This is a genomic window from Streptomyces sp. NPDC101237, from assembly GCF_044767465.1.
Classification (GTDB): domain Bacteria; phylum Actinomycetota; class Actinomycetes; order Streptomycetales; family Streptomycetaceae; genus Streptomyces; species Streptomyces gramineus.
Genome location: NZ_JBIWNY010000011.1, coordinates 55,776 through 111,369, shown reverse-complemented (window position 1 = coordinate 111,369; position 55,594 = coordinate 55,776). Strand labels below are relative to the sequence as shown.

Annotated in this window: 50 protein-coding genes and 4 pseudogenes (2 of these 54 only partly in view); 24 read left to right on the top strand and 30 right to left on the bottom strand. The window is 72.7% G+C overall.

Annotation, left to right across the window (positions count from 1 at the left end; genetic code table 11):
* The 3 genes from ACIRQ9_RS18895 to ACIRQ9_RS18885 all read left to right on the top strand — a co-directional run.
* Positions 1 to 426 carry the end of an SCO0930 family lipoprotein gene (locus tag ACIRQ9_RS18895; protein WP_404174178.1) on the top strand. 540 nt of this gene lie to the left of the window's left edge, so only the last 426 of its 966 coding nucleotides appear in the window; its start codon lies off the left edge, out of view; its stop codon occupies positions 424 to 426.
* A 287-nt stretch (positions 427 to 713) separates the two neighbouring features.
* Positions 714 to 1,526 carry an SAM-dependent methyltransferase gene (locus tag ACIRQ9_RS18890; RefSeq protein ID WP_404174175.1) on the top strand — a complete coding sequence of 271 codons (813 nt, stop codon included), beginning with the start codon at positions 714 to 716 and terminating at the stop codon, positions 1,524 to 1,526.
* Entirely contained in the window at positions 1,523 to 3,658 is a 2,136-nt protein-coding gene (locus ACIRQ9_RS18885) for a putative bifunctional diguanylate cyclase/phosphodiesterase (RefSeq protein ID WP_404174172.1), read from the top strand. The genes ACIRQ9_RS18890 and ACIRQ9_RS18885 overlap by 4 nt, the downstream gene beginning before the upstream one ends.
* Before the next feature lie 231 nt (positions 3,659 to 3,889).
* On the opposite strand, the gene ACIRQ9_RS18880 is transcribed toward ACIRQ9_RS18885, so the two are convergent.
* Positions 3,890 to 4,774 carry a LysR family transcriptional regulator gene (locus tag ACIRQ9_RS18880; RefSeq protein WP_404174169.1) on the bottom strand — a complete coding sequence of 295 codons (885 nt, stop codon included), beginning with the start codon at positions 4,772 to 4,774 and terminating at the stop codon, positions 3,890 to 3,892.
* A 119-nt stretch (positions 4,775 to 4,893) separates the two neighbouring features.
* On the opposite strand from ACIRQ9_RS18880, the gene ACIRQ9_RS18875 reads away from it, so the two are divergent.
* From ACIRQ9_RS18875 to ACIRQ9_RS18855, 5 genes are all read left to right on the top strand, one after another.
* The gene (locus ACIRQ9_RS18875; RefSeq protein ID WP_404174513.1) at positions 4,894 to 5,565 is read left to right on the top strand and encodes a succinate dehydrogenase; all 672 of its coding nucleotides are present in this window, start codon (positions 4,894 to 4,896) and stop codon (positions 5,563 to 5,565) included.
* 2 nt (positions 5,566 to 5,567) lie between these two features.
* Positions 5,568 to 7,517 (top strand): fumarate reductase/succinate dehydrogenase flavoprotein subunit, encoded by a 1,950-nt coding sequence (locus tag ACIRQ9_RS18870; RefSeq protein WP_404174166.1) that lies wholly within the window; start codon positions 5,568 to 5,570, stop codon positions 7,515 to 7,517.
* Positions 7,514 to 8,263 carry a succinate dehydrogenase/fumarate reductase iron-sulfur subunit gene (locus tag ACIRQ9_RS18865; protein ID WP_404174163.1) on the top strand — a complete coding sequence of 250 codons (750 nt, stop codon included), beginning with the start codon at positions 7,514 to 7,516 and terminating at the stop codon, positions 8,261 to 8,263. Before ACIRQ9_RS18870 ends, ACIRQ9_RS18865 begins: the two co-directional genes overlap by 4 nt.
* Positions 8,264 to 8,571: 308 nt before the next feature.
* Entirely contained in the window at positions 8,572 to 9,345 is a 774-nt protein-coding gene (locus tag ACIRQ9_RS18860) for a GNAT family N-acetyltransferase (protein WP_390631773.1), read from the top strand.
* Positions 9,345 to 10,208 (top strand): lysophospholipid acyltransferase family protein, encoded by an 864-nt coding sequence (locus tag ACIRQ9_RS18855; RefSeq protein WP_404174159.1) that lies wholly within the window; start codon positions 9,345 to 9,347, stop codon positions 10,206 to 10,208. Before ACIRQ9_RS18860 ends, ACIRQ9_RS18855 begins: the two co-directional genes overlap by 1 nt.
* Here ACIRQ9_RS18855 and ACIRQ9_RS18850 read toward each other — a convergent pair.
* A pseudogene (locus ACIRQ9_RS18850) lies at positions 10,208 to 10,486 on the bottom strand (ABC transporter); the annotation flags it as partial. The gene ACIRQ9_RS18855 and the pseudogene ACIRQ9_RS18850 sit on opposite strands and share 1 nt — an antisense overlap.
* A 198-nt stretch (positions 10,487 to 10,684) precedes the next feature.
* The gene (locus ACIRQ9_RS18845) at positions 10,685 to 10,879 is read right to left on the bottom strand and encodes an antitoxin (RefSeq protein ID WP_404174156.1); all 195 of its coding nucleotides are present in this window, start codon (positions 10,877 to 10,879) and stop codon (positions 10,685 to 10,687) included.
* 162 nt (positions 10,880 to 11,041) lie between these two features.
* Between ACIRQ9_RS18845 and ACIRQ9_RS18840 the strand changes: the two genes are divergently transcribed.
* Positions 11,042 to 13,516, top strand: coding sequence for an ATP-dependent Clp protease ATP-binding subunit (locus ACIRQ9_RS18840; RefSeq protein ID WP_404174153.1), 2,475 nt, complete (start codon positions 11,042 to 11,044; stop codon positions 13,514 to 13,516).
* Here the strand turns inward: ACIRQ9_RS18840 and ACIRQ9_RS18835 are convergent, their stop codons facing one another.
* Positions 13,517 to 14,515 carry an MsnO8 family LLM class oxidoreductase gene (locus ACIRQ9_RS18835; protein ID WP_404174150.1) on the bottom strand — a complete coding sequence of 333 codons (999 nt, stop codon included), beginning with the start codon at positions 14,513 to 14,515 and terminating at the stop codon, positions 13,517 to 13,519.
* 76 nt (positions 14,516 to 14,591) lie between these two features.
* On the opposite strand from ACIRQ9_RS18835, the gene ACIRQ9_RS18830 reads away from it, so the two are divergent.
* Positions 14,592 to 15,083 (top strand): hypothetical protein, encoded by a 492-nt coding sequence (locus tag ACIRQ9_RS18830; protein ID WP_404174147.1) that lies wholly within the window; start codon positions 14,592 to 14,594, stop codon positions 15,081 to 15,083.
* 32 nt (positions 15,084 to 15,115) lie between these two features.
* Here ACIRQ9_RS18830 and ACIRQ9_RS18825 read toward each other — a convergent pair whose 3' ends face one another.
* The 3 genes from ACIRQ9_RS18825 to ACIRQ9_RS18815 are packed head-to-tail and all read right to left on the bottom strand — an operon-like array spanning position 15,116 to position 17,166.
* Entirely contained in the window at positions 15,116 to 15,331 is a 216-nt protein-coding gene (locus ACIRQ9_RS18825; protein ID WP_404174144.1) for a dodecin, read from the bottom strand.
* 19 nt (positions 15,332 to 15,350) lie between these two features.
* Positions 15,351 to 16,574 carry a GDSL-type esterase/lipase family protein gene (locus tag ACIRQ9_RS18820; RefSeq protein ID WP_404174141.1) on the bottom strand — a complete coding sequence of 408 codons (1,224 nt, stop codon included), beginning with the start codon at positions 16,572 to 16,574 and terminating at the stop codon, positions 15,351 to 15,353.
* A gap of 4 nt (positions 16,575 to 16,578) precedes the next feature.
* Entirely contained in the window at positions 16,579 to 17,166 is a 588-nt protein-coding gene (locus ACIRQ9_RS18815; protein ID WP_404174138.1) for a TetR/AcrR family transcriptional regulator, read from the bottom strand.
* A gap of 71 nt (positions 17,167 to 17,237) precedes the next feature.
* Between ACIRQ9_RS18815 and ACIRQ9_RS18810 the strand changes: the two genes are divergently transcribed.
* Entirely contained in the window at positions 17,238 to 17,729 is a 492-nt protein-coding gene (locus ACIRQ9_RS18810; RefSeq protein WP_404174135.1) for an FBP domain-containing protein, read from the top strand.
* Positions 17,730 to 17,864: 135 nt separating this feature from the next.
* Complete coding sequence (locus ACIRQ9_RS18805; protein WP_404174132.1) at positions 17,865 to 19,127, top strand: extracellular solute-binding protein; 1,263 nt, start codon at positions 17,865 to 17,867, stop codon at positions 19,125 to 19,127.
* A 9-nt stretch (positions 19,128 to 19,136) separates the two neighbouring features.
* Here the strand turns inward: ACIRQ9_RS18805 and egtD are convergent, their stop codons facing one another.
* Genes egtD through egtA form a run of 4 tightly spaced genes read right to left on the bottom strand, consistent with a single transcriptional unit; the run spans position 19,137 to position 23,549 of the window.
* Complete coding sequence (egtD, locus tag ACIRQ9_RS18800; RefSeq protein ID WP_404174129.1) at positions 19,137 to 20,099, bottom strand: L-histidine N(alpha)-methyltransferase; 963 nt, start codon at positions 20,097 to 20,099, stop codon at positions 19,137 to 19,139.
* The gene (gene egtC / locus ACIRQ9_RS18795; RefSeq protein WP_404174126.1) at positions 20,096 to 20,899 is read right to left on the bottom strand and encodes an ergothioneine biosynthesis protein EgtC; all 804 of its coding nucleotides are present in this window, start codon (positions 20,897 to 20,899) and stop codon (positions 20,096 to 20,098) included. The genes egtD and egtC overlap by 4 nt, the downstream gene beginning before the upstream one ends.
* Entirely contained in the window at positions 20,899 to 22,224 is a 1,326-nt protein-coding gene (egtB, locus tag ACIRQ9_RS18790) for an ergothioneine biosynthesis protein EgtB (RefSeq protein WP_404174123.1), read from the bottom strand. The genes egtC and egtB overlap by 1 nt, the downstream gene beginning before the upstream one ends.
* A complete protein-coding gene (gene egtA, locus ACIRQ9_RS18785) occupies positions 22,221 to 23,549 on the bottom strand; it encodes an ergothioneine biosynthesis glutamate--cysteine ligase EgtA (RefSeq protein ID WP_404174120.1) in 1,329 nt (442 codons plus the stop codon). The genes egtB and egtA overlap by 4 nt, the downstream gene beginning before the upstream one ends.
* Positions 23,550 to 23,828: 279 nt before the next feature.
* On the opposite strand from egtA, the gene ACIRQ9_RS18780 reads away from it, so the two are divergent.
* On the top strand, positions 23,829 to 24,647 hold the full coding sequence (locus ACIRQ9_RS18780; protein ID WP_404174117.1) for a TIGR02452 family protein: 819 nt from the start codon (positions 23,829 to 23,831) through the stop codon (positions 24,645 to 24,647).
* Positions 24,648 to 24,651: 4 nt separating this feature from the next.
* On the opposite strand, the gene ACIRQ9_RS18775 is transcribed toward ACIRQ9_RS18780, so the two are convergent.
* Complete coding sequence (locus ACIRQ9_RS18775) at positions 24,652 to 25,101, bottom strand: type II toxin-antitoxin system PemK/MazF family toxin (protein WP_404174114.1); 450 nt, start codon at positions 25,099 to 25,101, stop codon at positions 24,652 to 24,654.
* Between the two features lie 19 nt (positions 25,102 to 25,120).
* Positions 25,121 to 25,921, bottom strand: a complete 801-nt coding sequence (locus ACIRQ9_RS18770; protein WP_404174111.1) for an alpha/beta fold hydrolase — start codon at positions 25,919 to 25,921, stop codon at positions 25,121 to 25,123.
* Positions 25,922 to 25,983: 62 nt separating this feature from the next.
* Here ACIRQ9_RS18770 and ACIRQ9_RS18765 point away from each other — a divergent pair, with 62 nt between their 5' ends.
* Positions 25,984 to 26,397 (top strand): MarR family winged helix-turn-helix transcriptional regulator, encoded by a 414-nt coding sequence (locus ACIRQ9_RS18765; protein ID WP_404174108.1) that lies wholly within the window; start codon positions 25,984 to 25,986, stop codon positions 26,395 to 26,397.
* 59 nt (positions 26,398 to 26,456) lie between these two features.
* Here ACIRQ9_RS18765 and ACIRQ9_RS18760 read toward each other — a convergent pair whose 3' ends face one another.
* From ACIRQ9_RS18760 to ACIRQ9_RS18735, 6 genes are all read right to left on the bottom strand, one after another.
* Positions 26,457 to 27,947 carry an SPFH domain-containing protein gene (locus tag ACIRQ9_RS18760; protein WP_404174105.1) on the bottom strand — a complete coding sequence of 497 codons (1,491 nt, stop codon included), beginning with the start codon at positions 27,945 to 27,947 and terminating at the stop codon, positions 26,457 to 26,459.
* A gap of 133 nt (positions 27,948 to 28,080) precedes the next feature.
* Complete coding sequence (locus ACIRQ9_RS18755; RefSeq protein WP_404174102.1) at positions 28,081 to 28,299, bottom strand: hypothetical protein; 219 nt, start codon at positions 28,297 to 28,299, stop codon at positions 28,081 to 28,083.
* A gap of 61 nt (positions 28,300 to 28,360) precedes the next feature.
* Complete coding sequence (locus ACIRQ9_RS18750) at positions 28,361 to 29,773, bottom strand: amidase (RefSeq protein ID WP_404174099.1); 1,413 nt, start codon at positions 29,771 to 29,773, stop codon at positions 28,361 to 28,363.
* Between the two features lie 109 nt (positions 29,774 to 29,882).
* Positions 29,883 to 30,740: an endo alpha-1,4 polygalactosaminidase gene (locus tag ACIRQ9_RS18745; protein WP_404174096.1), complete on the bottom strand. Its 858-nt coding sequence runs from the start codon at positions 30,738 to 30,740 to the stop codon at positions 29,883 to 29,885.
* 243 nt (positions 30,741 to 30,983) lie between these two features.
* Entirely contained in the window at positions 30,984 to 31,643 is a 660-nt protein-coding gene (locus ACIRQ9_RS18740; RefSeq protein WP_404174093.1) for a zinc ribbon domain-containing protein, read from the bottom strand.
* Between the two features lie 130 nt (positions 31,644 to 31,773).
* Positions 31,774 to 32,004 carry a twin-arginine translocase TatA/TatE family subunit gene (locus ACIRQ9_RS18735; RefSeq protein ID WP_404174090.1) on the bottom strand — a complete coding sequence of 77 codons (231 nt, stop codon included), beginning with the start codon at positions 32,002 to 32,004 and terminating at the stop codon, positions 31,774 to 31,776.
* Positions 32,005 to 32,134: 130 nt separating this feature from the next.
* On the opposite strand from ACIRQ9_RS18735, the gene ACIRQ9_RS18730 reads away from it, so the two are divergent.
* The 3 genes from ACIRQ9_RS18730 to ACIRQ9_RS18720 all read left to right on the top strand — a co-directional run bounded on the left by ACIRQ9_RS18730 (position 32,135) and on the right by ACIRQ9_RS18720 (position 35,580).
* Entirely contained in the window at positions 32,135 to 33,097 is a 963-nt protein-coding gene (locus ACIRQ9_RS18730; protein WP_404174087.1) for an ion transporter, read from the top strand.
* A gap of 380 nt (positions 33,098 to 33,477) precedes the next feature.
* Positions 33,478 to 33,954 carry a lamin tail domain-containing protein gene (locus ACIRQ9_RS18725; RefSeq protein WP_404174084.1) on the top strand — a complete coding sequence of 159 codons (477 nt, stop codon included), beginning with the start codon at positions 33,478 to 33,480 and terminating at the stop codon, positions 33,952 to 33,954.
* A 171-nt stretch (positions 33,955 to 34,125) separates the two neighbouring features.
* Entirely contained in the window at positions 34,126 to 35,580 is a 1,455-nt protein-coding gene (locus tag ACIRQ9_RS18720; protein WP_404174081.1) for a WGR domain-containing protein, read from the top strand.
* A 69-nt stretch (positions 35,581 to 35,649) separates the two neighbouring features.
* On the opposite strand, the gene ACIRQ9_RS18715 is transcribed toward ACIRQ9_RS18720, so the two are convergent.
* From ACIRQ9_RS18715 to ACIRQ9_RS18695, 5 genes are all read right to left on the bottom strand, one after another.
* The gene (locus tag ACIRQ9_RS18715) at positions 35,650 to 35,823 is read right to left on the bottom strand and encodes a hypothetical protein (RefSeq protein WP_351313851.1); all 174 of its coding nucleotides are present in this window, start codon (positions 35,821 to 35,823) and stop codon (positions 35,650 to 35,652) included.
* 100 nt (positions 35,824 to 35,923) lie between these two features.
* Positions 35,924 to 36,919, bottom strand: a complete 996-nt coding sequence (gene dhaK, locus ACIRQ9_RS18710) for a dihydroxyacetone kinase subunit DhaK (protein ID WP_404174078.1) — start codon at positions 36,917 to 36,919, stop codon at positions 35,924 to 35,926.
* 28 nt (positions 36,920 to 36,947) lie between these two features.
* Entirely contained in the window at positions 36,948 to 37,625 is a 678-nt protein-coding gene (gene dhaL / locus ACIRQ9_RS18705) for a dihydroxyacetone kinase subunit DhaL (RefSeq protein ID WP_404174076.1), read from the bottom strand.
* A gap of 22 nt (positions 37,626 to 37,647) precedes the next feature.
* On the bottom strand, positions 37,648 to 38,472 hold the full coding sequence (locus tag ACIRQ9_RS18700) for an HAD-IA family hydrolase (protein ID WP_404174073.1): 825 nt from the start codon (positions 38,470 to 38,472) through the stop codon (positions 37,648 to 37,650).
* 2 nt (positions 38,473 to 38,474) lie between these two features.
* Positions 38,475 to 39,335 (bottom strand): class II fructose-bisphosphate aldolase, encoded by an 861-nt coding sequence (locus ACIRQ9_RS18695; protein ID WP_404174070.1) that lies wholly within the window; start codon positions 39,333 to 39,335, stop codon positions 38,475 to 38,477.
* Positions 39,336 to 39,785: 450 nt separating this feature from the next.
* Here ACIRQ9_RS18695 and ACIRQ9_RS18690 point away from each other — a divergent pair, with 450 nt between their 5' ends.
* The gene (locus tag ACIRQ9_RS18690) at positions 39,786 to 40,928 is read left to right on the top strand and encodes a PP2C family protein-serine/threonine phosphatase (protein ID WP_404174067.1); all 1,143 of its coding nucleotides are present in this window, start codon (positions 39,786 to 39,788) and stop codon (positions 40,926 to 40,928) included.
* Positions 40,929 to 41,366: 438 nt separating this feature from the next.
* Positions 41,367 to 43,637 carry a M4 family metallopeptidase gene (locus ACIRQ9_RS18685; protein ID WP_404174064.1) on the top strand — a complete coding sequence of 757 codons (2,271 nt, stop codon included), beginning with the start codon at positions 41,367 to 41,369 and terminating at the stop codon, positions 43,635 to 43,637.
* A 101-nt stretch (positions 43,638 to 43,738) separates the two neighbouring features.
* Here ACIRQ9_RS18685 and ACIRQ9_RS18680 read toward each other — a convergent pair whose 3' ends face one another.
* Both ACIRQ9_RS18680 and ACIRQ9_RS18675 read right to left on the bottom strand, forming a co-directional pair.
* A complete protein-coding gene (locus tag ACIRQ9_RS18680) occupies positions 43,739 to 44,815 on the bottom strand; it encodes an acyltransferase family protein (RefSeq protein WP_404174061.1) in 1,077 nt (358 codons plus the stop codon).
* 240 nt (positions 44,816 to 45,055) lie between these two features.
* Positions 45,056 to 45,610, bottom strand: coding sequence for a hypothetical protein (locus ACIRQ9_RS18675; protein WP_404174058.1), 555 nt, complete (start codon positions 45,608 to 45,610; stop codon positions 45,056 to 45,058).
* 275 nt (positions 45,611 to 45,885) lie between these two features.
* Between ACIRQ9_RS18675 and ACIRQ9_RS18670 the strand changes: the two genes are divergently transcribed.
* Positions 45,886 to 47,304, top strand: coding sequence for a lamin tail domain-containing protein (locus ACIRQ9_RS18670; protein WP_404174055.1), 1,419 nt, complete (start codon positions 45,886 to 45,888; stop codon positions 47,302 to 47,304).
* A 355-nt stretch (positions 47,305 to 47,659) separates the two neighbouring features.
* Positions 47,660 to 48,685: an alcohol dehydrogenase gene (locus ACIRQ9_RS18665; protein ID WP_404174053.1), complete on the top strand. Its 1,026-nt coding sequence runs from the start codon at positions 47,660 to 47,662 to the stop codon at positions 48,683 to 48,685.
* A 9-nt stretch (positions 48,686 to 48,694) separates the two neighbouring features.
* Here the strand turns inward: ACIRQ9_RS18665 and ACIRQ9_RS18660 are convergent, their stop codons facing one another.
* Positions 48,695 to 50,401: a SpoIIE family protein phosphatase gene (locus ACIRQ9_RS18660; protein ID WP_404174050.1), complete on the bottom strand. Its 1,707-nt coding sequence runs from the start codon at positions 50,399 to 50,401 to the stop codon at positions 48,695 to 48,697.
* 229 nt (positions 50,402 to 50,630) lie between these two features.
* Here ACIRQ9_RS18660 and ACIRQ9_RS18655 point away from each other — a divergent pair.
* Positions 50,631 to 51,326 (top strand): annotated as a pseudogene (locus ACIRQ9_RS18655) (molybdopterin-dependent oxidoreductase); the annotation flags it as partial.
* On the opposite strand, the pseudogene ACIRQ9_RS18650 reads toward ACIRQ9_RS18655, so the two are convergent.
* Positions 51,283 to 51,435: pseudogene (locus ACIRQ9_RS18650) on the bottom strand (PucR family transcriptional regulator); the annotation flags it as partial. The pseudogenes ACIRQ9_RS18655 and ACIRQ9_RS18650 overlap by 44 nt on opposite strands.
* 199 nt (positions 51,436 to 51,634) lie before the next feature.
* Between ACIRQ9_RS18650 and ACIRQ9_RS18645 the strand changes: the two are divergent.
* Positions 51,635 to 53,677 (top strand): TerD family protein, encoded by a 2,043-nt coding sequence (locus ACIRQ9_RS18645; RefSeq protein WP_404174047.1) that lies wholly within the window; start codon positions 51,635 to 51,637, stop codon positions 53,675 to 53,677.
* A gap of 7 nt (positions 53,678 to 53,684) precedes the next feature.
* Here the strand turns inward: ACIRQ9_RS18645 and ACIRQ9_RS18640 are convergent.
* Positions 53,685 to 54,187, bottom strand: a pseudogene (locus ACIRQ9_RS18640) (alpha/beta hydrolase fold domain-containing protein); the annotation flags it as partial.
* Positions 54,188 to 54,334: 147 nt separating this feature from the next.
* Here ACIRQ9_RS18640 and ACIRQ9_RS18635 point away from each other — a divergent pair.
* The gene (locus ACIRQ9_RS18635) at positions 54,335 to 55,216 is read left to right on the top strand and encodes an LLM class F420-dependent oxidoreductase (protein WP_404174044.1); all 882 of its coding nucleotides are present in this window, start codon (positions 54,335 to 54,337) and stop codon (positions 55,214 to 55,216) included.
* A 53-nt stretch (positions 55,217 to 55,269) separates the two neighbouring features.
* Here the strand turns inward: ACIRQ9_RS18635 and ACIRQ9_RS18630 are convergent, their stop codons facing one another.
* Positions 55,270 to 55,594: the 3' portion of an NAD(P)H-dependent oxidoreductase gene (locus ACIRQ9_RS18630; protein WP_404174041.1), read on the bottom strand. 233 nt of this gene lie beyond the right edge of the window; the window shows 325 of its 558 coding nt (coding positions 234–558); its start codon lies off the right edge, out of view; the stop codon is at positions 55,270 to 55,272.

Here is a 55,594-nt window from a genome sequence, read left to right as displayed (position 1 = left end):
GGCGGCAAGTGGTTCGCGACCGCCCCCGACGGCAAGAAGGCCACCCTCTCCGACCTGCCGGGCCTGTCCGTCCGCAAGGACGCCAAGCTCGGCGACATCGTCGTCGACAAGAACGGCATGACGGTCTACCGCTTCATCAAGGACAAGGCGTGGCCCAAGTCCGTCTCGAACTGCACCGGTGACTGCCTCGCCAAGTGGCCGGCCGTCGCGGAGGTCGCCACGAACGACACCAAGGGCATCCAGAAGAAGGGCCTGATGGGCTTCACCCGGCCCGACACCGGCCAGAAGCAGATGACGGTCAACTGCTGGCCGATCTACACCTTCTCCGGCGACGCGAAGGCCGGGGACACCAACGGGCAGGGCGTCGGCGGCACGTGGTACGCCGTCTCGCCCGAGGGGAAGCTGGTCGGCGCCCCCGGTCAGTAACGCCCTCCGGGCGCGAGCCCCTGGCGACGCCGCACCACCGCCCGCCCCCTCCGCACCGCACGGAGGGGGCGGGCTCCTGTGCGTGCGCCGTGCGCCGTGCGCCGCGCGCGGATGTGCCGTGCGTCGCACCCGCAACCGGCGGAATGCCCGAACACCCCCAAAGCGCACCCGGAAATCCCAGGTGGTGACCGGGAACGGACGGTCAATTTCCGGTTCCGCTCGCCCAGTTCGCAGGCGATCAGTAGCCTCTGCTCGAACACCGGATCGCCTCAGCCTTGGAGAGATACATGGAGCGTCCCGCCTGGGCCCCACGAAACATCGACATCTCGGTGCCGAGCGTTTCGCGTATCTACGACTACTACCTGGGCGGTTCGCACAACTTCGAGGTCGACCGGGAGGCGGCCCGCAAGGCGATGGCACATCTGCCGGGGCTGCCGAAGATCATGCAGGCCAACCGCGCCTTCATGCGCCGCGCCGTGCGGTACGCCGCGGGCGCCGGCATCGAACAGTTCCTGGACATCGGCTCCGGCATCCCGACCTTCGGCAACGTCCACGAGGTGGCGCAGGCGGCGCGCCCCGGCGCGCACGTGGTGTACGTCGACCACGATCCGGTGGCCGTGGCCCACAGCGAGGCGGTGCTCGCGGGCAACGAGGGCGCGGACGTGGTCGCCGCGGACCTCCGCAAGCCTCAGGAGATCCTGTCGAGCCCCCAGGTCGAGCGTCTCATCGACCTGAATCGGCCAGTGGCGCTGCTTCTCGTTGCCATACTGCACTTCGTGGAAGACGCGGACGACCCGTACGGGACAGTGGCACAGTTGCGCGACGCACTCGCGCCGGGCAGTCTGCTGATCCTCACACACGCCTCTTACGAGCGGATCCCGCTGGCTCCGGAGCGGGCCGAGAGCGCGGTGGACGTGTACAAGGACATCCGCAACCCGCTCATCATGCGTTCGCGAGACGAGATCGCACGGTTCTTCGAGGGGTACGACATGGTGGAACCCGGACTGGTGCCGATGCCGCACTGGCGGCCGGAGTCGGCGCCGGAGGACGAGGATCCGTACGCCTTCGCCGGGTTCGCCGGCGTGGGGACCGCGGCGTGAGCGCGGAGCCGGACGGCCCCGAGGACAGACTGCGTCGGTTCGCGACGATCTGGAGCCGGGCGGTGTTCCCGGTGACCTCGACGTCCCTGACCCGGCCGGAGTTCGAGGCACAACTCCTGCCGCTGGCACGCCGGCTGAGCGAGGTGCTGCTGGCGCACGGCTTCGAGGCCGAGGAGGCCAGGCAGGTGGGGGCCGCGCTGATCGACGCGCACTGCACCGACCCCGAGGCGCTCACCCGCTCCCTCGACTGCGTCGACGCCTACCTGGCCCTGTACTGCGGCGGGGACGGCCTCCAGGACGAACTGCGGATGCGCTCCTCGCGGATCCAGCACGCGATGGCCGCCGGCTTCGCCCAGGCGCTGCGCGAACGCACCCTGTCCGAGCAGGAGGCCATCGCGCAGGCCGCGTTGCGGGCCCAGGGCGTGGTCGCCCAGGCGCTGCACGCCAGCGAGGCACGGTTCCGCGCGGTCTTCGAGGGGGCGGCGATAGGGATCGGCATCGCCGACCTGGACGGCAACGTCCTCCAGGTCAACGGCGCGCTGCTGCGCATGTTCGGCGGCTCCGAACAGACCCTGCGCGGCCGCAAGGTGATGGAGTGGGCGCATCCCGAGGACGCGCCCCAGACCTGGCGGCTCTACGAGGAACTGGTCCGCGGCGACCGCGAGCACTACCACGTCGAGAAGGCGTTCAACCGCCCCGACGGGACGGTCCTGTGGACCAACCTGACCGTCTCCCTGCTCCGCGACGCGGACGGCGAACCGCAGTACCAGCTGGCCCTCATGGAGGACACCACCGAGCGCCGGCTGCTCAACCTGCGGCTGCGCTACGAGGCCACCCACGACGCGCTCACCGGCCTGCCCAACCGCACGCTGTTCTTCGAGCGCCTGGAGAAGGCCCTGGCGGCCGGCGACGGCCAGCGATTCGGGCTGTGCTACCTCGATCTGGACGGCTTCAAGACCGTCAACGACAGCCTCGGCCACTCGGCCGGCGACCGGCTGCTGGTGGAGGTCGCCGACCGGCTGCAGTCCTGCGCGACCGCGCCCGGCGAGATGGTCGCCCGGCTCGGCGGCGACGAGTTCGTGGCGCTGACCACCGGACCCGGCACCCAGCGGGAGGTCGACGACCTCGCCGACCGCATCATGAACGCCCTGATCACGCCGATCAGCATCGACGGCCGTGAACTCATGGTCCGCGGCTCCATCGGCATCGTGGAGGGCCCGGCGGGCGAGCGGACCCCGGCCGAGGTGCTGCGCAGCGCCGACATCACGATGTACCGGGCCAAGTCGGCGGGCGGCAACCGCTTCGAGCTGGCCGACCCGGAGGCCGACGCCCGCGCCATCACCCGGCACGGCCTGACCACCGCGCTCCCCGCGGCCCTGGACCGGGGCGAGTTCTTCATCGAGTACCAGCCGCTGGTCCACCTCGGCGACGGCAGCGTGCGCGGCGCCGAGGCACTGGTGCGCTGGCTGCACCCGCAGCACGGCGTCCTCGGCCCCGACCGGTTCATCCCGCTCGCCGAGCACACCGGCCTGATCGTGCCGCTCGGCCGCTGGGTCCTGGAGGAGTCGATCCGCCAGGCCCGTGAGTGGCGGGAGCGCTACGGCGCCGCGGACCCGCTGCGGATCAACGTCAACCTGTCGCCGTGCCAGCTCACCCACCCCGGCCTGGTCCAGGACACGGTGGACATCCTGGAGCGGTCCGGAGTCGCCCCCGACGCCCTGTGCCTGGAGGTCACCGAGTCGGCGCTGATCGGCGCCGACGACGATCTCCTCAAGCCGCTGCGGCGGCTCGCCGAGATGGGCGTGGACATCGCGCTGGACGACTTCGGCACGGGCTACTCCAACCTCGCCAACCTGCGCCGTCTGCCGGTCAGCGTCCTCAAGCTGGACCGCTCCTTCACCCAGAGCATGCAGCAGTTCCCCGCGGACCCGGTCGACCTCAAGATCGTGGAGGGCATCGTCTCCCTCGCCCACAGCCTCGACCTCGCGGTCACGGTGGAGGGCGTGGAGACGGGCGCGCAGGCCGAACAGCTCCGGATACTGGGCTGTGACACGGCCCAGGGCTGGTACTACGCCCGCCCCGGCCCGCCGGAACGCCTGCACGACCTCGCCCTGGTGGACGCGACGGGCTGACCGGCCCGGCGCGCGGACCGTCCGGTCCTCGGCCGGCTGTGGGAGCACATCGGCGCGGCCGCCGGACCGGCCGGGGTCCCGAGGGCGCGTGACGTCGCGGCCCGGTAGCCGGCCCCCGCCGCGTCCGAGCCCGCCGCGCCGGAGCCCGGTCCGGCGTCCCGTGGCCCGGCGGCCCCGCGGGGCTCGGTGCGGGCCCGCCGTCCGCCCGGCGCGCCGGTGCGTGCGCGCCGATCACCTCTCCAGCAGCATCCGCTGCAGCTCCCGCGCGGCCCGCGGCGGAGCCACGTCGCTCCGGTGCGCCAGGGCGATCGTCCGGTGGAGTCCCGGCCGGGCCAGCGGAGTGACCCGCAGCCCCCGCCCCGACCTGGCCGCGACCATCCGCGGCACCACGGCCACCCCGAGCCCGGCCCGCACGAACCCCAGCACGGCGTCCATCTCGCCGCCCTCGACCGCGAAGTGCGGCTCGAACCCGGCGGAGCGGCACGCCGCGACGGTCAGCTCCCGCAGGTCGTACCCGTGCCGGAACATCACCAGCCGCTCGCCCTCCAGGTCGGCGATCTGCACCCCGCCGCGGCCCTGCCCGGGAGCCGTCGCCTCCGGTGAGGACACCACCACCAGGTCCTCCCGCAGCAGCTCCACCGTGGTCAGCGCGGGCGAGGCCGGCGGCAGCGGCAGCACGATCAGGGCCAGGTCCAGCGCCCCGCGGGCCAGCTCCCGCACCAGGTCGTGGGAGCCGCTCTCCTCGATCAGCAGCCGGATGCCCGGGTAGCGGTCGTGGAAGGCACGCAGGACGTCCGGCAGCAGCCCGGTGCACAGACTCGGCGTCGCCCCGAGCCGCACCCGGCCGCTGCGCAGCTGCACCAGCTCCTGCACCTCGTGCCGGGCGGTGTCCGCGTCCGCGAGGATCCGCCGGGCCAGCGGCAGCAGCGCCTCGCCCGCGTCGGTGAGCGTGATGTTGCCCCTGGCGCGCAGGAAGAGATCCGCTCCCAGCTCCCGCTCCAGCGCCTTGATCTGCTGGGACAGCGAGGGCTGGGCGACGTGCACCAACTCCGCGGCACGGGTGAAGTGACGGGTCTCGGCCACGGCGACGAAGTACTGGAGCTGCTGGAACTGCATGGGGGCATGATAGCTCCTGGCTATCGAATCAAGCCGTACCATGTCTTGGACCGATCGGGTCCCGGCGGCCTACCGTCCTGGACATGGCTCTGGCAACGCGGACGGACCGACGGCCGTCCATGGCACGCACGATGTGGGACAGCTCCGTCGGCAAGAAGACCGTGATGGCCGTCAGCGGGCTGGTCATGCTGCTGTACCTGGTCGCGCACGTGATCGGGAACCTGAAGATCTTCTTCGGCGCGGGCGAGTTCAACCACTACGCCCACTGGCTGCGCACCGTCGGCGAGCCCTTCATGCACTACGCGTGGACGCTCTGGCTCGTCAGGATCGTCCTGGTCGTCGCCGTGGTCGCGCACGCCACGTCCGCGTACCAGCTCAGCCGCCGTGACATCAAGGCGCGCCCCACCAAGTACGTGCACGGCAAGCCCCGGGCCGGCTACGCCACCCGCACCATGCGCTGGGGCGGGATCATCCTCGCCCTCTTCATCGTCTGGCACATCCTGGACCTGACCACCGGCACCGTGCACTCCGGCGGATTCCAGGAGGGCCACCCGTACCAGAACGTCGTGGACACCTTCTCCACCTGGTACGGCAACGTCATCTACATCGTCGCGATGCTCGCGCTCGGCCTGCACATCCGGCACGGCTTCTGGAGCGCGGCCCAGACCCTCGGCGTCGGCAGCCGTACCCGCGACCGCGCCCTGAAGGTGACGGCCGACGTCCTCGCGCTGCTGCTCACGGCCGGCTTCATCGCCGTCCCCGTGGGCGTCATGACCGGAGTGGTGAGCTGAACATGACCGACTACGCCAACTACACGACCGGCGACGCCGTCACCGACGGCAAGGCCCCCTCCGGACCGGTCAACGAGCGCTGGGACAAGCGCCGTTTCGAGGCCAGGCTGGTCAACCCGGCCAACCGGCGCAAGCACACGGTGATCGTCGTCGGTACCGGACTCGCGGGCGGCTCCGCCGGGGCCACGCTCGCCGAACAGGGCTACCACGTCGTCCAGTTCTGCTACCAGGACTCCCCGCGCCGCGCCCACTCCATCGCCGCCCAGGGCGGCATCAACGCGGCGAAGAACTACCGCAACGACGGCGACTCCGTGCACCGGCTGTTCTACGACACCGTCAAGGGCGGCGACTTCAGGGCCCGGGAGTCCAACGTACACCGGCTCGCCCAGATCTCCGTCGAGATCATCGACCAGTGCGTGGCCCAGGGCGTGCCGTTCGCCCGCGAGTACGGCGGCCTGCTCGACACCCGGTCCTTCGGCGGCGTCCAGGTCTCCCGCACCTTCTACGCCCGCGGCCAGACGGGACAGCAACTGCTCCTCGGCGCCTACCAGGCGCTGAGCCGGCAGATCGCCGCCGGCACCGTGGAGATGCACCCGCGCACCGAGATGCTCGACGTGATCGTCGTCGACGGAAGGGCCCGCGGGATCGTGGCCCGCGACCTGATCACCGGGAAGATCGACACCTACTTCGCGGACGCCGTCGTCCTCGCCAGCGGCGGCTACGGCAACGTCTTCTACCTGTCGACGAACGCCATGAACTCCAACGCCACCGCCGTGTGGCGGGCGCACCGGCGCGGCGCGTACTTCGCCAACCCGTGCTTCACCCAGATCCACCCCACCTGCATCCCGCGCACCGGCGACCACCAGTCCAAGCTCACCCTGATGAGCGAGTCGCTGCGCAACGACGGCCGCATCTGGGTGCCGAAGGCCAAGGGCGACACCCGCCCCGCCGGCCAGATCCCCGAGGACGAGCGCGACTACTACCTGGAGCGCATCTACCCGTCCTTCGGCAACCTGGTCCCGCGCGACATCGCCTCCCGCGCCGCGAAGAACGTCTGCGACGAGGGCCGCGGCGTCGGCCCCGGCGGGCAGGGCGTCTACCTGGACTTCGCCGACGCCATCGCCCGGATGGGACGAGGGGCCGTCGAGGCCAGGTACGGCAACCTCTTCGACATGTACCAGCGGATCACCGACGAGGATCCGTACCAGGTGCCCATGCGGATCTACCCGGCCGTGCACTACACGATGGGCGGCCTGTGGGTCGACTACGACCTCCAGACCACCGTGCCCGGACTGTTCGCGGTCGGCGAGGCCAACTTCTCCGACCACGGCGCCAACCGGCTCGGCGCGAGCGCGCTGATGCAGGGCCTCGCCGACGGCTACTTCGTGCTCCCGGCCACCATCAACGACTACCTCGCCCGCAACCCCCACCAGGACGCGGTGACCGACGAACACCCCGTCGTCCAGGAGGTGCTGGCCGAGACCGAGGACCGGCTCAACCTGCTGCTGTCCGTCGACGGCGACCGCACCCCCGACTCCTTCCACCGCGAACTCGGCGAACTCATGTGGGAGTTCTGCGGCATGGCCCGCACGGACGCGGGACTGCGCAAGGCGCTGGAGCGCATTCCGCAGATCCGCGAGGAGTTCTGGCGCCGGATCAAGGTGCCGGGCACCGGCGAGGAGTTCAACCAGTCCCTGGAGAAGGCCAACCGCATCGTCGACTACCTGGAACTGGCCGAGCTGATGTGCCTCGACGCGCTGCACCGCGCCGAGTCCTGCGGCGGCCACTTCCGGGAGGAGTCCCAGACACCGGACGGCGAGGCCGCCCGCCGGGACGACGCGTTCTCCTACGTGGCCGCCTGGGAGTTCACCGGCACCGGGGACGCCCCCGTGCTGCACAAGGAAGACCTGGTCTTCGAGTACGTCCACCCCACCCAGCGGAGCTACGCATGAAGCTCACCCTGCGCGTCTGGCGGCAGAAGAACGCCGACGCCGACGGCGCGATGTCCACCTACGAGGTCGACGGCATCTCCTCGGACATGTCCTTCCTGGAGATGCTCGACACCCTCAACGAGGAACTCATCCTCAAGGGCGAGGACCCGGTCGCCTTCGACCACGACTGCCGTGAGGGGATCTGCGGCGCCTGCTCCCTGGTGATCAACGGGGACGCGCACGGCCCGGAACGCACCACCACCTGCCAGCTGCACATGCGGTCCTTCCGGGACGGCGACACGATCGACGTCGAGCCGTGGCGGGCCGCCGCCTTCCCGGTCGTCAAGGACCTGGTGGTCGACCGGTCCGCGTTCGACCGGATCATCCAGGCCGGCGGCTACATCACCGCGCCCACCGGCGCCGCGCCGGAGGCGCACGCCACGGCGGTGCCGAAGGCCGACGCCGACTTCGCCTTCGAGCACGCGGAGTGCATCGGCTGCGGCGCGTGCGTGGCGGCCTGCCCCAACGGGGCCGCGATGCTCTTCACCTCCGCCAAGGTCAACCATCTGAACGTACTGCCCCAGGGCGCGCCCGAGCGGGAGACGCGGGTGCTGGACATGGTGGCGCAGATGGACGACGAAGGCTTCGGCGGCTGCACGCTGACCGGAGAGTGCGCGACCGCCTGCCCGAAGGGCATCCCGCTGGTGTCCATCACGAGCATGAACAAGGAGTGGCTGCGGGCCGCCCGGAAGGCGGGAAAGCGGTAGCGCCGCACGAGGCGCGTACATGAACGTTCGCCGACAAGAGCGGACGGGCGGGGCCGGGGCTGGTGCTCCCCGGCCCCGTTTCGCCGTCTCCGACGGCCGTGCCGGGGCCGCGCAACGACGCGGCCGGGTCACGGTAACGTTGCTTCGGCGCGTCCATCAGGACACGCGCGGGGGTGCGTCACCCCCCGAATCCCGGCATTCAGCAGCCGCACATCCACGGGTCCCGCGCACGTCACGCCGAGTCCAGCCTGCCACGGAAGAAAGCAGGTGCAGATTTCCTCAGCTTCCGCTCGGCGCAGGAGACCTCCATGACCGCCATGCCCGCCTCACCCCCTGCTCTCGCCGCCCCGACCGGGGACTCCGGCTACCTGGTGCAGCTCGCCCGCGACGAGGACGACGTCCGCGCCGCGCAGCGCCTGCGCCACCAGGTGTTCGCCGGAGAGATGGGCGCCCGGCTCGACGGGCCGGAACCGGGTCTGGACGTGGACGCCTTCGACGCGTTCTGCGACCACCTGCTGATCCGGGAAGCCCTGACCGGCGAGGTCGTCGGCACCTACCGGCTGCTGCCGCCCGAGCGTGCCGCGGCCGCCGGCCGCCTCTACTCCGAGGGCGAGTTCGACCTCGGCCCGCTCGCCGCCATCCGCCCCAACCTGGTCGAGGTCGGCCGCTCCTGCGTGCACCCCGCCCACCGCGACGGCGCCGTGATCGGCCTCATCTGGGCCGGCATAGCCCGGTACATGGTGGACCGCGGCCACGAGTGGCTGGCCGGCTGCTGCTCCGTCCCGCTCGCCGACGGCGGTGCCCTCGCGGCCGCCACCTGGGAGCGGGTGCGCGCCAAGCACCTCGCCCCGGAGGAGCTGCGGGTCCGGCCGCTGCGCCCCTGGACGCCCGAGGGCCCGGCCCCGGAGGGCCGCGCCGAACTGCCCGCGCTGCTCCGCGGCTACCTGCGGCTCGGTGCCTGGGTCTGCGGCGAACCCGCCCACGACCCGGACTTCGGGGTCGCGGACATGTACGTCCTGCTGTCGATGCGCCGCGTCAACGCGCGCTATCTGCGGCACTTCCTCTCGCTCGTCCCGGCCTGATGAGCGTCTGGCTGCCCAGCGCGCCGTGCACCCCCGGCGCCTGCGTCGAGTCCGCGAGGTCGCTCGCCGTCCTGCCGCGCGCCGTGCTGCGGTTCACCGCGGTCCTGGCCCTGATCGTCGTCGCGATCGTGCTGCTCCCGGCCGGCGGCCGGATCCCCACCGCGTGGGTGCGGCGGTTCTCCCGGCTGGTCGTCCTGGCCGCCGGGGTCCGGATCCGGACCAGCGGCAGCGCCCCGGCCACCGGCGGAGTGCTGCTCGTCGCCAACCACATCTCCTGGATGGACATCCCGCTGCTGGCCTCCGTACGGCCCGCCCGGATGCTCGCCAAGAAGGAGATCCGCGACTGGCCGGTGGCCGGCGCGCTGGTGGCCGGCGCGGGAGCGCTCTTCATCGACCGGGACCGGCTGCGCGCGCTGCCGGACACCGTCGGACGGATCTCCGGCGCGCTGCGGGACGGTGCCGCGGTGGTCGCCTTCCCCGAAGGCAGCACCTGGTGCGGCCGCGCGCAAGGCCGGTTCCGCCGGGCCGTCTTCCAGGCCGCCCTGGACGCCGGCGCGCCCGTGCAGCCGGTGCGGCTGCACTACCGGCGGGAGGCGGGCGGGGCCAGCACCGTGCCCGCCTACGTCGGCGAGGACACGCTGCTCGCCTCCGTGTGGCGCGTGGTGTCGACCCGTGGCCTGGTCGCCGAGGTGGACGTCCGGCCGCTGATACCGGCCGGCAGCCACCCGGACCGCCGCACCCTCGCCGGCGCCGCCCAGCCGGTGACCCACGAGCCGGCCTGGACGCACGCGGCCCTGGTCAGCGCCGGGACGGGCGCGCAGCGGCCGCTCTCCCCGTGGAGCCTGGGCGAGTCGACGCCGTAGCGCTGCAACTCGCCCGCCGGCTTGGTCCGCTGGGCCTCGCCGCCGGACAGCTCCGTGGCCGGCTGCCCCAGCCGCAGATAGCCGAGACCCACGTCGAGCAGCGTGCCCAGACCGCGTGCCACCGCCGGTGTGTCCGCGAAGAACTCCGCCGCGCTCTCCACGGTCAGGTCCAGCACCTCGGCGATGTTCCGCCCCCGGTGGGTCACTTCGAGCGTCGCGGGGTTGTAGCGGGCCCCGCCGCAGTCCGGGCACGGCGCGTAGGTGCCGGGCAGGAACAGGGCTCCACGCCGACCCGGAGACCCCGGTGAAGACGGACAGTACGTCCCGGGGGATGTCCACGTCGACGCCCGGAGACTGTGCTCCCGGGCGTCGCGGACGCGGACTTAGGGATCGTGAGTGCTGGGCATGGAGGGAGACTTGGTACGGACGACTCGCCGGGCAGGGACAAACCCCGCGAGTCCAGTCCGTGCGGTGTGTCAGGGCCGCGGAGGGTTGTTCCGGTTCCGCTCCTGGTCGATGTAGTCGGTGGCCTTCTGCTGGCCCATGTCGACCTGGGACTGGTACTTGTTCCCGGTCCGCTGGTCGATCATGTCGCCGCCCTTGTCGACGCCCTTCTTGGCCTGTTCCTCGTGGCCCTTGAGCATCCCCTTGAGCTTGTCCAGCATGGACATGGCAGCCCTCCTCGCTGGTTGAGGCTTCCCCACCAGCGTCACCGGCCCCGGCCCGGTCCGCATCTCGGCCGCCGTCCTCGTGCGGGCCCGGCCCGCCTGTGCGAGGTTGGAAGACGCGGAATCCCGCCTACCGCAAGCTGAGCGCAGAAAGGCCCGGGTCCCATGAGCACTCCCGGTTTCGGATACGGCCGCAGTCCCTTCGAAGACTTCGACGAGCTGATGTCCCGGTTCTTCGGCGGCTCGGGACCGGCCGTGCCGGCCCGTCGTCCGCAGCGCGTCGACATCGGCAGCCTGCTCTCCGAGCGGGCGCGCGAACTGGTGGCGGAGGCCCGCGAACTCGCCGCGGGCGAGGACAGCGACGAGGTCGACGCCCGGCACCTGCTGGCCGCGGCCACCACGCACGACTCCACCCGACGGCTGCTCACCGAGGCCGGTGCCGATCCCGACCAGCTCCGCGAACGGCTCACCGCCGGGCACGGCGGCACCGGCGGCCGGACGGAGCCCACCGCGCTCACCCCGGCCGCCAAGCGCGCCCTGCTCGACGCCTACCAGATCTCCCGCGCCGAGGACGCCTCCTACATCGGCCCCGAGCACCTGCTGCGCGCCCTCGCCGCGAACCCCGAGTCGACGGCCGGCCGGGCGCTCGCCGAGAGCGGCTGGGAACCGGCCCGGATGCCGGCCGAGAGCGCGGCGGAGCGGAAGAAGCCCAGCACCACGCCGACCATCGACGAGTACGGCCGCGACCTCACCGAGGACGCCCGCGCCGGGCGCCTGGACCCGGTGATCGGGCGGGACGACGAGGTCGAGCAGACCATCGAGGTGCTCTCCCGGCGCGGCAAGAACAACCCGGTGCTGATCGGTGACCCCGGTGTCGGCAAGACCGCCATCGTCGAAGGCATCGCGCAGCGCATCGTCGCCGGGGACGTGCCCAAGACCCTGGAGGGCAAGCGGCTGGTCTCCCTCGACCTGGCCGGCATGGTGGCCGGCACCAAGTACCGCGGCGAGTTCGAGGAGCGGCTGAAGAAACTCCTCGACGAGGTCCGCGAGAACAGCGACGGACTGGTGCTGTTCCTGGACGAGTTGCACACCGTGGTCGGTGCCGGCGGAGGCGGCGAGGGCTCCCTGGACGCCGGCAACATCCTCAAGCCCGCCCTCGCCCGCGGCGAGCTGCACCTGATCGGCGCGACCACGATCGACGAGTACCGCAAGCACATCGAGAAGGACGCGGCCCTGGAACGCCGGTTCGCGCCCATCCTGGTCGGCGAGCCCAGCGTCGACGACACCATCGCGATCCTGCGCGGACTGCGCGACCGGTACGAGGCCCACCACCAGGTCCGGATCACCGACGAGGCGGTCGTGGCGGCCGCCGAGCTGTCCGACCGGTACATCACCTCCCGCTTCCTGCCGGACAAGGCGATCGACCTGATGGACCAGGCCGCCGCCCGGGTCCGGCTGCGCTCGAAGACCCCGCCCACCGACACCCGGGACATCGAGGACCGGATCGCGGCCCTGACCCGGGAGAAGGACCAGGCCGTCGCCGACGAGGAGTACGAGCGCGCCAAGGAACTCCGCGACCGGATCAAGGAGACCGAGGCGGAACTGGCGCAGGAGGGCACGGCCGACGAGCACGCGCCCAAGGTGACCGCCGAGGACATCGCCGAGGTCGTCTCCCGCAGCACCGGCATCCCGGTCGCCGAGCTGACCGAGGAGGAGCGGGAGCGGCTGATGAAGCTGGAGGACCACCTGCACGAGCGGGTGGTGGGCCAGGACGAGGCGATCACCGCCGTCGCCCGCGCGGTCCGCCGCGCCCGGGCCGGCATGAGCGACCCCAACCGCCCCATGGGCAGCTTCCTCTTCCTCGGCCCGACCGGCGTCGGCAAGACCGAGCTGGCCCGCGCCCTGGCCGCCGCTCTCTTCGGCGACGAGAACCGCATGATCCGCCTGGACATGAGCGAGTTCCAGGAGCGCCACACGGTCTCCCGGCTGGTCGGCGCCCCGCCCGGATACGTCGGCCACGAGGAGGCCGGCCAGCTCACCGAGGCGGTGCGCAGGCAGCCGTACGCCGTGCTGCTCCTGGACGAGGTGGAGAAGGCGCACCCGGACGTCTTCAACACGCTGCTGCAACTGCTCGACGACGGCCGTCTCACCGACGCCCAGGGCCGCACCGTCGACTTCAAGAACACCGTCGTGATCATGACGTCGAACATCGGCGCCGACCGCATCCTGGCCGCCGGCACCGAGGACTACACCAAGGTCCGCGAGGCCGTCATGCCGGCCCTGCAGCAGCACTTCCGGCCGGAGTTCCTGAACCGCATCGACGAGATCATCGTCTTCCGCGGCCTGGACCGCACCCAGCTGCGCGAGATCGTCGACCTGCTGCTGGAGCACACCCGGCGCCGTCTGCACGCCCAGGACGTCGGCCTCGACGTCACCGACGAGGCCGCCGGGCTGCTCGCCAACCTCGGCCACGAACCCGACTTCGGTGCCCGCCCGCTGCGCCGCACCATCCAGCGGGAGGTCGACGACCGCCTCGCCGACCTGCTGCTCTCCGGTCAGCTGACGGCCGGCGACCGGGCGGTGGTGGACGCGCCCGACGGCGAGATCGTGATCCGCGCCGACCGTCCCGCCGAGGTCTGATCAGGCGTTCACGACGGCGGCGAGCCGCCGATAGGAGTCCAGCAGCGCCGTACGGTCGTACGTACTGGTGGTGACCAGGACCTCGTCGGCGGCGGTCTCCTTCAGGACCGTCTCCAGCTCGTCGGCGACCTGCTCCGCGGTGCCGGCCAGCTGCCCGGCCAGACCGGACTCGAAGAGGCCGCGCTCCCTGTCGGTCATCGTCCTGCCCTCGACCGCCTCGGCCGGGGGCAGCGGCGGGAAGCTGCCGTGGGTGCGGGAGTACGCCATCGACCAGGCCTCGGGGACGAGCAGCCGCCGGGCCGCCTCGGGGGTCTCGGCGACGGCGACGGTCCCGGAGATCACCACGTACGGTTCGGTGGCCCACGCGGAGGGACGGAAGCGGTCCCGGTAGCGGTCGACGCCGCGGCGCATCCGGTCCCGGTCGCGCAGGTCGCCGATGACCATCGGCAGTCCGGCCCGGGCCGCGATGTCCGCGCCCTCGCCCATCGCCAGCACGAACGGCGGCACCCGCAGCCCCTCGGCCGGGCGGGCCCGCACCCCGGTCGGCGAGGTGCCCTCGAACCAGCCGAGGAGTTCGGTCAGTTGGGCCGCGAAGTCGTCGGCGTCGTCCTTGCCGCGCCCGAGCGCCCGGCGGACCCCGTCGGTGAAGCCCACCGACCGGCCGAGCCCCATGTCGATCCGGCCGGGGAACAGCGACTCCAGCACGCCGAACTGCTCGGCCACCACCAGGGGCCGGTGGTTGGGCAGCATCACGCCGCCGGTCCCGACCCGGACGGTGCGGGTCGCGGCGGCGACGGCGGCGGCCAGCACGGTCGGCGCCGAACCGGCGACCCCGGGCACCCCGTGGTGCTCGGACACCCAGAACCGGTGGTAGCCGAGTGCCTCCACCTCCCGGGCCAGCGCCACGGTGTCCCGCAGCGCCGCACCGGGGGAGTGGCCCTCACGGGTGCGCGAGCGGTCGAGGACGGAGAAACGGGTCCGGGCGGTCAGCGCGTTCACAGTCGGTTCAACAGCGCGGCGCCCCCAGGATTCCCGCCGCGGGACCGCGGTGCGGGAGCCCGGTTAGGGTGGCCGCGTGACCGAGAGCAGCAACCGTCCCCTCGCCGTGTTCGACATCGACAACACGCTCGCCGACACCGCGCACCGGCAGCGGTTCCTGGAGGGGAGCCGCCGGGACTGGGACGCGTTCTTCGCCGCCGCGCCGCACGATCCGCCGCTCGCCGAGGGGATCGCGCTGGCCGTGGCGACCGCCGAGGAGTGCGAGATCGTCTATCTCACCGGGCGGCCCGACCGCTGCCGGCGCTCCACCCTGGACTGGCTCGCCGCCCACGGGCTGCCCGAGGGACGCGTGCACATGCGGCGCGACGCCGACCGCAGGCCCGCCCGGCGCACCAAGCTGGAGATCCTGCGCCGCCTCGCCGAACGCCGGGAGGTCCGCGTCCTGGTCGACGACGACGAGCTGGTGTGCGACGACGCCGAGCGGGCCGGGTTCACGGTGGTACGGGCCCGCTGGGCCGACCGCTCGGCCGCGCTGGAGCGGGCCCAGGAGGCGGACGGGCGGACCTGAGGCCCGCCCGGTGGACGCGTCCGGCGCGGCCGTCAGCCCTCGTCGTCGATGCGGAAGCCCACCTTCAGGCCCACCTGGTAGTGCTCGATCTGCCCGTTCTCGATCTGGCCCCTGACCTGGGTCACCTCGAACCAGTCCAGGTTGCGCAGAGTCTGGCCGGCGCGCGCGACACCGTTGCGAATGGCCTGGTCGATGCCCTCGTTGGAGGTGCCGACGATCTCGGTGACCCGGTAGGTGTGGTTCGGCATCGGGATGCTCCTCTCGTGGTCACTCCACCGTGCCGCATCCGGCAGCCGCGCGCGAGGCGTCGGTGACCGGCGGCGCCGCGGCGAAGGGACCGCCGGGGCCGAACACGAGCCGTCCGAAGTGCTCGGCGATGATCCGGTGCCCCGCCGGATCGGGGTGCACCTCGTCGGGGAGCGGGAACTTCTCGTACTCCCGCTCGCCGTACAGCTCCCGGCCGTCGAGGTGGTGCAGGTTCGGGTCGTCGGCCGCGCGCTCCGCGACGATCCGGGCGAGTTCGGCGCGGACGACGCCGAGGGTCAGGCGGCCGGCCGCCCGTTCGGCGGGGTCGCCGGTGGCCCTGAACCGCAGGGTCCCGCCGTCGAAGTCGGGGGCGAGCGGTCCGGGCGTGTCCTCCTGAACGGGGCACAGCAGGGCCGAGACGACCAGCAGCGGTGTGTGCGGATGTCCTTCGCGCAGGGTGTCGAGGAATCCGTGCACCGCGGGGGTGAAGGCGCGCAGGCGCATGGCGTCGGCGTTGACGATGTTGATGCCGATCTTCACGCTGATCAGGTCCGCGGGCGTGTCCCGCATCGCGCGCGCGGTGAACGGGTCCAGCAGCGCGCTGCCGCCGAATCCCAGGTTGACCAGCTCGACCTGGCCCTGGGCGGCCGCCAGGGCGGGCCAGGTGGCCGTCGGGTGCGTGGCGTTCGAGCCGTGGCTGATGGAACTGCCGTGGTGCATCCAGACCCTGCGCCCGCGGTCCGGCGCGCGCTCGACGGGGGCGTCGGTGCGCAGCGCGACGAGCTCGGTGATCTCCGTGTGCGGCAGCCAGATCTCGACGTCCTTGTCGCCGGCGGGCAGACCGGTGAACCGCGCGGTGCCGGGCGGCCCCTGCGTGAGTTCGGCGGACTGGGTGAACATGTCGGTGACCGTGTACACGTTGCCGCCGGGCACCGTCGCCTGGGCGGTGAGGCGGCCGTCGGCCACCAGGTCGTACACGCCGTCCGCCGGGGCCGGGAACCCCTGGTGGACCCGCTTGGTGGGCAGTGTGTCCAGTTCGACGGTGGTGGCGCGGGTGCGGAAGACCAGCCGCACGCCGGAGGGCTGGGCCTCGGCCTGGGCCAGCCGGTCGTCCGGGATCTGCCGGCGCGCCCACGCGGGCAGCCGGTGCGGGAGCAGGCCGTGCGCGGTCCGCTCCACGTCGAGGAAGCCGCGCAGCAGGTCCGCGGTGACGGGGGTGGTGATCCAGTCGGGTTCGGTGCTCAATGGCTCAGCCTGTCGAGGAGGGGGTGGGTGCGGCCCGGCCGCGCAGCAGGGCGTCGAGGGAGTCCACGATCCAGGCCCACGACTCCCGCGCGTCCGGGGCGCTGTGGTCGAAGCCGCCGGCCAGTTCCAGGCTGACGTAGCCGTGGAAGACGCTGCCGAGCATCCGGACCGCGTGGGTCTGGTCCGGTTCCGCCAGGTCGTAGCCGCGCAGGATGGCCCGTGTCATCTGCGCGTGCCGCACGCCGGCGCTGGCGGCGGCCGTCTCGGGATCGAGGCGCAGCCGGGCGGCGGCGTACCGGCCCGGGTGCTCGCGGGCGTAGCCGCGGTAGGCCTCGGCGAAGGCGGCCAGCGCGTCCTTCCCGGCCCGGCCGGCCAGGGCGTCGGCGGCCCGGTCGGCGAGTTCCTCCAAGGCGAACAGGGCGATCCTGGTCCTGAGTTCCTGGGAGTTCTTCAGGTGCGAGTACAGACTCGCGACCTTGACGTCGAAGCGCCGGGCGAGCGCCGAGACGGTCACCTGGTCGAAGCCGACCTCGTCGGCCAGCTCCGCCCCGGCCACGGTCAGCCGCTCCGGGGTGAGCCCTGCTCTAGCCATAACCTTCCTCCTGTCCAGCGAGAACGATAATGCATTTGCCTAAAGCTTTTAGGCAAATTAGCCTGCCGTGCATGAAACCCCTGACCGAGCGGGAGATCCGCGCCGCCTTCGTGAACTGCACCAAGGGCGAGGCCAAGCGCCTGTTCGTCCCCCATGACCTGTCCGACCGTCCGTGGGGCGATCTGGACTTCCTCGGCTGGCGGGACCCGCAGGCGCCCGACCGCGCCTACCTGGCCGTCGAGCTGGACGGACGCACGGTGGCCCTGGCCCTGCGCTCCTCGGGTGCCTCCTCCGGACAGGCGCGGCGCAGCATGTGCTCGATCTGCCTGACCACCCACACCGGAGGCGTCTCGCTGATGGTCGCCGCCAAGCCGGGCAAGGCCGGGCAGCAGGGGAACTCCGTGGGCGTCTACCTGTGCAGCGACCTCGCCTGTCCGCTCTACGTCCGGGGCAGGAAGGACGCGGGCGCCGGGGCCCGCATGCCCGAGTCGCTCACCCTCGAGGAGAAGGTCCGGCGGACCCTCGCCAACCTCACGGCCTTCGTCGCCCGGGTCACCGCCTGACCGTGCGCCGCGTCGACAGCCCTTGACCCTGCGTATTGGTCTGTACCAAAATCCCGTACACCCGCACGAGCCACCCGTGCTCGTTCCCCCACGTCGGGCCGTTTCCCCCTGTCCGCCAGACAGAAGGACCCCCTCGTGAGACCTCGTCGCCCGCTCGCCCTCGTCTGTGTCTCCGCCGCGCTGCTCAGCGCCTGTGGCGTTCTGCCGGGCGGCTCGCACGGGCGGCACACCGTCACGGTGTGGCTGATGCAGAACAGTGCCTCCCAGGAGTTCCTGCGCCGGTTCACCGCGGACTTCGAGCGCACCCACGAGGACATCCGCCTCGACATCCGCGTCCAGCAGTGGACCGGGATCGTGGACAAGGTGCAGACGGCGCTCAAGTCCGACTCCGCGGACGCTCCCGACGTCATCGAGGTCGGCAACACCCAGGTCCCGCAGTACGTCGAGGGCGGCCGGCTCACCGACCTGACCCTGGAGTCGATGCGGGACTGGGGCAAGGAGCACTGGCTGCCCGGCCTCGCCGAACCCGGCCGGGACGACAGCCGCCAGTACGGCATCCCCTGGTACGCGGCCAACCGCGTGGTCATCTACCGCAAGGACCTCTTCAGGAAGGCCGGCATCACCTCACCGCCCAGGACCCGCGACCAGTGGCTCACCGACACCGCGAAGCTCGACTCGGGCGGGAACCAGGGGATCTACCTCGCCGGACAGGACTGGTACACGCTCTCCGGGTTCGTCTGGGACGAGGGCGGCGACCTCGCGGTGGAGACGGACGCGGGCTGGCAGGGCGCCCTGGACAGCCCGGCCGCGCTGCGCGGGATGGACTTCTACCGGCGGCTCCAGGCCCTCGGCGCGGGACCCGTCGACGCCGACGAGGAACACCCGCCCCAGGCGCGGGTGTTCGCCTCCGGCCGGGTCGCCCAGCTCATCGCGGTGCCCGGCCTCGCCCAGTCCATCGTGCACGAGAACCCGGAACTCAAGGACGAGATCGGCTACTTCCCGGTGCCGGGCCGCACCGCATCCCACCCCGGTGCCGTCTTCACCGGCGGCTCCGACCTGGTCGTACCGCAGAACACCGACCGGCCCTACGACGCCGCCGCCGTCGTCGGCGCCCTCGCCGGCGCCAAGTGGGACACCGAACTGGCCCGCACCATGAACTACGTGCCCAACAAGACGACGCTCGCGGGCGCGGTGGCCGGGTCGGAGGGGGTCGCCGCCATGGCGGCGGGAGCCGCGCAGGGCCGGGCGACCCCCCACACCCCTGACTGGCCGGCCGTCGAGGCCGACAATCCGATCAAGGGCTACATGACCAAGGTGCTCCGCGGGGAAGACCCGGCGACCGAGGCCCGCCGTGCCTCCCGCAGGATCACCGAACTGCTCGCGCCGGACTTCGGCTGAGCCGGCGGGTCAGCGGGCGACGCTGAGGGAGAGCGCGAAGCGGCCCTGCGGGTCGGTCCACCAGTGGGTCAGCTCAAGGCCCGCGGCGGCCAGTTCGGCGGTCACACCGTCCCGCCGGAACTTCGCCGAGATCTCGGTGCGCAGTTCCTCGCCCGCGGCGAAGTCCACCGCCAGGTCCAGCGCCGGCACCTTCACGGTCTGCGCGACACGGGAGCGCAGCCGCATCTCGATCCACTCCTCCTCCGCGTCCCACAGGGCGACGTGGTCGAAGGCGGCCGGGTCGAAGTCGGCGTCCAGTTCACGGTCGACGACGGCCAGGACGTTCTTGTTGAACTCGGCCGTCACCCCGGCCGCGTCGTCGTACGCGCGGACCAGCACGTCCTCGTCCTTGACCAGGTCGGTGCCGAGCAGCAGCGCGTCACCGGGCGCGAGCAGCCCCCGCACCGAGGCCAGGAAGGCGGCCCGCTCGGCGGGCAGCAGGTTCCCGATGGTGCCGCCGAGGAAGGCCAGCAGCCGGGGACCAGGCGTCTCGGGCAGGCTCATCCGGCCGGTGAAGTCGGCGATCAGGGCGTGCACCGACAGTCCGGGGCGTTCCTCGACGAGCGCCCGGCCGGCCTGCGTCAGCGCGCTCTCGCTGACGTCGACCGGGACGTACACCTCCAGGGAGGTCAGCGCGTCGATGAGCAGCCGGGTCTTCTCGGAGGAACCGGAGCCCAGCTCCACCAGGGTGCGGGCACCGCTCGCGGCGGCGATCTCGGCCGACCGGGCGAGCAGGATCTCCCGCTCGGCCCGGGTCGGGTAGTACTCGGGCAGTTCGGTGATCCGCTCGAACAGCTCGCTGCCGCGGGCGTCGTAGAACCACTTCGGCGGCAGCGCCTTGGGCGTGGCGGTGAGGCCGTTCAGGACGTCGGCGCGCAGCGCGGCGTCCGTCGCGTCCTCGGGAAGGGTGCGGGTGACACGGAAGGGACTCACGTACAGGGCTCCTTCGGGGATGCGGACGCCGGGGCCTCGGCCGGGTTCGGATCCCGGTTCTCGAGCGGGGCGAGAGTGACGCCCCGACGGCTCGCGACGAGCAGGGTGCGGTCGGGGACGTCCTGCCAGCGCGGGTCGTCGTCGTAGGGCTCGGAGGCGACGACGACCCGGTGGCCGGGTTCCGAGAGATGGCTGAGACTGTCGCCCCAGGCGGTGGCGGCGATGGTCTCGCCGTCGGTGAGCAGCAGGTTGAGCCGGGCGGCCGGGGCCGCCTCGGCCACCTGGAGAACCGTTTCGGCGAGGGCGCGGCCCGGCGGTGTGCCGGACCGCAGCCGGTGCAGGACCAGGGCCCAGACGAACGCCGAGTCGGTGCGCGCCTCCAGGGAGAGCAGGTCGGCCGCGGGCAGCAGCGGCACCAGGGACGCCACGGCCTGCGGCCAGCCGGGGATCGCCCCGTTGTGGCTGAACAGCCAGCGGCCCGCGGCGAACGGCGCCGCCGCGGCCTCGCCGTCCGCACCCGCCAGCGTCGCGTCCCGTACGGCGGCCAGCAGCGCGCCGGTGCGCACCACCCGGGCCAGGTCGGCGAAGGACGGGTCGGCCCAGACGGGCCCGGCCCGCCGGTAGCGGGCCGGCTGCGGATCACCGTCGGCGTACCAGCCCACGCCGAAACCGTCGGCGTTGACCGTCCCGTACCGCTGCCGCCGCGGTGCCCACGACTGCCGGTACAGGGAGTGGGCGGGCTCCACGAGGAGCCGGCCGAGCGGCTCCTCGGGGCCCAGGCAGGCCAGATGACGGCACATCAGGCGGTCTCAGCGCTGCGGGCGGTGCGGAATCCGGAGAAGATCTGCCGCCGGATCGGATAGTCCCAGTTGCGGAACGTCCCGCGGCAGGCCACCTGGTCCACGGCGAACGAACCGCCCCGCAGCACCTTGTACTCGGGGCCGAAGAAGACGTCCGAGTACTCCTTGTACGGGAAGGCGCTGAAGCCGGGGTAGGGGAGGAAGTCGCTGGACGTCCACTCCCAGACGTCACCGATCAACTGCCTCACGCCCAGCGGCGACTCGCCCTGCGGATAGCTGCCCGCCGGGGCGGGGCGCAGGTGGCGCTGGCCGAGGTTGGCGTGGGCCGGCGCCGGATCCGCGTCGCCCCACGGATAGCGCCGGGACCGGTTCTCGCCGGGGTCGTGCCGGGCGGCCTTCTCCCACTCGGCCTCGGTGGGCAGCCGGCGGCCGGCCCAGCGGGCAAAGGCGTCCGCCTCGTACCAGCTCACGTGCAGCACCGGCTCCTCGGGCGGCACGGCCTCGGTGATCCCGAACCGGCGCCGCAGCCACTGGCCGCCCTCGCGCCGCCAGAAGTGCGGGGCGACGATCGAGTGCTCGCGGACGTGCGTCCAGCCCTCCGGGGTCCACCAGCGCTCGTCCTCGTAGCCGCCGTCCTCGATGAACGCCAGGTACCTGCCGTTGGTCACCGGGGTGGTGTCGATCCAGAAGGACGCGACCTCCCGTCGGTGCGCGGGGCGTTCGTTGTCCAGCGCCCACGGCTCGGTGGAGGTGCCCATGGTGAACGGGCCGCCGGGGACCAGGACTTCGGCGGGGCCGGTGAACGGCGGCGCCGGGTCCGGGTCCGGGGCGGTCAGGGCCTGGGGGCCCCTGCGGAGCTGATGGGTGATCAGCATCGTCTCGTCGTGCTGCTGTTCGTGCTGGGCGATCATCCCGAAGGCGAAGCCCGCCTCGGTCAGCCGGGTGCCGCTGAACGCCGAGCCCTCCAGCAGGTCCAGCGCCCGCCCGCGCACCTCGGCCGCGTACCGCCGGGCCTCCTCCGGCGGCAGCAGCGGCAGCGTGGGACGTTCGGAGCGCGGGTGCTCGAAGGCGTCGTAGAGGCTGTCGATCTCGGGACGCATCGGCTCCCGCCCGCCGACGTTGCGCAGCAGCCAGAGTTCTTCCTGGTTGCCGATGTGCGCCAGGTCCCAGACCAGCGGGGACATCAGCGGGGAGTGCTGGGCGGTGAGGTCGGGCCCCTCGACGCAGCTGGTCAGGAGGGTGGTGCGGTCCCTGGCCGCGGTCAGGGACGTCAGGGCCCGGTCCCGCAGGGTCTCGATGTCGATGTCGGTCTCAGGGGCGGTCATGCGGAAATGTCCTTCCCGTGGGCGCGGCTCGGTGTGCCGCGCAGGGGGTCCAGCAGGTCGTCGGCCGGGCAGCGGCCCTGTCGCACGTACCGGTCGGTGAACGCCGCGACGGCGGCCACCACCTCGCCGGTCGCGCCGAGCCGGGGCAGTGCCTCCAGCGCGGCCGCGAAACAGGCGACGGCGGCCTCGCGCAGCTCCGGGTCGCCGAGCCCGGTACGGGCCGCGTCGATCCACAGCGGATTGTTCGGCGCGGTCCGCGGACCCGCCCGCTCGGCCAGCTGTTTCACCGTCCGGTAGGCGGTCTCGGCGGCCTCCGGGTCGTCGAACAGCGCCGTCGTCACCGCCAGCGGCACGATCCAGCCGTCGTCACCGGGCTGCGCGTCGATCATCCGCAGCTCCAGATGACCGCGCGGCCGGACCGGCGGGAACAGGGTGGTGAGGTGGTACGCGAGGTCGGCCCTGGTGGGCGACCCGGACCGGGTCCACTCCCGGAAGGTGAGCCCGTCGGGGACCTCCCAGGGGCCGCCGTCCCGGCGCAGGCACATCACCGGGGCGTCCAGCACGTGCCGGGCCCAGGACGCGCGCGGGTCACCGGCCAGCGGCGGCGCTCCCGCGCGGCCGGCGCCGATCTCCATCCACAGCAACTGCCGGGTGGAGACCCAGCCGGTGGGGCGTCCGCCCACCAGCGGGGAGTTCGCGAAGGCGGCCACCAGGACCGGGCCCAGCCGATGGGCCAGCCACCAGCGGCGGACGTGCCCCAGCGGGCCGGGCTCCTCGTGGCCCGCGTCCAGGCACACCTGCACGGAGGCCGAGCTGCACATCATGTGGCGGCCCGCCGGGCCGGTGCGGTCCAGGCATCTCTCCATCGCCTCGTAGCGCGGTTCGCGCAGGAAGCGGCGGGGGGTGTGCCAGGGATCGTGACCGGCGCCCACGAGGCCGAGGCCCTGGCGGGCGAGGACCGTACGGACGGCGTCCAGGTCGGCGGAGACGGTACCGATGCACTCCGTCAGGGAGGCGGCGGGCGGCGAGCTGAGCTCCAGCTGACCGCCGGGTTCGACGGTGAGCGCCGACCCCAGGGGTACCGTGCGCAGTGCGGCGTAGGCCGCTGCGAGTCGTTCGGGTGTCACGCGGAGCTGTGGTCGCCGCAGCTCATGAACCAGCCATTCCACCTCCACCCCGACCGTGCGGGGCGGGCCGGTCTTGAAGCAGATGCCCTTGACCAGGGCCTCCACCTCGGCTTCGGTCACGGCGGTGCGATCGTCCGAGAAGTCGGTCTTCACCGACCCGCCGGTACAGTCGCCGCCGTCGGATATCGAGTCGGACATGTAGGGATCCTCCTGAGATTCCACCATGCCGCCGGCCCGGCCGTGGTGGGGCCTGGGACGGCATCGTCCGTTCCACCCAAGACCTTCGCGTCGATTCGCACAAGGGTACCTATTCGGACGTTCTAGATCGGTAACCTCTGCTTCCTCGCACGTTCCGGCGCCGTTTCGGGCGCAGGAAACTCCGTTGCACCGCACCACAAGCATCACCCAGGATGCCTGCGTGAGCACGACGGGGGAGACCGCGCAGGTCGCGGGTATGGCGTCCACGGGGGTGGCGCCATGAGCGCGCGCCTGCGCGGGATCGCCCGGGAGACCGAGGAGATCGTCGCCGCCGGGGGCTACCGGACCTCTGACGGACGCGAGGTCTCGCTGGCCGCCGGCATCGCCGCCGCACGTGCCGGGACCCGGATGCACGGCCCGCGACCGGTGCCGGTCACCGCCTCCGACCCGGTCCGCACGGAGTTCGAGGTGACCGGCGAGAGCAGCCTGGAGGCCGCGCGCCGGCTGGCCGACGCCCCGGTCGCGGTCCTGAACTTCGCCTCGGCCCGCAATCCGGGCGGCGGCTACCTGAACGGCGCCCAGGCGCAGGAGGAGGCCCTGTGCCGTGCCTCGGCGCTCTACGCCTGCCAACTGCACGCCCGCGCCTTCTACGACCACCACCGCGCCCACCGCGACCCGTTCTACTCGGACCGGGTGATCCACTCCCCGGCGGTGCCGGTCTTCCGCGACGACCGCGGCCGGCTCCTCGCCGAGCCCTACCGCGCCGGTTTCCTCACCGCGGCCGCGCCCAACGCCGGCGTGATCCGCCGGACGGCACCGGAGCGCACCGCCGAACTGCCGGACGTCCTGGCCGGACGGGCCGAACGGGTCCTGGAGGTGGCCGCCGCGCACGGCTACCGGCGGCTGGTCCTGGGCGCCTGGGGCTGCGGCGTCTTCCAGAACGACCCCCGCCAGGTCGCGGGGGCCTTCCGGGGGCTGCTGGGCCCCGGCGGGCGGTTCGCCGGGACCTTCGGCCACGTGGTCTTCGGGATCCTCGACCGCACACCGGGATCGACGGTACGCGCGGCCTTCGCCGAGGGGTTCCCGGCCGGCTTCTAGCGCCTCACTGCCAGCCGTAGCGCTCGTGCAGGCGGTTGCGTACGAGGTTGAAGCGGCCCCGGTCCAGCGCGCAGGCCTCGCGGCGCATTCCGTCCTCGTGCAGCCGCAGCACGCGGTCCACGTTTATCCACGAGTCGCGGCCCGACCGGTCCCAGGGGCCGCTGCCGAGGGCCACCCACTCGCGGTCGTCGTCGTGCCGCTTGCTCGACAGCTGCACCGCGAGCAGAGTGCCGCCGGCCTCGCGGGCGACGACCAGCACCGGCCGGTCCTTGCCCCGCCCGTCGTTCTCCTCGAACGGCACCCAGGTCCACACGATCTCACCGGGGTCGGGGTCGCCGTCGTGGGCGGGGGAGTACTCGGTGCGCACCCTGCCGACCTCGCGCGGGTCGGCCTCGGTGGTCGCGGTGGGGCCGTAACGGCCGGGAATGTTCTCGTCGTCGGTAAGCGCAGTCACGAGGGCACCCTAAAGGGCCTCACCCTGCGAGAACACGCGGGGTGCCGGTACGGCGCAGCTCGGCCTCGATCAACTCGGCCGTCACGTCGGCGCGTTCGATGTGCGGAAGATGACCGGCGCCGGGGACCGGGACGAACCGGCCCTCGGGGAAGGCCCGCGCCCAGGCGGCTCCGTAGGCGGGGGTGACGATCCGGTCGCTCTCGCCCCAGACGACCAGCACCGGCCGTGTCACCCGGCCCAGCCGGGGCAGCAGCTTCGCACTGGTCATCCGGCCGCCGTCGGTGAGCAGCCGCATGGTCTCCATGTTGGCCCGGCGGCGGGCCAGTTCGGCGGCGGGGAGGGTGGCGGGGTCGACATGGAAGCGGTCCGGGTCGTGCCAGGAGTGCTCGGCCTGGGCGCGCGGGTCCAGCGCGAAGAAGTCGGTGACCTCCTCGCCGTCGATCTCCGGGCCGACGGCGTTGACGAGGACGAGGCCGGTGATCACTGCGGCCGTGTCGCGGAGCGCCATCTCGGTGGCCAGCCGGCCTCCCAGCGAGGAGCCGACGATCAGGACGTCGCTCGCCCCGGTGTCCTGGAGCAGGTGCAGATAGGCGGTGGCCACGTCGTCGACGTCGGTCAGCCAGTCGGGGCGGGGTGTTCCGTCCCAGCCCGGGTGGACCGGCGTGAGGACGCGGCCGGACTCCGCGAGGCGGGCGGCGAGGCCGGCGACGGTCGCGGGGCCGCCGCCTCCGTGCAGGAGGAGGACGGTTCGGCCGGAACCGGCCTCGGTGAGGGAGACGGGCAGGTCGGGATACACCTGGACGGTGTGGTTCGTCGTCATGCCGAGGACTCTAACTAAACATCTTTATATAAACAAGCTTAGTCAGGGGTTAGGCTGGCCCCATGCAAGACGACCTGCACGTTCTCGGCCGAGCCGTGAAACAGGCCCAGTACCGGCAACACCGGGCGATGGACAGCGCGCTCGCGGACGTCGGAACCACCCTCGCGCAGTGGGACGCGCTGCGCGCCATCGACCGGCTGCCCGGCGCCTCGGCGCGTGAGCTGGCCGCCGTCACCTTCCAGAGCGAGCAGGCCTTCGGCACGCTGGTGGCCCGGATGGCGGCGCGGGGACTGGTGGAACGGGAGCCGGGCCAGGGGCGCCGCATCCTGCACCGTCTCACCGCGGAGGGCGAGCGGATCCTCGCGGCCGGCCACGGGGTGGCCGGCAAGGTGCTGGCCGGCTGCTTCGCCGGACTGACGGCGCCGGAACGGACCACCCTGCTGGGGCTGCTGCGGCGGCTCAACGAGGCCGATTAGAGAAGGAGATGCCCCCCGGACCTGCCGGGGGGCATCCACGCCGTGCGCCGCGCCGCCGGTCAGGCGCCGTCCTGCTCCACCACGACCTTCTGCGCCTTGGGGGCCTGGACCCCGTTGAGGACCGGCGAAGCTTCCGCGTGGTCCTGCCCGTTCTGGTGCATCGACGCCAGCAGCTGGCGGGCCAGCCCCAGTCCGGTACCGCCCATCGTGAGCGCCTTGGCGAACATCTCTCCCATGCCGTCGGCGCCGTTGAGCAGCACCATGTTGTCGACGTTGCCGAACGCGGAGGCGCCGGCCTTGACGATCTCCGGCCAGTTCTCGGCCAGTTGCTGGGCGACGACCGCCTCCTGGTTCTCGGCCAGGGCGGCGGCTCGGGCCTTGATGGCCTCGGCCTCGGCGAGGCCCTTGGCCTTGGCCGCCTCGGCCGCCGCCAGACCCTTGGCCTGCGCGGCGGCGGCCTCGGCCTCACCGGTGGCGCGGGTCGCGGCCGCGCTCGCCGTACCGCGGGCCTTGGTGGCCTCGGCCTCGGCGCTCGCGGCCGTCTTGACCCGGGTCGCCTCGGCCGCCGCCGCCAGTTCCGTCTCCTTCGCCTTGGCCTGGGCCGCCGAGATGCGCGCGTCGCGCTCGGCCTCGGCCAGCGTGCGCTTCTCGTACGCCCTGGCGTCGGCCGGCTTGCGGACGTCCGCCTGGAGCTGCTGCTCGCGCCGCTGCGCCTCCAGTTCGGCGACCCGTGTCTCCTGGACGACGACCTCCTGCCGGGCGGCCGCGTCGGCGAGCGGACCCGCCTGGCGGGACTGGGCCGCGGCCTTGTCGCGTTCGGCCTGGTAGCCGGCCTGGAGGATCTCGCTGTCCCGGGTGGCTTCCGCCATCCGGGCGAACGAGGCCTGCTCCGCCTCGGTGGCCAGCCGGTTCGCCTCCGCCTGCGCGATCCGCGCGTCCCGCTGGACGGCGGCCGCGTGCGGCATCGCCAGGTTCTTGATGTACCCGGTCGGATCCTCGATCTCGTGGATCTGCAGGGAGTCGACGATCAGTCCCAGCTTCTCCATCTCGGTGCCGCAGGCGGCGCGGGTCTGGCCGGTGAGCTTGTCCCGGTCGCGGATCATGTCCTCGACCGTCAACCCGCCCACGATGGACCGCAGATGACCGGCGAACACGTTGTGCACCCGCTCGGACATCAGCTTCTGCTGGTCCAGGAAACGCCGGCCCGCGTTGGCGATCGACACGAAGTCGTCGCCCACCTTGAAGATGACCACGCCCCGCACCTTCAGCGGAATGCCCTGCTGGGTCACGCAGTCCACCGACAACTCGGTCTCGTTCAGGTCCAGCGAGAGCTTGCGCACCGCCTGCACGCCCGGCAGCACGAGCGTGCCGCGCCCCGTCACGATGCGGAATCCCATACCTGCTTCGAGCCCCTCGGTCCGATGGTTCGAACCGGAGATGATGAGCGCCTCGTTGGGCTCGGCGACCCGCCACATCATCTTGAACACACCGATCAACACGAGCACGGCGAGAACCGCCGCCCCCGCAACGACGCCGATGACCATCGGCATACGCCCCCTTTGCATGGTGCCCTCACGGCACCGAACGAAGGGAGTGTGCGCCTGCGCGAGCGCGGGGTGAAGACGCTGACGGTTCCTTGTTGCAATCTTGACGCATACGCCCCTCACCTGGGGCGAAGCTCGCTCAACTGTCGTACGCGGGCGTGATGTAGACGGTCCGCGGGGGCAGGTGTTCGACCACCATCACCACCGTGCCGGGCTCGATCCGGGTGGAGCCGTCGGCGGCGTAGGCGAGGAAGTGCTCGGCGCCTCCGCGCACTCGGACGATCACCTCACCGACGAGTCCGGGCCCGACCGTTCCGGTGACCCGCCCCATCAGCCCGACCATCGACGCATCGTCCATGGTCAGAGCGTACGGGCCGGTCACGTCCCGGGAAAGCCGCGCGGCACCGGACCCGATGGCCTCACGCGGCCGGCGAGTCCGCGGCCGGCGGCCAGCGCTCGTGCCAGCGCAGGTCGTCCTCCAGCCGGGCGGCGACGGACACGAGCAGCGGCTCGCTGTCGGCCGGGCCGAGCAGTTGCGCGCCCACCGGGAGACCGTCCACGAACCCGGCGGGCACGTTGACGCCGGGCCACCCCAGCACGTTCCACGGCCAGGCGTAGGGGCAGGCGGCGATCATCGCCCGGTCGGTGGCGAACGGGCCCAGCCCCAGCAGCGCGCCGACGCGGGGCGGGGGAGCGGCGGTGGTCGGCGCGAGGACGGCGTCGTACGACGCGAAGAAGCCGCCTATGCGGTGGCGCAGGGCTCTCTCGGCGCGCCGGGCGGCCCGTAGGGGGGCGCCGCCGAGCAGCCGGCCGAGCCGGGCCGCCTCCAGGGTGCGCGGGTCGAGCAGACCGGGCGCCGGCACCTCGCGGACGCGTTCGGCGATCCCGGCCGTGGCGCGCGGAACGAAGGTGAGGCCGATCTGTCCGTAGGGCGGGTCGGCCTCCTCGACGGTGTGTCCCGACGCGGCCAGTCTCTCGGCCACTTCGAGGACCCTGGCGCGTACGCCCGGCCACAGGCGGGCGGGCAGCGCCGTGAACGGCGGCTTCAGGGACAGGGCGATCCGCAGCCGTCCGGGATCGCGGCCGACGGCCTCGGAGACCGTCAACGGCCGTGGCCGGTGCGGGTCGTTCGGGTGGTTGCCGCTCGCCGCGTCCAGGAGCAGGGCGGCGTCGGCGACCGTGCGGGCCAGGGTGCCGTTGACGGTGATGCCCTGGAAGGACTCGCCGTGCGGCCAGGTCGAGATGCGGCCGCGCTGGGGTTTGATGCCGACGAGGTGGGTCCAGGAGGCAGGTATGCGCACGGATCCGGCGCCGTCCGAGCCGAGCGCGGCCGGCACCAGTCCGGCCGCGACGGCGGCCGCCGACCCGCCGGAGGAGCCGCCCGGGGTGTGCCGCGGCTGCCAGGGGTTGCGGGTGGCCCCGAAGGCGGGTCCCTCGGTGAACGGCCACTGGCCCAGCTCGCAGGTGTTGGTCTTGCCGATGATCACCGCTCCGGCCGCGCGCAGCCGTCGTACCGCCTCGCCGTCCTCGGCCGCCGGCGGGAAGTCCCCCGGGCAGCCGAAGGCGGTCGGCTCGCCGGCCACGTCGGTGTCGTCCTTCACGGCGACCGGCACCCCGAGCAGCGGGCGGCGCCCGCCCGCCGCCAGCTCCCGGTCGGCGGCCTCGGCTTCGGCGAGCGCGGCGGACCGGCGGACGATCCGGAAGGCGTTGAGGGAGTCCTGCGTCGCCTCGATCCGCGCGAGGCAGTCCGCGACGAGCTGACGCGAGGTCACCTCGCCTGCGGCCAGGGCGCGTACGGACTCGACGAGACCCGGTGAACGGTCCGACGACATGGGCAACCACCTCCGGCAGCAGGATACTTACCGGACAGTAACGTCAAGTCGGGCCGCGCCGCGCGGATTCGGCGCAGCCGGCTCCCGCCGGGACTCCCAAGACACCCCCCTAGCCGGCGCAGGTCTCGCGTACGTAGCCGTCCTCACCGGCCGGGGTGACGTCGAGGTCGCGGCGGACGACGCTGATCCGGTCGCCCCAGCCCGCGCAGGCCTTGCGCATGCCCTGTGCGGTGTACTCGACGACGAGGACGTGGTCGCCGAACGCGTCGACGTAGGAACCGCATTCGGCGTACTGCCCGCACTCCTCCACCACGGCGAAGTCGAGGCCGACCCGCTTGCGGTCCTTGGCCAGTTCGAGGGTGTTCTTCTGGGCGATGGCGAGGTGCCGGGCGTGGGCGTGGCGGGCGAGCAGGGTCTGGAACGCCTCGGCGTCGGCCGCCGTCAGGAGGCCGCGCGGGGCGCGGGTGTAGCTGTCGTAGTTGTCCGGTTCCACGGCGTCGAACCCCTTGTCGGCGCACGCGTCGATCCAGCGGTCCACCTTCTCGGCGATCCGCGCGCGTTTGCCGGGCGTGCCGATGTCGAGCATCGCCTCGCCCCAGTCCTCGTCCATGACGACCTTCCCGGAGCGGTCCCGCAGCAGGAGGTCGGCGTCCCACTCGCCCTCCGCGTCCGGCTGCGCCTGGAACGCGTTGACGTAGCAGATGTTGTACAGGCCCGGAGCGGGGGAGTCGGTGTGGTCGCGGGAGACCACGGCGACGCCCTTCGGCGGCGGGTAGGCGCCGCCGAGCTGGTAGTCGACGTCCGCGTGGACGGGCGGCGCGGACACCTTGGCGGCCCGGGGGCTCCTGGCGGCGGTGTCCGCGGGGTGGGCGGCGCCGGAGCAGTCGGCCGCGGTGACGGAGGCCGCGGCGAGCACGGCGGCGAGGGACAGGGCGGCACGGCGGGAGCCGGCCGGGGACGTGCGCATGGCGGTCTGCCTCTGCGGGAGAGAGCATGCCCCGCCTCGGACACGCGTGGTCCTGGCGACTGGGGCCGGGCTGACGGCCCGCAGGCCCGCGTTACCGGCTGGGAATGCCGTGGTCGCGCGGACCGCGGACAGGTGCCCGGCGGTCCGACGCGGTGACCTTATCAAAGGCGTTCACGACCGATATGCCCGGCCCCGACCGGCCCTGCGGGCACCGGCCCGTCCTCTGGCGGGTGCCGCACCGCGCTACCGGCGGGTGCCGCACCCCGGGCAGAACGCCGCGCCGTCCGGGACGACCGCGGAGCAGGAGGCGCACTGCGTGGTCTGCGCCAGGTGGTGGCCGCAGCCGGGGCAGTAGGCCGAGCCGTGGGTCTCGGTACGGCACTGGGGGCAGACCAGTTGCCGGGGCCTGGTGGGGTCGTAGGTCTGCCCCGCCTGCTGACCGGCGGCGTACGCACGCTGGGAGGCCATGTCGTTCTGGCCGCGCTGCTGTGCGGCCATGGCCTCGGCCGCGGTGTCCGGAGCGCAGTTGAAGCACAGGCCCTGCGCGCCGTTCCAGCAGCGTCCGCAGACGTAGTGGGTGCACCGGGCGCACCGGTTGAAGTGGCCCTCGGCGTTGGCGATCGCCCGCTCGAACGCCCGGTCGCGGGCCTGCCCGTAGCCCGCTCCCGCGAGCCCGTCCGCGGCCGAGGTGACGCCCCGGCCCGCGCTGCCGAGCATGCTCCAGGCCAGGTCGGTTCCCTTCCTGAGCCAGCTCGCCGCCCGCTCGCCGGTGTACGGCTCGAACGGCGAGCGCCAGGTGTCGTAGCAGCGGGAGCAGGAGAACTCGAACTGGAAGCCGGCTCCCGTGCCGTTGCGCTCGCAGAGGTCGCGGTAGTTGTTGCTGAAGTAGATCTCGCTGCTCATGTGGTCCCCCCACAGGTCAGGCCGTCGGCACCATCCGCTACGACGCTGGCGGAAGGATACTGGTTCTGGCCATCGCCGCGAAGATCACGCCACCTCGGCCGCACCGGCCCCGTGCGCGGCGCCCGTGCGGTCAGGGCCGCGGTGTGCCGTCCGGCTCGACGACGGTGCCCGAGACCACCCGGCCGGAACCGGCCCCCGTCGTCCCCGTGCCCGACGCGTCCTGCTCCTTGAGCGCCCTGGTCTCGCTCTTGAGGATCCGGGCCGCCTTGCCCGCCGAACGCGTCAGCTCCGGCAGCTTCTTGAAGCCGAGGACCACGACGGCGACGACGAGGATCAGGGCCAGCTCGCTCAAGCCGAACATGAGTACTGCCTTCCGCATTTCGATCTACAGTGCTGTAGAAGTTTCCCCCGCGGACGATCATGCGGCAAGTCCGCCGTCCCGCCGGGTCGGCAGGACCCGTCCCCGACAGCCGAGGAGCAGTGGCAGCAGCATGCCGGAGCAGCACAACCGGACCATCGGTGACCGGAGCCGGCCGGCCCGGCGGCGACTGGCGCACCGCTGCCGCGGTACGACGGAGGCCCGCTGGTTCGCCCTGACCGTCTTCGGCGTGATCCTGCTGAACGCCGCGTTGCTGGGCCTGGAGACCTACCCGGGGCTGGTCGAGGACTGGCACCGCTGGTTACGGACGGCCGAGCACGGCTGCCTGGCGGTCTTCACCGTCGAGATCCTGCTGCGCCTGGGCGCGCACGCCGACCGGCCCCGGGACTTCGTCCGCGACCCGTGGAACCTCTTCGACCTCGCCGTGGTGCTGTGCGCCTTCCTGCCGGTGGTCCGTGAGAACACCACCGTGCTGCGCCTGCTGCGGCTGGCCCGGGTGCTGCGCACGGCCCGTTTCCTGCCGCAACTGCGCGTCGTGCTCACCGCCGTCGCCCGCAGCCTTCCGGGCACCCTCAGCTTCCTGCTGGTGGGCGCCCTGCTGCTGTACGTGTACGCCATGGTCGGCTGGGTCTTCTTCGGCCGCCACGACCCCGCGCACTACGGCTCCATCGGGCGCGCGGTCCTCACCCTCTTCCTCCTGATGACCCTCGACGGCATCGGCGACGCGGTCCACGCGGGCCTGGAGGTATCCCGCTGGAGTCTCGCCTACTACGCCTCCTACGTCCTCATCGCCTCCTTCGTGCTCGTCAACGTGCTGATCGGCGTGGTCATCACGTCCCTCGACGAGGCCCGGCAGATGGAAGCGCAGGAGCAGGAGCAGGAGCAGGAGCAGGAAGGGGAGCAGGGGCGGGCGGGGCAGGGCCCGTCGTGCGAACCGGACGACCGGGTCCTGCTGTTGTCGCGGATCGGTGCGGCCCGGCAGGCGCTCGACGACCTGGAACGCGGCCTCCTGCACGGCACGGCGGCGGACGGCTCGCCCGACGGTGCGGCGGCGCCCGTGCGGTCGCGGTCCTGACCTCGTCGTCCGCACCGCGTTCGGGTGCCGCGGGCCCGCGCCGGCGGCGTCTGCTGTTACTCACTTTCGGGTGACGTCCCGCGGAGCCGGGGGGTGGCGCACGGGGGTGGCTCGCGCCGAGGACCCTTCGGACACAAGTGGCCAGACGGTGAGAGGCCGTCAACTTCGTGCATTCGCCGCATACATGGAGGTTGCAGCAGAGAGTCATAGGAATATGACGGAACAGTCATGACCTTCTCGTAGCCCTCACATTCCCTCCGCGCCGTGGGCAGGGTGTGGGTGTGCGGCCGACCGGCCGCCGAACTGCCCAGAACATCCCGGGTGACCTGCGACTTCCGCGTCGCCAGCCCGGGATGTCCGGCCCTGCGAAGGGGGACCTCATGTCCGTATCCGTGATCGCTCGCCGTCTGACCGCCGCCGCTGCCGTGGCCACGGCAGCCGTGGGCGCCATCGCGCTGCCGGCCGCCGCCGCCGGCCAGCACTCCGCCCGCCCGCACGGCGACGTGGTCATCAGCAGCGTCCGGTACGACTCCCCGGGACGCGACGACAACTCCAACCGCTCCCTCAACAAGGAGTACGTCGACATCACCAACACCACGCGCCGGTCGGTGAACCTGGACCACTGGACGCTGAGCGGCAGGGACGGCCACCACTACACCTTCCGTCACTTCCGCCTGGAGGGACGGGCCACGGTCCGCGTCCACACCGGCGTGGGCCGCGACAACGCCACCGACGTGTACCAGGACCGCCGTCACGAGGCCTGGGACAACGTCGCCGACACCGCGACCCTGCGCAACGACCGCAACCGCGTGGTGGACCAGGTCACCTGGGGCCGGCACCGGGGCGGCCGCCACTGACCCGGCTCGCCAGGTGCCGGTGACCCGCGCCGGAGCCGGGTCCCGGCACCACCGGCACCCGCCCCCGCACGACTGATCGCGAAGTCCGTTGTCAGTGCCCCCGACTACGGTTCGATCAGTGGGACCCGCCGGACGGCCGGCGGGTCCGTATGGGGAGGGGTCTGGTCTGCCATGTCCACCGGTTCCGCCGCGGTGTCGACGACGTACCTGGAGCTGTCGCAGGACGACGGCACCGCGCACAAGTTCTACGAGGTGTCCGTCGCCGACCTGGTCGTGACCGTGCGGTACGGCCGGATCGGCGCCGAGGGGCAGACGCAGACGACGACGTTCGCGACGGCGGAGAAGGCCCGGGCCGCCGCCGCGAAGAAGCTCGGCGAGAAGGTCCGCAAGGGCTACGCCCCGGCCGTGCAGGGGGCCCGCGCCCCGCGCTCGGTGACCCGGCGTCAGGTCGCCTCGGCCCCCTCCACCGCCCGCGCGGCCGCGCCGGTGCTGTGGCGCTTCCGCACCGGCTCCGCCGCGTTCGGCATCCACGTCGACGACGACCGCTGCTGGGTCGGCAACCAGTCGGGCGACGTCTACACCCTCGACCACGACGGCGGCGTGCTGGCCCGCTTCAGCCTCCCGGACGGCGTCAAGTGCCTGGTCGCGGACGACTTCTGGATCTACGCCGGATGCGACGACGGCAAGGTGTACGACCTGTCCTCGAAGCTCCCGTTCGTGGCCTACGACATCGCGGCGGACGTCGACATCTTCTGGCTGGACATCCACGAGGGCGTGCTGGACGTCTCCGACCGCGACGGCCGGCTGACCGTCATCGACCACGAGGACGAGCACCAGTGGGCCCGCCGCAGCCAGGGCGAGCACGCCTGGATGGTCCGCGCCGACGAACGGGCCGTCTACCACGGACACAGCCGGGGCGTCACCGCCTACGCTCCGGACGGCGGCCGGGAGTTGTGGCACACGCCCACCAGGGGCGGGGTGCTGTTCGGCTGGCAGGAGGGGGCCGTGGTGTACGCGGGCACGGCCCACAAGGCGGTCCAGCGGCTGGCGAAGACGACCGGCACGATCGAGGCCACGTACACCTGCGACAGCGCGGTGTACTCGTGCGCGACCTCGCCCGGCGGCCGGTTCGTGTTCGCCGGCGACGCGGCCTCGTCCGTCTACTGCTTCGACCAGGACGGCACCCGGCTGTGGAAGCTCGGCACCGGCGGCGGCTCGGCGCTGTCGATGCAGTACCACGACGAGCGGCTCTACCTGGTGACCACCGACGGCTCTCTGGTCTGCGTGGACGCGAGCGAGGCGGCCGTCACGGCGGCCCAGCAGGGCACGGTGCCGGTGCCCCGGGACGTCAAGCTGGCCGCGGCGATGCCCGCCTACGCGCCGGCCACGACCGTGAGCGCGGTGGCCACCGTCGCCCAGGCGCCCACCGGCGCGATCGTCGTGGAGTGCGTCCAGGAGTCGGGCCGGGTCCGGGTGCACGTCGTGTCCGACGGCTACGACCAGTCGCTGAACGTCCAGTTCCCGCGGGCGATACGCGAGCCCGGTGCCCGCTACGTCGTGGACTCCCTGCACACGGCGGCCGGCGGTTTCTACCGGGTGCGCGGGGACATCAGGCGACTGCTCTGACCGGATCCGGGTCGTGGGGGGGGGGGGGGGGGGCCGCCCCCCCCCCCCCCACGGGAGGGGAGCAGGAGGTCAGCGCCGCCTCCGGTACGACCAGCCGGTGCCGATGCCGGCGACGTGCAGAGCCAGGGCGGTCAGTCCCAGCAGCATCACGTTCGTGGAGGTGAACGTGTCGTTGGTGCTGATGTCCGCCGCGTTGATCAGAAAGGCTATGAAGAACAACACTGCCGCGATGATGCCGGGCATGATCAGGCTCCTCTCGTAGGGTGAAACCCGTATGCCCGCACATCGCCTCCACAAGCCCTCCGCTCCGCGGTCATGGCGGCGGCACGCGTGACACGGCGCCTCAGAAGACCCGGATCGGGATCTCCGCGGGGTCGGTGAGCAGGTCGAAGATCTCGTCGTCGAGGCGGACCAGGGTCACCGAGGCACCGGCCATGTCGAGCGAGGTGCAGTACTCGCCGACGTAGCTGCGCCCCACGTCGATGCCGCGCTCGGCCAGTTGCCGGTGGGCCAGCCCGTACACCAGGTACAGCTCGCCGATCGGTGTGCCGCCCAGACCGTTGACCATCAGCGCGACACGGTCCCCGGAGGAGAACGGCAGGTCGTCCACGACCGCGTCGACCAGTTCGCGCACCATCTCGTCCGCCGACCGCAGCTTCTCGCGCCTGCGGCCCGGTTCGCCGTGGATGCCCACGCCCATCTCGATCGAGTCGTCCGGCAGTTCGAACAGCGGTGACCCCTTCGCAGGAGGCGTGCAGGCGGTGAGGGCCAGGCCCATGGTGCGGGTGACCGAGTTGACCTTCTCGCCGATCCGGTACACCTCGTCGAGGTCCGCACCGCGTTCGGCGGCCGCCCCGACGGCCTTCATCACGAAGAAGTTGCCGGCCACCCCGCGCCTGCCCACGGTGTACGTCGAGTCCTGCACGGCCACGTCGTCGTCGATGAACAGGGTCCGCACGGTCACCCCGTCGGCCTGGGACAGCTCCTCGGCCATCTCGAACGCCATGCGGTCCCCTGTGTAGTTGTTGACCAGCAGCAGCACGCCCTTGGCGGAGGCGACCAGTTTGACCGTCTCGTAGACGTAGTCGGCGGGCGGCGCGGCGAACACGTCGCCCGGGCAGGCGGCGTCGAGCATGCCCTTGCCGACGGTCATCACGTGCGCCGGCTCGTGACCGGATCCGGACCCCTGCACGATCGAGACCTTGTCCTCCCGCGGGGCGTCGGCACGCATGATCAGGTTGTACTCGGGCACGTACCTCAGGGTGCCGGGGTTGGCCAGGGCCAGCCCCTCCAGCATCTGCGAGACGTAGTCCTTCGGATCGTTGACGAACTTCTTCATGCCGCACCTCCTGGTCCTGCCGGTCGTGTCAGCCGCGTGCGTCCCATTCGGCGGCCACCCGCTCGGCCATCACCGCGACCGCCACCGCGCCCGGGTCGGGCGAGCCGATGCTGCGCTCACCGGTGTAGCTCTGTCGGCCGCGCCTGGCCTGCATGGGCGCCGTCGCGTCAGCGGCGGCCCGCGCGGTCGACGCGGCCAGTGCCGCGAGTTCGGCGCCGGACGCCGGCGGGCCCTCGGCCAGCCGCCGTTCCAGCGCGTCGGTCATCGGAACGAGCGCGTCCAGCAGGGTCTTGTCGCCGACGTCGGACCTGCCGCGCGCCTTGATCCCCTCGGCGGCGGCCCGCAGCATGGCGACGGCGTCCCCGCCGCCCGGTTCCGGCCGGTCCCTCACGGCACCGGCGGCCCGCAGGAAGGCGGTTCCCCACAGCGGCCCGGACGTGCCGCCGACCCGCTTGGAGATCACCATCGCGACCTTCTTCAGGAGATCGGCGGGCGCGTCGCCGGCGAGGTCGTTCCAGTCGGCGAGCACGATCTCGAAGCCGCGGGCGAGCGAGTACCCGAAGTCCCCGTCCCCCGCGACGGCGTCGAGGTCGCTGAAGGCCCGTTCGTTGTCCACCGCGGTCCGCGCGACGACCCGCACGACGAAGGCGAGGTCGCCGCCGGGCGCCGACGGCGGGGCGGGTGACGAGGACGATGGCGCTGACATGTCTCTCCTGACTGCCGCTAGGTCAGTGCGGCCGGGGATCGGACGGGGCGGGATCCGGGCCCGCCCCGCCCACGGTGCCGAGCAGGCCGGCGAGGTCCGCGAGCTCGATCCAGGGCCCCGGGGCGATGCCGAGCGGATCGCTCAGCACCCGCGCCACGGTCTCCTCGGGCGGCGGATCGCCCAGCGAGGTGACCACCAGGGAGGCGCCGGTGAAGTCCTCGCCGCCCGTGTAGGCGCTCGTCGTGACCACGCAGGCGAGTCCGGCGCCGAGCGCGGCCAGCAGTCCGTTGCGGCTGTCCTCGACGACGACGGCCCGCGCCGCGTCCACGCCGAGCCGGTCCAGGGCGAAGGCGTAGATGTCCGGGGCCGGTTTCTTGTGCGGGACCACGTCTCCGGCGAACACGCTGAAGTGCGCGGCCAGTTCGGGGCCCATGGCGAGTTCGAGCACGCTGCGGACGGACGGCTCCGCCGAGGTGGAGGCGACCGCTAGCGTCCAGCCGGCCTCGTGCGCCGCCCTGGCGACCCGCCGGACGCCGGGCCGGGGCGGGATGCTTCCGCTGCCGATGATGGCCGTGTAGATCTCGGTCTTGCGCCGGTGCCAGGCCGCGACCCGTTCGTCGAGGGCGGCCGGATCGGACGGCAGGCCGGCCGCGGCGATGAAGTCCGGGGTCAGCAGCGAGCGCATCCGCTCCTTGCCGCCGCCGATGGTCACCTTCCGCGCGTACTCCGCGTCGCTCCACCGCACCGGCAGACCGAACTCCTCGAACGTCCGGTTGAAGGCGGGCAGGTGACCGTCGCGTTCGGTGTCGGCGAGGACGCCGTCGCAGTCGAAGACGAGCGCGGGCACGACTAGGCCGCCCGCCCGGCACTGCCGAAGAGCCGCATCAGTGAACCGGCCAGCTCGATGACGTCCCGGCGGACGTCGCGGAACAGCGACGGCGGATCCCACTTCTGCCGCTCCTGCGCGGTGCGCAGGAAGGCCAGGTTCGACTTCATGTACGTCTCCTTGAGGGCCGTGGAGATGTTGACCTTCGCGCAGCCCCGGGAGATCAGGTCGCGGAACTGCTCGTCGGACAGGCCGCTGCCGCCGTGCAGCGCGATGGGCACGGGATGGGCCGCCACGATGTCGGAGACGCGTTGCGCGTCGAGCACCGGCGCCCGCTTGTAGGACCCGTGCGCGTTCCCGATCGCCGGTGCGAAGACGTCGACGCGCGTGGTCCGCAGGAACTCCAGGGCGACCGCCAGATCCTGCCGCTCCGCGGCGGTGTCGCTGCCGACGCCGTCCTCCACACCGGTGATCGACTCGATCTCGCCCTCGACCGCGGCACCGAACCCGCGGGCCTCCGCGACCACCTCGACGGTCTGCCGCATGTTCTCCTCCACCGGCAGTGTGGAGGCGTCGAAGAGCACCGAGTTCCATCCGCGCCGCAGGCACTCGGTGATGACCTCGCGCTCGGGACAGTGGTCCAGGTGCAGGGTGACCGGCACCTCGATGCCGGCGGTCATCGCCTTCCACATGGCGAACAGCACGTCGCTGCCGACGGAGCGCACGGTCTTCACGGAGGTCTGCACGATGAGCGGCGACGCGTTCTCCACCGCGGCCGCCAGAACGGCCTCCATGGTGAGGTCGTTGAACACGTTGATGGCCGGTACGGCGTAACGCTCCTCGAAAGGCCTGGCGAGGATCTCGGTCAGCGGTGTCACACCCACGACGCCTCCACCTCTTCACCGACCCCCGCTCCTCCATTCCACGCCAGGCCCCCACCCGCCGCCACTCCTGGCCCGGCCGGCGGCCCCCGGCGCACCGGCCTGCCGGGCCGGGTGCGGAACGCCGGCCGCCCCTCGCGGCGACCGTGGGGAGATGTGCCGGAATCCGCCCGGAGACCGGGACCGCGGGCGGTCCGCGCCCCGAGACGGACGCCAGGCGTCGGCACCTTGCCGGAGGCGCGGCCCCCCCGGCGGCCCCCCGCGGCCCGGCCGCGGTCACCGTTCTGTGCGGCCCCCCTGCCACCAGTGACGAGGCGCCGTCCCCGCGGCCCGTCCGCACGGCACGGAGCGCAGCCCTACGGTCACATCGCATGGTGTCCGGGAATGGGGGACATGTCATCACGCGTTGCCGGTGCTAGACGACGAGTACCGGAGTACGACGTGAGCGCTTTGATGATCACGACATCCCTGGTCGACACCTTCCGCGGATGGGGCCGCTCCGCGCCGGGACGTCTGTGGCTGGCCGGTCCTCTCCTGCTGATCGTGGCGATCCCGGTGGCCGACGGCTTCCTGCCGCCGGACATCCATCTCGCCCACCTCCTCGTCGTCGCCGTGGCGGTCGCCGCGGTCGGGGCCGGGCCGCGCGCCACCGCCCTGATCGGCCTGCTGGCCGTCCTCGCGCTGGTCTTCGCCGGCATGGAGCGGCGGACGCTGAGCACCGAGAGCGTCCTCGTGGAGATCGCCGCCCTCCTCGCCGTCTCCGTCTTCTTCGTCCTGTTCACGCGGCTGCGGGAGCGGCGCGAGAGCGAACTCGTCCGGGTGCGCACGGTGTCCGACGCGGCTCAGCGTGTGGTCCTGCGGCCGTTGCCGCAGCGGGCCGGCCCCGTCATCCTCGCCTCCCGGTACCGCAGCGCGGAAGTGGACGCGACCATCGGCGGCGACCTCTACGCCGCCGCGCGGGTCCCCGGCTGCACGCGCCTGCTCATCGGTGACGTCCGGGGCAAGGGGCTGCCGTCGATCAGCGACACGGCGATCGTGCTGGGCGCCTTCCGGGCCGCGGCGCACCGCCGGATCCCGCTGCCGGAACTGGTCGCCTACATCGAGGACGCCGCCCGGTGGGGGTTCGCGGAGTTCTCGGAGCCGACGGAGGACGCCGCCGAGCGGTTCGTGACCGCCGCTGTCATGGACATCCCGGACGACGAACCGGTGCTGCACCTGGTCAGCGCGGGGCATCCGCCGCCGATCCTGCTGCGCGGCCGCGCCAGGAAGCCGCTGGTGCTGGCCGTTCCCGACCCCGCGCCGCCGCTCGGCCTCGGCGTGTGGCCGGCCGGTGCGCACGGCACGGACGGCGCCCGCGCCTGCTACGCGGCGGCGACCTTCCCGTTCGCGCACGGCGACCGGCTGGTGCTCTACACGGACGGGGTGAGCGAGGCCCGCAACGGCGACGGCGACTTCTACCCGCTCGTCGAGCGCGCCACGGCGTGGGCGGACGCGACGCCGGGCCTGCTCGTCGAGCGGCTCGCCGCGGATGTCCGCGCGCACACGGGCGGCCGGCGGGACGACGACATGGCCATGATCGTCGTACAGCGCGACTGAACGAACGGCACGACCGGGGCGCCCGCCCCCGCGCGCCCTCGCGTGACTGACCGGTGCTCGTGTGCGGGGCGCCTCGGTGATTCCCCCTCACCGCGGATCGGCGCGCCTTGTGGTCCCCGCGACCGGAAAGCGCTGTCGCCGTGCTGGAAACCCCCGCTCGCAACCATCAGTTCCAGCCGATTGTCTGATGCGCTCATGACAGTCTCGGGCGGCGGATGCCAATCTGCTCTCCGGAAGTTCACCGTCCACTCACAGGTACCTCACGCAATACCCGCATCCCCTTTCTCATGTCATGCGCATGCCCGAGTGGACGTCACCCCGTCGCCCCGTGCCCATGCGCTCCTTCCCCCGCACTCGCGCGCCGCCGGACGGCTCGACCCAGCCGACCCGCTCTCCCGGGCTCCACCGGGCCCGACCACCCCACAGAAGGAGAACGCCATGTTCCGGCAGGACCGTCACCATCGCCGTGTCAGAGGCAGCGCCGGCCTGGCGCTGGCCGCCGCCACCACCCTGCTCGCGGCCGGCCTTCAGCAGGGCACCGCCCTGGCCTCTTCCGACGCACCGGCCCCCGCCCGGATCCACGCCACCCCCCGGGCCGGCGCCGCCCCCGCGGCGCTGTCGCCGGCACGGCACACCGCACTGCTCAAGAGCGCCGCGACCGCCGCCGCCGACACCGCGAGGACCCTCGGCCTGGGCGGCGCCGAGAAGCTCGTCGTCAAGGACGTCACCCAGGACGCCGACGGCACCACCCACACCCGCTACGAGCGCACCTACGCGGGCCTGCCCGTCCTCGGCGGAGACCTGGTCGTGCACCGCAGCGGCGCCCGCCTCACGGTCACGAAGGCCACGAAGGCGGCCCTCGCCCTCCCCACCACCAAGGCGAAGATCTCCGCGGCCGCGGCGCGCGACCAGGCGCTCACCACCGCGGCGAAGGCGGGCGCCGAGCGCCCCGCGGTCGGCACCGGCCCCCGCCTCGTCGTCTGGGCCGCCTCCGGCCGCCCGGCCCTGGCCTGGGAGTCCGTCGTCGGCGGCTTCCAGGACGACGGCACACCCAACGAACTCCACGTGATCACCGACGCGGCGACCGGCAAGCAGCTCTTCCGCTACCAGGGCGTCGAAACCGGCGTCGGCATCGGGCAGTTCGACGGGACCGTGCCGCTGGGCACCACGCTCTCCGGCTCGACCTACCAGCTCGTCGACGGCGACCGCGCGGGCCACCGCACCTACGACCTGAAGCAGGGCACCTCGGGCACCGGCACCCTGTTCACCGACGACAACGATGTCTGGGGCGACGGCACGGTCGCCAACCGGCAGACCGCGGGCGTGGACGTCGCCTACGGCGCGGCGGCCACCTGGGACTTCTACAAGGACGTCTTCGGCCGCAACGGCATCCGCAACGACGGCGTCGCCGCCTACAGCCGCGCCCACTACGGCAACAACTACGTCAACGCCTTCTGGCAGGACGCCTGCTTCTGCATGACGTACGGCGACGGCTCCGGCAACACCCACCCGCTCACCGCGCTCGACGTCGCCGCGCACGAGATGAGCCACGGCGTCACCGCCGCCACCGCGGGCCTCACCTACTCCGGCGAGTCGGGCGGCCTGAACGAGGCGACCTCCGACATCTTCGCCGCCGCCGTCGAGTTCTACGAGAACCTGCCCGCCGACGTCCCGGACTACCTGGTCGGCGAGAAGATCGACATCAACGGCGACGGCACCCCGCTGCGTTACATGGACAAGCCGTCCAAGGACGGCGCGTCCAGCGACTACTGGAGCCCGTCCCTCGGCGGACTCGACGTCCACTACTCCTCGGGCCCGGCCAACCACTTCTTCTACCTGCTCTCCGAGGGCAGCGGAGCGAAGACCGTCAACGGCGTCTCCTACGACAGCCCGACCTACGACGGCCAGCCGGTCACCGGCATCGGCATCGACAACGCCCGGCAGGTCTGGTACCGCGCGCTCAGCACCTACATGACGTCGAGCACGAACTACGCGGGCGCCCGCACCGCCACCCTCCAGGCCGCGGCCGACCTCTTCGGCGCCTACAGCCCCTCCTACCTCGCCGTCGCCAACGCGTGGGCGGCGATCAACGTGGGCGACCGGATCGCGCTGGGCGTCAACGTGGCGCCGATCGCGGACCAGATCAGCGGCGTCGGGCAGCAGGTGTCCCTCCAGGCGGACGCCTACACCACGAACTCCGGCGCGGCCCTGACCTACACGGCGACCGGTCTGCCGGACGGCCTGACGATGAGCGACACGGGCCTGATCACCGGCACCCCCACCACGCTCGGGACCAGCGACGTCACGATCACGGTCACCGACGACACCGGCGCGTCCGCCACCCGGCACTTCTCCTGGCAGGTGGCCTACATCTACGCCAACTCCAGCCGGGTCGACATCCCCGACAACGGCCCCGCCGTGGAGTCCCCGGTGACGGTCACCGGCCGCACCGGGAACGCCTCCGCCACCACCCAGGTCTACGTCAAGATCGTCCACACCTACCGGGGTGACCTGACCGTCGACCTGGTGGGCCCCAACGGGACCGCCTACTCCCTGCTGAACCGCAGCGGCGGCTCCGCCGACAACGTCGACCAGACGTTCACCGTCGACGCCTCCGCGCAGCCCCTGAACGGCACCTGGAAGCTCCGGGTCCAGGACCGTGCCGCGATCGACGTGGGCTACATCGAGCAGTGGCGGCTCGTCCCCTGAGCCCGTCGCCCACGTGAGGAGCCGCTGTCCCGGGACGCCCGCCGCGCCCGGGACAGCGGCTCCCGCCGTACGGGGCCGGCCCGGCCGCCGGTCCGGTCCGCTCAGGTCCGCCGCCCGACCAGCGCCCGCCAGGACCTGTTGCGTTTGAACGGCAGCTCGAAGATCCGCGAGAACAGCCAGGCCCCGGACACCGAGACCGGCAGGGCCACGGCGAGCGTCAGGCAGAACGTGGGCAGGCCCGGAGCCACCAGGTGCGGCGCCACGCGGCGGATCACCGTCAGGACGACCGGCAGGTGGATCAGGTAGAGGCTGTAGGAGAGGTCGCCGAGGCCCCGTACCGGCCGGCTGTCCAGCAGCCGCAGGAGCGGGGCGGGCCTGCCGGTGGCCACCGCGGCGAGCAGCATCGCCATGGCGGGAGCGACGGCGAGGTCGATCCAGAAGTAGTGGTCCACCGTCCACACGGAGCCCTTGACGACGCCGACGACCAGGACGGGCAGGGCGGCCGCCGCCGCGAACCAGGCCCAGGGCAGGCGCCGCACCCGCTCCCGCGCGGTGACGATCCCCGCGCCGATCAGGCCGGCGACGAACACCGGCGCGAGGTGGGGAGCGAGCAGGTTCTCGCCCTCCACCGGGTTGCCGCCCGGCGCGGCCAGACCGAGGACGATCACCGGGAGCGCCGCGCACCCGGCCAGGACCACCGCGTTCGTCCGCCGCCGCACGAGGAGCAGCAGCGGGAAGAGCAGGTACAGCTCGGCCTCCACGCCGATCGACCAGAACGCGCCGTTCGGCGTGGGCGCGGTGATCATGTCCTGGAGGACGAGGCCGAACACCAGGACGGTCCCGCCGGTGGGCGCGCCGTGGTGCGAGGCCGGCACCACGAGGGACGAGACGAGCAGGCTCAGCGCCAGCGCCGCCCAGTACGGCGGCAGGATCCGCCAGGCACGCCGGCGCAGGAACCGGGCGGCACCGCCGGGCCGCCAGCCGTGGCGGGCCGGTGAGAGCGCGAGGGAGAAGCCGGACAGCACCAGGAAGAAGACGACGGCGAGGCGCCCGAACATCAGCCCCTTCAGCCACGGCGGCGCGGAACTGTCGGGGTAGCCGGGAAAGGTGTACAGCCAGCAGTGGAACAGCACCACATACAGGGCGGCCAGGCCGCGGAGGCCGTCCAGGCCGGCCACCTGCGGGCGGCCGCGGGTCCCGGCCGCCGTCTCCCACCGCGGGGCCGGGGTGGCCGCTTCGAGCGTGCCGCCGGCCGGACGGCTCAGGTCCGTGGAAATCGTTCGACCCCTTCTCCTGGCGGCGCGTCGTCCGCCGGGCCGTTTCCCTGGCGGTGCGCCGGGGCGGCACCGGGCCGCCACCGCACCCTGGTACGTGGCGGCGGGCCGGGAGGTTCAGCGCGGCAGGCCCACGGTGTCCGATCAGCCGGTCGCGGCGGCCTTCGCGCCGGACGGGGCGACGGCGTGCCACCGCGCGTCCCTGCCCTGGCCGTTCGCCTGTCCGGCCGCGGTGTCGCCGCTGTACCGGTAGAGGGGCCATCCGGCGAGGGTCAGCTGCTTCTCGCCGTCGCGGTGGACCGTGCCGAGCAGGTTCCTGCCCACTCCCGAGGTCCGCACGGCGTCGCCGACGATGACCGGCAGCCATGTCTTCGTGCAGGTGCCGGAGCAGGTCCACCGGGACGGATCCGGCCGGTCCTCGTCGAAGCGGTAGAGGGTCATGCCCCGGTCGTCGGTGACGACGGTGCCGACGCCGTGCACCGCCGTGGCCGCCACACCGGTGGTGACCGCCGAGGACCCGGTGCTCGCGGCGCCGCCCGCCGCCGGAGCCGCCGGTGCGGGGACCGTGGGGGCCGACGCGGCCGGGGCCGCGGGCGCGGCGCCGCCGGAGCCTGATCCGTCCGAGGAGCCGCACGCCCCGAGCAGGAGCGGGGAGACGAGCCCTGCGGCGAGGAGCGGGGCGATGCGTCGCGGGTTCAAGGAGGCGCCTTTCAGGAGTCGTTGCCGTGTGCTCCGTGGTACGTCGCCCGGCGCCCGCTCTCTCAGCCGCGGCGCGGAGATGACGCAGTCTTGACCATGGCGACGGGCCGTCGGCGACCTCTGACGCCACCGCGGTCGGGGGCGGCGCCCGGCGCCATGTGATCTTGGTGGTTCGCCGACCGTTCATACCGGCCTCACCTGGGTGAAGGGGGCCGTTCGGGCTGCGCAGGAAGGGTCCTGGCGGCCTGTCACAACGAAAACCCAGGACGGACTTCGTGACCGAATCACGCGCTCGCCGGTGGCGTCGCAGCCTCCGTGCTCTGCTCGTCGCCGTCGCCGGCCCGACGCTCGCCGTCGGCGCTCTGACCGAGTCCCCCGCCCACGCGGCCGCGGCCGACGACATCCGGATCAATGAGGTGGTGACCACCGGCAGCGTCAACGACTCGGTGGAGCTGTACAACAAGGGCACCGCCTCGGTGAACCTGTCCGGCTGGATCATCAAGGACGACAACAACAGCTCCGAGTACGCGATAGCCGCCGGAACCACGCTCGCCCCCGGCGGGTTCGTGGCCTTCGACGTGCACAACGCCTTCGGCCTGGGCTCCGACGACGAGGCACGCCTCTACCTCGCCGACGGCACCACCCTGGTGGACAGCTTCAGCTGGAGCGGGCACTCCGCCCCGTCGTGGTCGCGCTGCCCGGACGGCACCGGTGCCTTCGGCTCGGCGGCCCTGACGCTCGGTGCCGCCAACGCCTGTGGCTCCGGCGGCCTTTCGCCGACGGCCTGGCCGGGCGGGTCCTCGGTGGCGACCGCCGACGCCAAGAACGTCTTCGGCTCCGACCTCAGCGGCCTCCACCAGGAAGGGAACGTGATGTGGGCGGCGCAGAACAGCGGCAAGCTGTGGCGCCTGGTCCCGAACGGCTCCACCGCCTGGAAGGCTGACACCACCGGCGGCTGGTCCTCCGGCAAGTCCCTGCGGTTCCCCGGCGGTTCCGGCACGCCCGACGACGAGGGCGTCACGCTGACCGGTTCCGGGTCGAGCGGCGGCGTCTACGTGGCGAGCGAGCGCAACGCGGACTCCTCCGGCACCAGCCGCCTGTCCGTCCTCAAGTACGACGTGAGCGGCACCTCCACCACGCTCACCGCCGGCACCGAGTGGAACCTCACCCCGGACCTGCCGCCGGTGGGCTCCAACCTCGGCCTGGAGGGCATCGCCTGGGTCCCCGACGCGGCCCTGACCGCCGCCGGGTTCAAGGACGCCTCCACGGGCGCGGCCTACACCCCGGCCGGCTACGGCTCCCACACCGGCGGCGTGTTCTTCGTCGGCGTCGAGGGCACCGGCATGATCTACGGCTACGTCCTCGAGGACGGCGGCACCTTCACCCGCGTCGCGTCCGTCAGCAGCGGCATGGCCGGCGTGATGGAACTCCAGTGGGAGCCGCAGGCCTCCCGCCTCTGGGCGGTCTGCGACGACACCTGCGACGGCCAGCACCGGACCATGAAGATCAACGCGTCCGGGGTCTTCGCCACCACGGCGGTCCACAACCGTCCGTCCGGCATGGACAACCTCAACAACGAGGGCTTCTCGGTCTCCGGCTCCGACGCGTGCACGGGCGGCAGCAAGCCCGTGTACTGGTCCGACGACAGCAACGACGGCGGCCACGCCCTGCGCCGGGGCACGATCACCTGCTGACCGGGCCGGCGCGCCGGTACCCGGCGGTGTCGTACGCGCGGCACCGCACGCACCACCCGAGTCGAGCGTCAACTCCTCTACCGGCACGTCGACTTCACCGACGTGCCGGTTCCTTGTCGCCCCTCCCTGAGGAACCGTGGCCACCAGCCGGCCCCACCGCCCCCGCCGAACCGGTCCGCGACTACGTCGACCGGCCCGGCAAGCCCTTCGCGCCCGACCTCGCCTCCTCGTGACACCCCGTACCGCCGGCGTCACTCCGCGGTGAACCGGGGGCTCGACGCGCGCGATCGGCCCGGAGCTGGTGTGCTGGGGAGGGGGTGTGACCGTACCGTCGTACCCGCTCCGGGAGAGACGCATGAGTACCTACCGAGTCGCGCAGGTGACCACCGCGGGCGGACCGTTCGAGATCGTCGAACGCGAGGTCCCCCGGCCGGGTCCCCGGCACGTGCGGATCGCCGTGGAGGCCTGCGGAGTCTGCCACAGCGACAGCTTCTTCGTGAACGACGGCTTGCCGGGCATCACCTTCCCCGTGGTGCCAGGACACGAGATCGCCGGGCGGATCGAGGAGATCGGCGAGGGCATCGAGGACTGGGGCTGGCAGACCGGCGACCGGGTGGGCGTCGGCTGGTTCGGCGGCAGCTGCGGCCACTGCACGCCCTGCCGGCAGGGCGACTTCATCGTCTGCGAGAACCTGCGGGTGCCCGGCTGGTCCTACGACGGCGGCTTCGGCGAGCAGGTCGTCGCCCCGGTCGACGCCCTGGCCCGCATCCCCGAAGGCCTGTCCGCCGCCGACGCCGCGCCCCTGGGCTGCGCGGGCGTGACCACGTTCAACGGGCTGCGGCGCAGCCCGGCCGAACCCGGGGACCTGGTCGCCGTCGTCGGCCTCGGCGGGCTCGGGCACCTCGGCGTCAAGTACGCGGTGGCCATGGGCTTCGAGACGGTGGCCATCGCCCGCGGCGCGGAGAAGGCCGACTTCGCCAAGCAGCTCGGCGCCCACCACTACGTCGACTCCACGGCCGCGACCCCCGTCGCCGAAGCCCTCCAGTCGCTCGGCGGCGCCAAGGTCGTCCTCGCCACCGCGGGCAACTCCCAGGCCATCTCGGCCGCCGTCGACGGTCTCGGCCCGCGGGGCGAGCTGGTGGCGATCGGCATCGACCCCGAGCCCCTGGGGATCAGCCCGCTCCAGCTGCTCACGCGCGCCCGGCAGGTGCGCGGCCACCCGTCCGGCACCGCCCAGGACGTGCAGGACACCATGGACTTCAGCGCCCTGCACGGGATCCGGCCGACCATCGAGACCGTACCGCTGGAGGAGGCGGGCGCGGCCTACCAGAAGATGCTCGACGGAGCCGCACGCTTCCGCATGGTGCTCGACTACGGCTGAACCGCCCGGTCACCGCCGCTTCACGGCACGGGCGGCGAGCAGCGCGATGTCGTCCTCCGAGCCGACGGCGAGATGGTCGAGGACCGTGTCGACGATCTTGTCGAGCGGGTCGCCGGGGGACAGGGGCAGACTCGTCAGCCGGGCCAGGCCGCGGTCGATGTCCTCACCGCGCCGCTCCACCAGCCCGTCGGTGTACAGCAGCAGCACACCCCCGCGTTCCGGGGTGACACGCTGCTCGTACCGGCCGAGCCCGCTGCCCAGCGGCGGGCCGACCGGCACCGGCACCAGCTCGATGCCGCCCTCCGGGGCCAGCCACACCGGCGGCAGGTGCCCGGCGCTGGCATAGGTGAGCGTGGCGACGTCGGCGTCACCGAGCGCGAGGAAGCAGGTGGCCACCCGCTCGAAACCGGAGTCGGAGACCATCCGGTCCGCGTGCTCCAGGATCCGGCGCGGGGAGAGCCCCGCGCGGGCCAGCGCGCGCAGCGTGGAACGGTAGTGGCTCATGGCCACCGCCGCCTCCACGCCGTGCCCCATCACATCCCCGATGACCAGCATCGTCCGGCCGTCCGGCAGGGCCAGGACGTCGTACCAGTCCCCGCCGATCAGCGACTCGTCGTCGGCGGGCCGGTAGCGCGCGGTGGTCTCCACACCGCCGTGCTGCCGCAGCCGGCCGGGCTCGGCCAGCAGGGCCCGCTGCAGCTCCAGGGCCATGGTGTGCTCGCGCTCGAACCGCACCGCCCGGTCCAGGGCGCGCGCCGCACGGGCGGCGAGTTCGCGGGCCACCGTGGCGTCCTCGTTCGAGAACGGCGCGGACTCCCCGGCCCGGGCCAGCTGGAGGCTGCCGAGATACCGGCCGTCCGAGACCAGCGGAGCCAGCAGCACCGAGTGGACACCCGCGGTCAGACACGTACGGGCCGGCGGCCAGCTCGGGATCAGCGCACGCCACTGCGCGGAGGTGATCGCGTTGCGCCGCAGGACCCGGCCCGCCGCCAGACCGCGCCGGGCCCCGATGCCGCGCGGCCAGCCGACCAGCTCACCGCGCGCGTCCAGGGCCGCGAGCCCGGTCACCAGCTCGGGCCGCGTCGCGTAGGCGGCCAGCCGGACCGGTGTCCGCCGCCCCGACGCCGTGTCCGGCGGCACCAGCTCCACCCCGGCCGCGTCCGCCAGCTCCGGTACGACGAACTCCGCCAGCTCCCGGCAGGTGCCGGCCACGTCGGTGCCGGTGCCGATCCGGTAGGCGGCCGAGTCCAGCAGCGCCAGGCGCCGATGGGCACGCTCCAGCTCGTACAGGTACTGCTGCGGCTCACTGATCTCCAGGCCGACCCCGGCGACCCCCACCACCTTGCCGCTGCTGTCCACCACCCGGTGGTAGACGCACCGCCACTCGCGGACCTGGTACGGCGAGTCCACCCAGGTCCGCCCGGAGACGATGGTCTCGCGCGGCCGTCCGTCGTGCAGGACGTCCCGCAGCACCGCCTCCGGCCGCTGGATGTGCGGCAGCACCTCGTGCAGGGTGTGCCCGAGGTACGCGGCGGCGGGCAGTCCCGTCATCCGGGCCATGTGCGGGTTGACGTACAGGTAGCGCAGGTCGGTGTCGAGGACCGCGAAGCCGACGGCCGCGCCCTCGACGATGCCGCGCAGCAGGTCGATGTAGCCGATGTCCACGGGAGGCGCGCCCGAGGAGGCCGGTCGTCGCGAGGAGGCGTCCCTGTCCACCCGGTCCTCCTCGCCTGCCCCCGCCCACGGCCGCCCTCATCCTCCATCAGGTCCCGGAATCCCGCATCCCGGGACATACCCGCCGGCCGCCCGCTCACATCGCCGGACACCGGCCGGTGCGGCGGCCTCAACCCCCGTGGATCACGAGCGGTGACGCCCGCGAAACCACCGCCGCGTACGGTCGGCGCCGCACGACAGAGCCTGACCAGCCAGGACAAGGGGGTGACCGGTGGCCGCGCCGGACTCGCGCCGCACCGACACCGCGACCGTGCGGACGGTCTGCTCGTACAGCGGGGTCGGCTGCGGCCTGGTCCTGGACGTCGGCAGCGGACCGGACGGCCGCCCTGCCGTCCTCAGGGCCTCCGGCGACAAGGCGCACCCCGCCAACCGCGGGCGGCTGTGCACCAAGGGCGTCACCACCGCCGACCTGCTCGCCGCGCCCGGCCGCCTGACCACCGCCCTGCTGCGACCGGCCCGCGGCGAGCAGGCCCTCCCCGCGGCCGTGGACGCGGCGGTCGCCGAGACCGCCCGGCGGCTGCGCGCGACCGTCGACGAGCACGGCCCGGACGCGGTTGCCCTCCACGTCTCCGGCCGGCTGAGCCTGGAGGCCCAGTACCTGGCCAACAAGCTCGCCAAGGGCTTCCTGCGCACCGACACCATCGAGTCCAACTCCCGGCTGTGCATGGCGGGCGCCGGCACCGGCTACAAGCTCTCCCTCGGCGCCGACGGCCCGCCCGGCTCCTACGACGACCTCGACCGGGCCGATGTCTTCCTCGTCATCGGCTCCCACATGGCCGACTGCCACCCCGTCCTCTTCCTGCGCCTGTTGGACCGGGTCAGGGCGGGCCCGAAACTCATCGTCGTCGACCCGCGCCGCACCGCCACCGCCGCGAAGGCCGACCTCTTTTGCCGTCCTCGCGCCGGCCGTCCGGCACGACGCGCACCCGCACCCGCCGGTCCGCGTCGACCAGCCGTGCCGGACAGCCGGCGAGCACGGCGGCGCCGCGCTCCAGCGCCTCACGGCCCGCGGAGGAGAACCGGAGCCGACGGGCGACCGCGTCGCCCGCCCGCTCGGACCGTGACTCCGCGCGGTGCCGGAGCCGTGCCGGCAAGGTGTTTCACCCGGAAACGGTCAATAGCGAACAGGTTCGGTCGATTTCAGATCGTCGATATCACCGAGGTCCGTGCGTACTACAGTTGCCCTGCTCAACGGTGGGGATCCTGGGGGGATTCATGCAGGAGATGATGAAGGGGTCCAACGTCACGTTGTCGGCCCTGAGTGAGAACGTCGGCTCGGTGGTCGTCAGCCTGGGGTGGGTGAGCCCGACCGGCGAGGGGGACGCGGACGTGTCCGTTCTGCTCGTCGGCTCCGGCGGCAAGGTGCGCGGTGACTGCGACTTCTACTTCTACAACAATCCGGTGGCGTCCGACGGCAGCGTGCAACTGCTGGGCAAGGCACCCACGGAGGCCGGTGACGAGGACCGGATCGGCTTCGACCTGACGGCCGTGCCACAGGACGTCGACAGGATGATCGTGGCCGCCAGCCGGTACCGCGACGCACACTTCGGCGAACTGGAGAACCTCACGGTCACGCTGGCCGACGCGGCGGGCGACCCTCTGCTCCGGTTCACGGTCGAGGACGCCGACTCGGTGAGCGCGGTCATCTTCGGGGAGCTGTACCGCAGGGCGGGGGAGTGGAAGTTCCGGGCCGTCGGCCAGGGGTACGCGGACGGACTGGCCGGGCTCGCGACCGACTTCGGCGTCGACATCGACGACGACGCCGAGCCGCAGGACGTGCTCGACGATCCGGCGGACGAGGAAGCGGCCGTCGCGGATGATCCCGAGCCCGTGGTCGAGCAGGCGTCGTCGGCGAACCTGGACGGCGTCCCGGCACCGCGTCCGGCCGCGGAGGACGCGACGGCGCGGAAGCCGGCTCCGCGACCGCGGACGGCGAAGAAGAAGATCACCCTGCCCAAGGCGGTGGGCAAGTCGCTTGCGGAGAACGAGTCCTGGCGCGAGTCCCGGCTCTTCCCCGTCTCGGCCCTCAAGAGCGACCGGGACCGCGAGACCCGTGCCACGTCGGTCCTCCTCTCCGTGATGGCGCAGGTCCCCGAGTTCGGCAGGCGGCTGACCGCGGGCTTCGGTGCGCCGGCCGGACGCATGGAGACGTTCACCGAGGTGTCCCTGCCGCACGGCGACTCTCCTCGGCGCCCCGACGGAGTCATCCGTGTCGAGCGGGCCGGCAAGCTGTGGACGGCCCTGGTCGAGACGAAGACCAACGGCAATGCCCTGAAGTCCGACCAGGTGCAGGCGTACATGGACATCGCGGCCCGGCGTGGTTACGAGGCCGTGATCACCCTGTCGAACGACGTCGCCCTCGAAGGCAGTCCGCTGGTCGACGTCAAGATCGACGGGCGTCGCAAGCACAAGGTGGCGCTCAGGCATCTGTCCTGGGCCGAGGTCGCCCACCAGGCCCAGATGCTGATCCGGCACGAGGGAGTCGGTAACAGGGCGCACGCCTGGCTGCTTCAGGAACTTCTGCAGTACCTCCAGCACGAGAACTCCGGGTGCCACGGATTCCAGAACATGGGCCCCGCCTGGGTACCGGTGCGCAACGGCATCGACGACGAGACCCTGTGTCAGGGGGATCAGCGCGCCCTCGACGTGGTGGAGAGCTGGGAGCGGCTCATCCGGCAGGTCTGCCTGGGCCTGGGCGGCGAACTGGGCCAGAAGGTGCTGCCGGGCCGGGGCTCCAGGGGCGGCAGGGACCCGAGGGAGCGCCGGCGCCTCCTCGCCGACCAGTTGTGCCTCCAAGGACGGCTCCAGGCCGAACTGCGCATCGAGGGGACACCCGGAGTGCTCGCCGTCGTCGCCGACCTGCGCACCGGACGGCTCCGGACGTCCATGGACATCCCGTCCCCCGAACAGGGCTACCCCTTGAGCTGGGTCAAGCGGCTGGTGCGTTCCCTGGCGGAGGCACCGGCCGATCTGCACATCGAGACCCTGGTGGAGGGTGACGCCGCCGGCCCGCGGGGCACACTCGAACGCCTGCGACCCGAGCCCGCGGACCTGCTGCCGAAGGCGGACGGCGTCAGAATCACCGGCTTCAGGCTGTCTCTCCTGAAGGGCATGGGCAGTGGCCGCGGCAACGCCGAGACCGGGTTCATCCGCAGTGTGGACGACGCGGTGCAGCGGTTCTACGGCAGCGTCGCCGTTCAGCTCGACCGGTCGGTGGTCCGGCGGGCCTCGGTGCGGCAGCCGGTGGCCGTCGGATGACGCTGTCTCAGCGCGCCGGCAGCCGGCGCAGCCAGTCCAGGTGGGCGTCGCGTGCCGACCGGGACGGGGCGGCCCGCGGGGCGAAGCCGCCGAAGCCGCCAGGCCGGACGTGGAGTTCGGCGATGCCGCCCGCCTGCCAGATGCGGGAGGTCTAGGCGACGGTCTCGTCGCGGAAGGTCTCAGTGGAGCCGACGTGGAGGAAGGCGGGCGGGAGGCCGGCGAGGTCGGTGGCGCGGGCGGGGGCCGCGTAGGGAGAGACGGCGGCGCCGCCGCGGGCCTCGCCCAGGAGGGCGGTCCGGCCGGTCTCGTTGGCCGTGCGCCCCGGGCGCCGAGGCCCCTCATCTGGTGGCCGGACGGGGTGTCGTTGCGGTCGCGGAGCATCGGGCACATCAGCGTCCGGCCGATGACCGCATGCCCCCTGCGGTCCCTCGGGAGGAGGGCAAGAGCCGCCGTGAGGCCGCCGCCCGCGATCACGATCCGCTCAGGGTCGCCGCCGATCTTCCGTGCGTGCCGCCCGCAGCCGGGGGCCGCCGGACGGCGGAACCTCCCCGGCGTCCGGCGGGTGGTGCCGGCGTCCGGTGTGCCTTGACTTCGAGAGCGCTCGAAGTTCTAGCGTCGGAAGGACAGCACACGATCCGGGCGGAACGGAGAACGGCCATGCGCGTGGGCGTGCACATCAACCGGTTCAACCACCCTGGCGGTGGCCCCGCACTGAGCGCCGAACTCGCCGCCGCGGGTGCCGCGGCCGAGGCGGCCGGCGTCAGCTGGCTCTCGGTGATGGATCATTACTTCCAGATGGAGGGCAACGGCGGCGCCGAGGACGCCATGCTGGAGGCCTACACGACCCTCGGCTACCTCGCCGGCCGCACCTCCACCGTCCGGCTGGGCGCCCTGGTGACCGGAGTGACCTACCGGCACCCCGGGCTCCTCGCGAAGATCGCCACCACCCTGGACGTGGTGTCCGGCGGCCGGGCCACGCTGGGCATCGGGGCCGCCTGGTACGACCGTGAGCACCATGGTCTCGGTGTGCCCTACCCGCCGCTCGCGGAGCGCTTCGAGCGGCTGGAGGAGACGCTGCGGATCTGTCTGCAGATGTGGGACCCGGAAAACAACGGCCCCTTCGAGGGCAGGCACTACCGCCTCGCCGAGACGATCTGCGTGCCGGCGCCGGTCAGTTCGCCGCACCCGGAGATCATGATCGGTGGCGGCGGGGAGAAGAAGACCCTGCGCCTGGTCGCCCGGTACGCGGACGCCTGCAACCTGATCCCCTCCTCGCCCCACGAGCTGCGGCACAAGCTGGAGGTGCTGCGCGGCCACTGCGACACCGCCGGACGGGACTACGACAGCATCCGCAAGACCATCGCGTACACCGGCGACGCGGCCACCGACGGGGACCTGGACGCCTTCACCCGGGACATCGAGGGGTACGCCGACCTGGGCCTCGACACCGTCATCCTCGGCCCGCGCCTGGGTGAGACCTCGCGGTGGATGGAGAGCTTCGTGGCCCCGGCCGTCGAGCGGCTCGCCGCGATCGACTGAGACGCGTGGGGGCCGGGGCTCACCGAGCCCCGGCCCCTGCGTGCGGCGGTGCCTCAGGCGGCGACGCCCACGGTGCCGTGCAGACGCGCGACGACCTCGGTGAGCTGCGCGGCGACCTCGGCGTCGTCGACCGGGTGGGTCTCGGCGAAGCGGGTCACCGACCCGGGGATCGACAGCTTGATGTCCTCGACCACCTTGCCGCCGGCGATGGTCACGGCCTTGCGGGCCTCGTCCTGGGCCCACACGCCGCCGTACTGGCCGAAGGCGGTGCCGATGACCGCGACCGGCTTGCCGCCGAAGGCGCCGGCGCCGTACGGGCGGGACAGCCAGTCGATGGCGTTCTTCAGGACGGCCGGGATGGTGCCGTTGTACTCGGGG

Excerpts from the sequence above, each read along its gene's own strand:
- ACIRQ9_RS18690 (WP_404174067.1), top strand. The coding sequence starts at position 39,786 with ATGATCACGACATCCCTGGTCGACACCTTCCGCGGATGGGGCCGCTCC.
- ACIRQ9_RS18685 (WP_404174064.1), top strand. The coding sequence starts at position 41,367 with ATGTTCCGGCAGGACCGTCACCATCGCCGTGTCAGAGGCAGCGCCGGC.
- ACIRQ9_RS18740 (WP_404174093.1), bottom strand. The coding sequence starts at position 31,643 with ATGAGCAGCGAGATCTACTTCAGCAACAACTACCGCGACCTCTGCGAG.
- ACIRQ9_RS18770 (WP_404174111.1), bottom strand. The coding sequence starts at position 25,921 with ATGACGACGAACCACACCGTCCAGGTGTATCCCGACCTGCCCGTCTCC.
- egtB (WP_404174123.1), bottom strand. The coding sequence starts at position 22,224 with ATGACCGCCCCTGAGACCGACATCGACATCGAGACCCTGCGGGACCGG.
- dhaL (WP_404174076.1), bottom strand. The coding sequence starts at position 37,625 with ATGTCAGCGCCATCGTCCTCGTCACCCGCCCCGCCGTCGGCGCCCGGC.
- ACIRQ9_RS18845 (WP_404174156.1), bottom strand. The coding sequence starts at position 10,879 with ATGTCCATGCTGGACAAGCTCAAGGGGATGCTCAAGGGCCACGAGGAA.
- ACIRQ9_RS18720 (WP_404174081.1), top strand. The coding sequence starts at position 34,126 with ATGTCCACCGGTTCCGCCGCGGTGTCGACGACGTACCTGGAGCTGTCG.
- ACIRQ9_RS18870 (WP_404174166.1), top strand. The coding sequence starts at position 5,568 with ATGACCGACTACGCCAACTACACGACCGGCGACGCCGTCACCGACGGC.
- dhaK (WP_404174078.1), bottom strand. The coding sequence starts at position 36,919 with ATGAAGAAGTTCGTCAACGATCCGAAGGACTACGTCTCGCAGATGCTG.
- egtC (WP_404174126.1), bottom strand. The coding sequence starts at position 20,899 with ATGTGCCGTCATCTGGCCTGCCTGGGCCCCGAGGAGCCGCTCGGCCGG.
- ACIRQ9_RS18780 (WP_404174117.1), top strand. The coding sequence starts at position 23,829 with ATGAGCGCGCGCCTGCGCGGGATCGCCCGGGAGACCGAGGAGATCGTC.
- ACIRQ9_RS18855 (WP_404174159.1), top strand. The coding sequence starts at position 9,345 with ATGAGCGTCTGGCTGCCCAGCGCGCCGTGCACCCCCGGCGCCTGCGTC.
- ACIRQ9_RS18865 (WP_404174163.1), top strand. The coding sequence starts at position 7,514 with ATGAAGCTCACCCTGCGCGTCTGGCGGCAGAAGAACGCCGACGCCGAC.
- ACIRQ9_RS18750 (WP_404174099.1), bottom strand. The coding sequence starts at position 29,773 with ATGTCGTCGGACCGTTCACCGGGTCTCGTCGAGTCCGTACGCGCCCTG.
- ACIRQ9_RS18730 (WP_404174087.1), top strand. The coding sequence starts at position 32,135 with ATGCCGGAGCAGCACAACCGGACCATCGGTGACCGGAGCCGGCCGGCC.
- egtA (WP_404174120.1), bottom strand. The coding sequence starts at position 23,549 with ATGTCCGACTCGATATCCGACGGCGGCGACTGTACCGGCGGGTCGGTG.
- ACIRQ9_RS18765 (WP_404174108.1), top strand. The coding sequence starts at position 25,984 with ATGCAAGACGACCTGCACGTTCTCGGCCGAGCCGTGAAACAGGCCCAG.
- ACIRQ9_RS18880 (WP_404174169.1), bottom strand. The coding sequence starts at position 4,774 with ATGCAGTTCCAGCAGCTCCAGTACTTCGTCGCCGTGGCCGAGACCCGT.
- ACIRQ9_RS18635 (WP_404174044.1), top strand. The coding sequence starts at position 54,335 with ATGCGCGTGGGCGTGCACATCAACCGGTTCAACCACCCTGGCGGTGGC.
- ACIRQ9_RS18665 (WP_404174053.1), top strand. The coding sequence starts at position 47,660 with ATGAGTACCTACCGAGTCGCGCAGGTGACCACCGCGGGCGGACCGTTC.
- ACIRQ9_RS18760 (WP_404174105.1), bottom strand. The coding sequence starts at position 27,947 with ATGCCGATGGTCATCGGCGTCGTTGCGGGGGCGGCGGTTCTCGCCGTG.
- ACIRQ9_RS18840 (WP_404174153.1), top strand. The coding sequence starts at position 11,042 with ATGAGCACTCCCGGTTTCGGATACGGCCGCAGTCCCTTCGAAGACTTC.
- ACIRQ9_RS18715 (WP_351313851.1), bottom strand. The coding sequence starts at position 35,823 with ATGCCCGGCATCATCGCGGCAGTGTTGTTCTTCATAGCCTTTCTGATC.
- ACIRQ9_RS18755 (WP_404174102.1), bottom strand. The coding sequence starts at position 28,299 with ATGGACGATGCGTCGATGGTCGGGCTGATGGGGCGGGTCACCGGAACG.
- ACIRQ9_RS18745 (WP_404174096.1), bottom strand. The coding sequence starts at position 30,740 with ATGCGCACGTCCCCGGCCGGCTCCCGCCGTGCCGCCCTGTCCCTCGCC.
- ACIRQ9_RS18890 (WP_404174175.1), top strand. The coding sequence starts at position 714 with ATGGAGCGTCCCGCCTGGGCCCCACGAAACATCGACATCTCGGTGCCG.
- ACIRQ9_RS18735 (WP_404174090.1), bottom strand. The coding sequence starts at position 32,004 with ATGTTCGGCTTGAGCGAGCTGGCCCTGATCCTCGTCGTCGCCGTCGTG.
- ACIRQ9_RS18875 (WP_404174513.1), top strand. The coding sequence starts at position 4,894 with ATGGCACGCACGATGTGGGACAGCTCCGTCGGCAAGAAGACCGTGATG.
- ACIRQ9_RS18810 (WP_404174135.1), top strand. The coding sequence starts at position 17,238 with ATGAAACCCCTGACCGAGCGGGAGATCCGCGCCGCCTTCGTGAACTGC.
- ACIRQ9_RS18645 (WP_404174047.1), top strand. The coding sequence starts at position 51,635 with ATGCAGGAGATGATGAAGGGGTCCAACGTCACGTTGTCGGCCCTGAGT.
- ACIRQ9_RS18825 (WP_404174144.1), bottom strand. The coding sequence starts at position 15,331 with ATGCCGAACCACACCTACCGGGTCACCGAGATCGTCGGCACCTCCAAC.
- ACIRQ9_RS18725 (WP_404174084.1), top strand. The coding sequence starts at position 33,478 with ATGTCCGTATCCGTGATCGCTCGCCGTCTGACCGCCGCCGCTGCCGTG.
- ACIRQ9_RS18860 (WP_390631773.1), top strand. The coding sequence starts at position 8,572 with ATGACCGCCATGCCCGCCTCACCCCCTGCTCTCGCCGCCCCGACCGGG.
- ACIRQ9_RS18815 (WP_404174138.1), bottom strand. The coding sequence starts at position 17,166 with ATGGCTAGAGCAGGGCTCACCCCGGAGCGGCTGACCGTGGCCGGGGCG.